At 56.0% G+C, this 57,399-nt stretch carries 55 protein-coding genes and 1 pseudogene (1 of these 56 only partly in view); 16 read left to right on the top strand and 40 right to left on the bottom strand.

Translation table 11 applies throughout. From position 1 onward, the window contains the following. Positions 1-68 precede the first annotated feature (68 nt). The 6 genes from ruvB to aspS form a co-directional block, all read right to left on the bottom strand. Entirely contained in the window at positions 69-1,079 is a 1,011-nt protein-coding gene (gene ruvB / locus ACOTX7_RS17720; RefSeq protein WP_006811035.1) for a Holliday junction branch migration DNA helicase RuvB, read from the bottom strand. Between the two features lie 8 nt (positions 1,080-1,087). After that, positions 1,088-1,702 (bottom strand): Holliday junction branch migration protein RuvA, encoded by a 615-nt coding sequence (ruvA, locus tag ACOTX7_RS17725; RefSeq protein ID WP_003859751.1) that lies wholly within the window; start codon positions 1,700-1,702, stop codon positions 1,088-1,090. 80 nt (positions 1,703-1,782) lie between these two features. Continuing rightward, positions 1,783-2,304 carry a crossover junction endodeoxyribonuclease RuvC gene (ruvC, locus tag ACOTX7_RS17730; protein WP_003859749.1) on the bottom strand — a complete coding sequence of 174 codons (522 nt, stop codon included), beginning with the start codon at positions 2,302-2,304 and terminating at the stop codon, positions 1,783-1,785. A 34-nt stretch (positions 2,305-2,338) separates the two neighbouring features. Continuing rightward, a complete protein-coding gene (locus ACOTX7_RS17735) occupies positions 2,339-3,079 on the bottom strand; it encodes a YebC/PmpR family DNA-binding transcriptional regulator (RefSeq protein WP_003859747.1) in 741 nt (246 codons plus the stop codon). Positions 3,080-3,106: 27 nt separating this feature from the next. Further along, complete coding sequence (gene nudB, locus ACOTX7_RS17740; RefSeq protein ID WP_221256140.1) at positions 3,107-3,550, bottom strand: dihydroneopterin triphosphate diphosphatase; 444 nt, start codon at positions 3,548-3,550, stop codon at positions 3,107-3,109. A 1-nt stretch (position 3,551) separates the two neighbouring features. After that, complete coding sequence (gene aspS / locus ACOTX7_RS17745) at positions 3,552-5,324, bottom strand: aspartate--tRNA ligase (protein ID WP_221256141.1); 1,773 nt, start codon at positions 5,322-5,324, stop codon at positions 3,552-3,554. Positions 5,325-5,588: 264 nt separating this feature from the next. On the opposite strand from aspS, the gene ACOTX7_RS17750 reads away from it, so the two are divergent. Genes ACOTX7_RS17750 through cmoB form a run of 5 tightly spaced genes read left to right on the top strand, consistent with a single transcriptional unit; the run spans position 5,589 to position 9,169 of the window. Next, positions 5,589-6,155, top strand: coding sequence for a hydrolase (locus ACOTX7_RS17750; protein WP_047353358.1), 567 nt, complete (start codon positions 5,589-5,591; stop codon positions 6,153-6,155). Further along, a complete protein-coding gene (locus tag ACOTX7_RS17755; RefSeq protein ID WP_221256142.1) occupies positions 6,152-6,970 on the top strand; it encodes a DUF72 domain-containing protein in 819 nt (272 codons plus the stop codon). Before ACOTX7_RS17750 ends, ACOTX7_RS17755 begins: the two co-directional genes overlap by 4 nt. Positions 6,971-7,021: 51 nt before the next feature. Further along, positions 7,022-7,417: an MAPEG family protein gene (locus tag ACOTX7_RS17760; RefSeq protein ID WP_003859737.1), complete on the top strand. Its 396-nt coding sequence runs from the start codon at positions 7,022-7,024 to the stop codon at positions 7,415-7,417. 40 nt (positions 7,418-7,457) lie between these two features. After that, a complete protein-coding gene (cmoA, locus tag ACOTX7_RS17765; RefSeq protein ID WP_006811091.1) occupies positions 7,458-8,201 on the top strand; it encodes a carboxy-S-adenosyl-L-methionine synthase CmoA in 744 nt (247 codons plus the stop codon). Further along, positions 8,198-9,169 (top strand): tRNA 5-methoxyuridine(34)/uridine 5-oxyacetic acid(34) synthase CmoB, encoded by a 972-nt coding sequence (gene cmoB / locus ACOTX7_RS17770; RefSeq protein ID WP_221813614.1) that lies wholly within the window; start codon positions 8,198-8,200, stop codon positions 9,167-9,169. The genes cmoA and cmoB overlap by 4 nt, the downstream gene beginning before the upstream one ends. 192 nt (positions 9,170-9,361) lie before the next feature. Here cmoB and cutC read toward each other — a convergent pair whose 3' ends face one another. Beyond that, entirely contained in the window at positions 9,362-10,105 is a 744-nt protein-coding gene (gene cutC / locus ACOTX7_RS17775) for a copper homeostasis protein CutC (protein ID WP_221256144.1), read from the bottom strand. A gap of 78 nt (positions 10,106-10,183) precedes the next feature. After that, positions 10,184-10,744, bottom strand: a complete 561-nt coding sequence (locus ACOTX7_RS17780) for a VOC family protein (RefSeq protein ID WP_006811094.1) — start codon at positions 10,742-10,744, stop codon at positions 10,184-10,186. Positions 10,745-10,982: 238 nt separating this feature from the next. Here ACOTX7_RS17780 and argS point away from each other — a divergent pair, with 238 nt between their 5' ends. After that, positions 10,983-12,716: an arginine--tRNA ligase gene (argS, locus tag ACOTX7_RS17785; protein WP_221256145.1), complete on the top strand. Its 1,734-nt coding sequence runs from the start codon at positions 10,983-10,985 to the stop codon at positions 12,714-12,716. Positions 12,717-12,749: 33 nt separating this feature from the next. Here the strand turns inward: argS and ACOTX7_RS17790 are convergent, their stop codons facing one another. From ACOTX7_RS17790 to ACOTX7_RS17865, 16 genes and pseudogenes are all read right to left on the bottom strand, one after another. Beyond that, complete coding sequence (locus tag ACOTX7_RS17790; protein WP_032674122.1) at positions 12,750-13,889, bottom strand: glycoside hydrolase family 88/105 protein; 1,140 nt, start codon at positions 13,887-13,889, stop codon at positions 12,750-12,752. A 4-nt stretch (positions 13,890-13,893) separates the two neighbouring features. Beyond that, the gene (locus ACOTX7_RS17795; RefSeq protein ID WP_022648498.1) at positions 13,894-15,477 is read right to left on the bottom strand and encodes an MFS transporter; all 1,584 of its coding nucleotides are present in this window, start codon (positions 15,475-15,477) and stop codon (positions 13,894-13,896) included. A gap of 261 nt (positions 15,478-15,738) precedes the next feature. Next, the gene (gene flhE / locus ACOTX7_RS17800; protein ID WP_221256146.1) at positions 15,739-16,131 is read right to left on the bottom strand and encodes a flagellar protein FlhE; all 393 of its coding nucleotides are present in this window, start codon (positions 16,129-16,131) and stop codon (positions 15,739-15,741) included. Next, entirely contained in the window at positions 16,131-18,209 is a 2,079-nt protein-coding gene (gene flhA / locus ACOTX7_RS17805; protein WP_006811099.1) for a flagellar biosynthesis protein FlhA, read from the bottom strand. Before flhA ends, flhE begins: the two co-directional genes overlap by 1 nt. Beyond that, on the bottom strand, positions 18,202-19,350 hold the full coding sequence (flhB, locus tag ACOTX7_RS17810) for a flagellar biosynthesis protein FlhB (RefSeq protein ID WP_006811100.1): 1,149 nt from the start codon (positions 19,348-19,350) through the stop codon (positions 18,202-18,204). Before flhB ends, flhA begins: the two co-directional genes overlap by 8 nt. Before the next feature lie 149 nt (positions 19,351-19,499). After that, positions 19,500-20,144, bottom strand: a complete 645-nt coding sequence (gene cheZ, locus ACOTX7_RS17815; protein WP_000983500.1) for a protein phosphatase CheZ — start codon at positions 20,142-20,144, stop codon at positions 19,500-19,502. Between the two features lie 10 nt (positions 20,145-20,154). Then, on the bottom strand, positions 20,155-20,544 hold the full coding sequence (gene cheY, locus ACOTX7_RS17820; RefSeq protein WP_000763862.1) for a chemotaxis response regulator CheY: 390 nt from the start codon (positions 20,542-20,544) through the stop codon (positions 20,155-20,157). 17 nt (positions 20,545-20,561) lie between these two features. Beyond that, positions 20,562-21,546, bottom strand: a pseudogene (locus ACOTX7_RS17825) (protein-glutamate methylesterase/protein-glutamine glutaminase). Continuing rightward, the gene (gene cheR / locus ACOTX7_RS17830) at positions 21,543-22,409 is read right to left on the bottom strand and encodes a protein-glutamate O-methyltransferase CheR (protein WP_032673913.1); all 867 of its coding nucleotides are present in this window, start codon (positions 22,407-22,409) and stop codon (positions 21,543-21,545) included. Before cheR ends, ACOTX7_RS17825 begins: the two are co-directional and overlap by 4 nt. A 19-nt stretch (positions 22,410-22,428) precedes the next feature. Continuing rightward, complete coding sequence (gene tap, locus ACOTX7_RS17835; RefSeq protein ID WP_221256147.1) at positions 22,429-24,030, bottom strand: methyl-accepting chemotaxis protein IV; 1,602 nt, start codon at positions 24,028-24,030, stop codon at positions 22,429-22,431. 44 nt (positions 24,031-24,074) lie between these two features. Then, positions 24,075-25,742: a methyl-accepting chemotaxis protein II gene (gene tar / locus ACOTX7_RS17840; RefSeq protein WP_039274036.1), complete on the bottom strand. Its 1,668-nt coding sequence runs from the start codon at positions 25,740-25,742 to the stop codon at positions 24,075-24,077. A gap of 85 nt (positions 25,743-25,827) precedes the next feature. Beyond that, complete coding sequence (locus ACOTX7_RS17845) at positions 25,828-26,790, bottom strand: Csu type fimbrial protein (protein ID WP_221256148.1); 963 nt, start codon at positions 26,788-26,790, stop codon at positions 25,828-25,830. Beyond that, the gene (locus tag ACOTX7_RS17850) at positions 26,787-29,171 is read right to left on the bottom strand and encodes a fimbria/pilus outer membrane usher protein (protein WP_221813613.1); all 2,385 of its coding nucleotides are present in this window, start codon (positions 29,169-29,171) and stop codon (positions 26,787-26,789) included. The genes ACOTX7_RS17845 and ACOTX7_RS17850 overlap by 4 nt, the downstream gene beginning before the upstream one ends. Beyond that, positions 29,147-29,908 (bottom strand): fimbrial biogenesis chaperone, encoded by a 762-nt coding sequence (locus tag ACOTX7_RS17855; RefSeq protein WP_205921833.1) that lies wholly within the window; start codon positions 29,906-29,908, stop codon positions 29,147-29,149. Before ACOTX7_RS17855 ends, ACOTX7_RS17850 begins: the two co-directional genes overlap by 25 nt. A 16-nt stretch (positions 29,909-29,924) precedes the next feature. Beyond that, positions 29,925-30,473: a Csu type fimbrial protein gene (locus tag ACOTX7_RS17860; protein ID WP_006811108.1), complete on the bottom strand. Its 549-nt coding sequence runs from the start codon at positions 30,471-30,473 to the stop codon at positions 29,925-29,927. 7 nt (positions 30,474-30,480) lie between these two features. Beyond that, the gene (locus ACOTX7_RS17865) at positions 30,481-31,053 is read right to left on the bottom strand and encodes a Csu type fimbrial protein (RefSeq protein WP_003859701.1); all 573 of its coding nucleotides are present in this window, start codon (positions 31,051-31,053) and stop codon (positions 30,481-30,483) included. 427 nt (positions 31,054-31,480) lie between these two features. Here ACOTX7_RS17865 and ACOTX7_RS17870 point away from each other — a divergent pair, with 427 nt between their 5' ends. Then, a complete protein-coding gene (locus tag ACOTX7_RS17870) occupies positions 31,481-32,740 on the top strand; it encodes a dicarboxylate/amino acid:cation symporter (RefSeq protein ID WP_063133342.1) in 1,260 nt (419 codons plus the stop codon). 96 nt (positions 32,741-32,836) lie between these two features. Here the strand turns inward: ACOTX7_RS17870 and cheW are convergent, their stop codons facing one another. The 6 genes from cheW to flhD form a co-directional block, all read right to left on the bottom strand. Then, positions 32,837-33,340, bottom strand: a complete 504-nt coding sequence (gene cheW, locus ACOTX7_RS17875) for a chemotaxis protein CheW (RefSeq protein WP_003859699.1) — start codon at positions 33,338-33,340, stop codon at positions 32,837-32,839. 19 nt (positions 33,341-33,359) lie between these two features. Then, positions 33,360-35,375, bottom strand: coding sequence for a chemotaxis protein CheA (cheA, locus tag ACOTX7_RS17880; RefSeq protein ID WP_221813612.1), 2,016 nt, complete (start codon positions 35,373-35,375; stop codon positions 33,360-33,362). A 4-nt stretch (positions 35,376-35,379) separates the two neighbouring features. After that, the gene (motB, locus tag ACOTX7_RS17885; RefSeq protein ID WP_221256151.1) at positions 35,380-36,309 is read right to left on the bottom strand and encodes a flagellar motor protein MotB; all 930 of its coding nucleotides are present in this window, start codon (positions 36,307-36,309) and stop codon (positions 35,380-35,382) included. Then, positions 36,306-37,193 carry a flagellar motor stator protein MotA gene (gene motA / locus ACOTX7_RS17890; protein ID WP_221256152.1) on the bottom strand — a complete coding sequence of 296 codons (888 nt, stop codon included), beginning with the start codon at positions 37,191-37,193 and terminating at the stop codon, positions 36,306-36,308. The genes motB and motA overlap by 4 nt, the downstream gene beginning before the upstream one ends. 123 nt (positions 37,194-37,316) lie before the next feature. Further along, positions 37,317-37,895 carry a flagellar transcriptional regulator FlhC gene (flhC, locus tag ACOTX7_RS17895; RefSeq protein WP_003859695.1) on the bottom strand — a complete coding sequence of 193 codons (579 nt, stop codon included), beginning with the start codon at positions 37,893-37,895 and terminating at the stop codon, positions 37,317-37,319. 2 nt (positions 37,896-37,897) lie between these two features. Beyond that, positions 37,898-38,248, bottom strand: a complete 351-nt coding sequence (gene flhD / locus ACOTX7_RS17900) for a flagellar transcriptional regulator FlhD (RefSeq protein WP_221256153.1) — start codon at positions 38,246-38,248, stop codon at positions 37,898-37,900. A gap of 797 nt (positions 38,249-39,045) precedes the next feature. Between flhD and uspC the strand changes: the two genes are divergently transcribed. Beyond that, on the top strand, positions 39,046-39,474 hold the full coding sequence (gene uspC, locus ACOTX7_RS17905; protein ID WP_221256154.1) for a universal stress protein UspC: 429 nt from the start codon (positions 39,046-39,048) through the stop codon (positions 39,472-39,474). 15 nt (positions 39,475-39,489) lie between these two features. On the opposite strand, the gene otsA is transcribed toward uspC, so the two are convergent. From otsA to ACOTX7_RS17935, 6 genes are all read right to left on the bottom strand, one after another. After that, complete coding sequence (gene otsA, locus ACOTX7_RS17910; protein ID WP_006811113.1) at positions 39,490-40,914, bottom strand: alpha,alpha-trehalose-phosphate synthase; 1,425 nt, start codon at positions 40,912-40,914, stop codon at positions 39,490-39,492. Next, positions 40,889-41,692 (bottom strand): trehalose-phosphatase, encoded by an 804-nt coding sequence (gene otsB, locus ACOTX7_RS17915; RefSeq protein ID WP_047353374.1) that lies wholly within the window; start codon positions 41,690-41,692, stop codon positions 40,889-40,891. The genes otsA and otsB overlap by 26 nt, the downstream gene beginning before the upstream one ends. A gap of 153 nt (positions 41,693-41,845) precedes the next feature. Continuing rightward, a complete protein-coding gene (araH, locus tag ACOTX7_RS17920) occupies positions 41,846-42,826 on the bottom strand; it encodes an L-arabinose ABC transporter permease AraH (protein WP_421626142.1) in 981 nt (326 codons plus the stop codon). Positions 42,827-42,840: 14 nt separating this feature from the next. Beyond that, a complete protein-coding gene (gene araG, locus ACOTX7_RS17925; RefSeq protein ID WP_003859688.1) occupies positions 42,841-44,355 on the bottom strand; it encodes an L-arabinose ABC transporter ATP-binding protein AraG in 1,515 nt (504 codons plus the stop codon). Positions 44,356-44,426: 71 nt separating this feature from the next. Then, complete coding sequence (araF, locus tag ACOTX7_RS17930; protein ID WP_221256156.1) at positions 44,427-45,416, bottom strand: arabinose ABC transporter substrate-binding protein; 990 nt, start codon at positions 45,414-45,416, stop codon at positions 44,427-44,429. Between the two features lie 316 nt (positions 45,417-45,732). Then, complete coding sequence (locus ACOTX7_RS17935) at positions 45,733-46,290, bottom strand: DJ-1 family glyoxalase III (RefSeq protein WP_221257256.1); 558 nt, start codon at positions 46,288-46,290, stop codon at positions 45,733-45,735. Between the two features lie 503 nt (positions 46,291-46,793). Here ACOTX7_RS17935 and ACOTX7_RS17940 point away from each other — a divergent pair. Beyond that, entirely contained in the window at positions 46,794-47,297 is a 504-nt protein-coding gene (locus ACOTX7_RS17940; protein WP_205921841.1) for a non-heme ferritin-like protein, read from the top strand. 141 nt (positions 47,298-47,438) lie between these two features. Next, complete coding sequence (locus tag ACOTX7_RS17945; protein ID WP_125357771.1) at positions 47,439-48,782, top strand: anaerobic C4-dicarboxylate transporter; 1,344 nt, start codon at positions 47,439-47,441, stop codon at positions 48,780-48,782. Between the two features lie 80 nt (positions 48,783-48,862). Here ACOTX7_RS17945 and ACOTX7_RS17950 read toward each other — a convergent pair whose 3' ends face one another. Together ACOTX7_RS17950 and azuC are read right to left on the bottom strand one after the other, a co-directional pair. Beyond that, the gene (locus ACOTX7_RS17950; protein ID WP_003859683.1) at positions 48,863-49,114 is read right to left on the bottom strand and encodes a DUF2766 family protein; all 252 of its coding nucleotides are present in this window, start codon (positions 49,112-49,114) and stop codon (positions 48,863-48,865) included. Between the two features lie 106 nt (positions 49,115-49,220). Beyond that, positions 49,221-49,304: a stress response protein AzuC gene (gene azuC, locus ACOTX7_RS17955; RefSeq protein ID WP_003859682.1), complete on the bottom strand. Its 84-nt coding sequence runs from the start codon at positions 49,302-49,304 to the stop codon at positions 49,221-49,223. A 214-nt stretch (positions 49,305-49,518) separates the two neighbouring features. On the opposite strand from azuC, the gene ACOTX7_RS17960 reads away from it, so the two are divergent. Beyond that, positions 49,519-50,937 carry an MFS transporter gene (locus tag ACOTX7_RS17960; RefSeq protein ID WP_221256157.1) on the top strand — a complete coding sequence of 473 codons (1,419 nt, stop codon included), beginning with the start codon at positions 49,519-49,521 and terminating at the stop codon, positions 50,935-50,937. Positions 50,938-50,979: 42 nt separating this feature from the next. On the opposite strand, the gene ACOTX7_RS17965 is transcribed toward ACOTX7_RS17960, so the two are convergent. Further along, positions 50,980-51,618: an RpiB/LacA/LacB family sugar-phosphate isomerase gene (locus tag ACOTX7_RS17965; RefSeq protein WP_003859680.1), complete on the bottom strand. Its 639-nt coding sequence runs from the start codon at positions 51,616-51,618 to the stop codon at positions 50,980-50,982. A gap of 245 nt (positions 51,619-51,863) precedes the next feature. On the opposite strand from ACOTX7_RS17965, the gene yecR reads away from it, so the two are divergent. The 3 genes from yecR to tyrP all read left to right on the top strand — a co-directional run bounded on the left by yecR (position 51,864) and on the right by tyrP (position 54,406). Continuing rightward, on the top strand, positions 51,864-52,202 hold the full coding sequence (gene yecR / locus ACOTX7_RS17970; RefSeq protein WP_205921847.1) for a YecR family lipoprotein: 339 nt from the start codon (positions 51,864-51,866) through the stop codon (positions 52,200-52,202). A gap of 200 nt (positions 52,203-52,402) precedes the next feature. Continuing rightward, positions 52,403-52,900 (top strand): non-heme ferritin, encoded by a 498-nt coding sequence (ftnA, locus tag ACOTX7_RS17975; protein WP_003859676.1) that lies wholly within the window; start codon positions 52,403-52,405, stop codon positions 52,898-52,900. 294 nt (positions 52,901-53,194) lie between these two features. Beyond that, positions 53,195-54,406 (top strand): tyrosine transporter TyrP, encoded by a 1,212-nt coding sequence (gene tyrP / locus ACOTX7_RS17980; RefSeq protein ID WP_221256158.1) that lies wholly within the window; start codon positions 53,195-53,197, stop codon positions 54,404-54,406. 325 nt (positions 54,407-54,731) lie between these two features. Here tyrP and ACOTX7_RS17985 read toward each other — a convergent pair whose 3' ends face one another. Next, a complete protein-coding gene (locus ACOTX7_RS17985; RefSeq protein WP_221256159.1) occupies positions 54,732-55,400 on the bottom strand; it encodes a YecA family protein in 669 nt (222 codons plus the stop codon). A 411-nt stretch (positions 55,401-55,811) separates the two neighbouring features. Between ACOTX7_RS17985 and ACOTX7_RS17990 the strand changes: the two genes are divergently transcribed. Together ACOTX7_RS17990 and ACOTX7_RS17995 are read left to right on the top strand one after the other, a co-directional pair. After that, positions 55,812-56,933 carry a branched-chain amino acid ABC transporter substrate-binding protein gene (locus ACOTX7_RS17990; protein ID WP_006811127.1) on the top strand — a complete coding sequence of 374 codons (1,122 nt, stop codon included), beginning with the start codon at positions 55,812-55,814 and terminating at the stop codon, positions 56,931-56,933. Positions 56,934-57,001: 68 nt separating this feature from the next. Beyond that, positions 57,002-57,399 carry the start of an ABC transporter permease subunit gene (locus ACOTX7_RS17995; RefSeq protein ID WP_006811128.1) on the top strand. The gene runs 517 nt beyond the window's last position, so only the first 398 of its 915 coding nucleotides appear in the window; the start codon lies at positions 57,002-57,004; the stop codon falls past the right edge of the window.

A 57,399-nucleotide genomic window follows, 5' to 3' on the forward strand; every position in this document is an offset into this window, starting at 1 on the left:
GTCGCTTTATTGCTTCAGCTTAAAAATTACTGGGGATCCCTCAGCCCACGGGGAGAGGGAACAATGCATTACGGCATCGCGGGCGGCGTAATGCCGAAATGATTCCACGCCCGCACCGTCGCCATACGACCACGCGGGGTACGCTGTAAGAAGCCCTGCTGGATCAGATACGGCTCCAGCACGTCCTCGATAGTCTCACGCTCTTCACCAATCGCCGCCGCCAGGTTATCCAGCCCTACCGGCCCGCCAAAGAACTTATCCAGCACCGCCAGCAGCAGCTTACGGTCCATATAGTCAAAGCCTTCGGCATCCACGTTCAGCATATCCAGCGCCTGAGCGGCAATGTCAGCCGAAATGGTGCCATCGTGCTTCACCTCAGCGAAGTCACGCACCCGGCGCAGCAGACGGTTGGCAATACGCGGCGTCCCGCGGGAGCGCTTCGCCACTTCAAACGCCCCCTCTTCGCTCATATCCAGCCCCATGTAGCGCGCACTGCGTCCCACGATATGCTGAAGATCCGGCACCTGATAAAACTCCAGACGCTGTACAATACCAAAACGGTCGCGCAGCGGAGAGGTTAACGATCCGGCGCGCGTCGTGGCGCCAATCAGGGTGAACGGCGGCAGATCGATTTTGATGGAGCGCGCCGCCGGGCCTTCGCCGATCATGATATCCAGCTGGTAATCTTCCATCGCCGGATAGAGCACTTCCTCCACCACCGGCGACAGGCGGTGGATTTCATCGATAAACAGCACGTCGTGCGGCTCAAGGTTAGTCAACATCGCCGCCAGGTCCCCTGCTTTCTCCAGTACCGGGCCGGAGGTGGTACGCAGGTTAACGCCCATTTCGTTGGCGACGATATTCGCCAGGGTGGTTTTGCCTAACCCCGGCGGACCAAAAATCAGCAGGTGATCGAGCGCATCGCCGCGCAGCTTTGCCGCCTGGATGAAAATCTCCATCTGAGAACGAACCTGCGGCTGGCCGATGTACTCATCCAGCAGCTTTGGACGGATCGCGCGATCCACCACGTCATCTGGCTGAATGGTGCCTGCCGATACCAGGCGGTCTGCTTCAATCATCCTTTACCTCACAATGCAGCGCGCAGCGCTTCACGAATCAGGGTTTCACTGCTGGCATCCGGTTTAGCAATTTTGCTCACCATCCGGCTGGCCTCCTGAGGTTTATAGCCCAGCGCCACCAGCGCGGCAACCGCTTCCTGCTCGGCATCATCATCCGATGCAGGCGCGCCCGGGGAAGTCAGCACCAGATCGGCCGCCGGAGTGAACAGATCGCCATGCAGACCTTTAAAGCGGTCCTTCATCTCGACAATCAAACGCTCGGCGGTTTTCTTCCCGATGCCCGGAAGTTTAATTAACGCAGCCGGATCTTCGCGCTCAACGGCATTCACAAACTGCGGAGCGGACATGCCGGACAAAATCGCCAGCGCCAGCTTTGGCCCGACGCCGTTGGTTTTGATCAGCTCGCGGAACAGCGTGCGTTCCTGTTTGTTATTGAATCCGTACAGCAACTGAGCGTCTTCACGCACCACAAACTGGGTAAAGACAACCGCCTCTTTGCCCGCCTCCGGCAGTTCGTAGAAGCAGGTCATCGGCATGTGGACTTCATAGCCCACGCCACCCACTTCCAGCAGCACTAACGGGGGTTGTTTTTCAATGATGATGCCTCTGAGTCTGCCTATCACGTGACGCTCCTGCGTTCTGGAAGAAATTATCTGCCGACATAATAAAAAAAGGCTGGATAAACATCCAGCCTGATTTGTCATTATCGTAACCTGCCTCGCGCCAGATTAAGCCGCGACTCGCTCATTTGCATCGCGTTCTGGCTGACGTGACAGTGGGTAATCGCAATCGCCAGCGCATCGGCGGCGTCCGCCTGCGGGTTCGCGGGAAGCTTCAGCAGGGTACGCACCATGTGCTGCACCTGGCTCTTCTCCGCGCTACCAATGCCCACCACCGTCTGCTTAACCTGACGAGCCGCATACTCAAACACCGGCAGATCCTGGTTCACGGCGGCAACAATCGCCACGCCGCGCGCCTGACCAAGCTTCAGCGCTGAGTCCGCGTTCTTCGCCATAAAGACCTGCTCAATGGCGAAATAGTCCGGCTGAAACTGAGTGATAATCTCCGACACGCCCGCATAAATGAGCTTCAGGCGCGAGGGCAGATCGTCCACTTTGGTACGAATACACCCGCTGCCGAGGTAGGTTAGCTGGCGTCCCACCTGACGGATAACGCCATAGCCGGTGACGCGCGAGCCGGGGTCAATCCCGAGGATAATCGACATCACGCGTCTCCCGTTAACGGTTCACAGGCTCTCATCAGAGAGTCGCTGCAACCTCATCAGAGATTTCACCGTTGTGGTACACTTCCTGCACGTCGTCACAATCTTCGAGCATGTCGATCAGACGCAGCAGTTTCGGTGCGGTTTCCGCATCCATGTCTGCTTTGGTGGACGGGATCATGGAGACTTCAGCGTTATCCGCCTTCAGGCCCGCCGCTTCCAGCGCATCGCGCACGGCACCCATCTCTTCCCATGCGGTGTAGACATCAATAGCGCCGTCGTCGTAGGTCACCACGTCTTCCGCACCGGCTTCCAGCGCCGCTTCCATGATCGCGTCCTCATCACCTTTCTCGAAGGAGATGACGCCTTTTTTGCTGAACAGGTAAGCAACGGAACCGTCAGTGCCCAGGTTGCCACCGGTTTTGGTGAACGCGTGGCGCACTTCGGCAACGGTACGGTTACGGTTGTCGGACAGACACTCAACCATTACCGCCGTACCGCCAGGGCCGTAACCTTCATAAATGATGGTTTCCATGTTCGCGTCTTCATCGCCGCCCACGCCACGTGCGATTGCACGGTTCAGGGTGTCACGCGTCATGTTGTTGGACAGGGCTTTATCCACCGCTGCGCGCAGACGTGGGTTAGAGGCCGGATCGCCGCCGCCCAGACGCGCCGCTGTCACCAGCTCACGAATGATTTTGGTAAAGATTTTACCGCGCTTGGCATCCTGTGCCGCTTTGCGGTGTTTGGTGTTGGCCCACTTACTATGACCTGCCATAAAAAGTTCTCCAAAAATCGCGCCTTCTCAGGCAGCGTTAATTACAAATTCTTCAATCGCCTGCCGGTTGCTCCATGACTTGGTCAGTGCGGCGGCATCCGCCGCATTCACCCAGCGGTAGGTCAGATGTTCAGTGAACACGATCTCCCGCTCATGGGGAAGCGCAAGGCAGAACCACGATTCCCTATTGCGCTCAATTCCCGGTGCATAGCGATGACGTAAATGGCTAAAAATTTCAAACTCCACCGTGCGCTGACAGTCCTTCAGGGTCAGTTGCTCGCGAGCAACATCAATGGCGACCTCTTCCTTTACTTCACGCGCGGCGGCCTGCGGCGCGGTCTCCCCCTCTTCCAGGCTGCCGGTAACCGACTGCCAGAAATCAGGATCGTCGCGCCGCTGCAACATCAGCACCCGCTTCGTGTCTTCTGCATAAATGACCACCAGAACCGAAACGGGACGCTTATATGCCATATCAGTTTTTCTCTTCCTTCTTCACCACCTCAATGCCCAGCTCGGCCAGCGCGGCCGGGTTGGCAAAGCTTGGCGCTTCGGTCATCAGACACGCCGCTGCGGTGGTTTTCGGGAAGGCGATAACATCACGGATGTTGTCGGTGCCGGTCAGCAGCATGGTCAGACGGTCAAGACCGAAGGCCAGACCCGCGTGCGGAGGCGTACCGTATTTCAGGGCGTCCAGCAGGAAGCCAAACTTCTCGCGCTGCTCCTGCTCGTTAATGCCCAGAATGCCAAATACGGTCTGCTGCATTTCACCGCTGTGAATACGCACGGAACCACCGCCCACTTCGTAGCCGTTGATGACCATATCGTAGGCGTTTGCCACCGCCTCTTCCGGCGCCGCTTTCAGCTCTGCCGCCGTCATGTCTTTTGGCGAGGTGAACGGGTGGTGCATCGCGGTCAGGCCGCCTTCACCGTCGTCTTCAAACATTGGGAAGTCGATAACCCACAGTGGCGCCCATTTGCTTTCGTCGGTCAGGTTCAGGTCTTTGCCGAGCTTCAGACGCAGCGCGCCCATCGCATCCGCAACGACTTTCTTATTGTCTGCGCCGAAGAAGATCATGTCGCCGTCCTGCGCGCCGGTGCGCTCAAGGATCGCTTCCACGATGTCCGCATTCAGGAATTTCACCACCGGGCTGGTGATGCCTTCCAGACCTTTTGCACGCTCGGTCACTTTAATATAGGCCAGACCTTTCGCGCCGTAGATCTTGATGAAGTTGCCGTAGTCGTCAATCTGCTTACGGCTCAGGGCAGCGCCGCCCGGAACGCGCAGGGCAGCCACGCGGCCTTTCGGATCGTTAGCCGGGCCAGCAAAGACCGCGAACTCAACGGCTTTCACCAGATCTGCCACGTCCACCAGTTCCATCGGGTTACGCAGGTCTGGTTTGTCGGAGCCGTAGCGGCGTTCCGCTTCGGCGAAGGTCATGATCGGGAAGTCGCCCAGCTCAACGCCTTTCACGTCGTTCCACAGGCTACGCACCAGGGCTTCCATCACCTCACGCACCTGCTCGGCAGTCATGAAGGAGGTTTCCACATCGATCTGGGTAAATTCTGGCTGACGGTCAGCGCGCAGGTCTTCGTCGCGGAAGCATTTCACGATCTGATAGTAGCGGTCGAAGCCGGACATCATCAGCAGCTGTTTGAACAGCTGTGGTGACTGCGGCAGCGCATAGAATTTGCCTTTATGGACGCGGGATGGCACCAGGTAATCGCGCGCGCCTTCCGGCGTGGCTTTGGTCAGCATCGGGGTTTCGATATCCAGGAAACCGTGGTCATCCATAAAGCGACGCACCAGGCTGGTGATTTTCGCACGGGTTTTCAGGCGCTGGGCCATCTCCGGGCGACGCAGATCCAGGTAGCGGTATTTCAGACGCGCTTCTTCGGTATTGACGTGGTTGGAATCCAGCGGCAACGCTTCCGCGCGGTTGATGATCGTCAGATCGGACGCCAGCACTTCGATAGCGCCGGTCGCCATCTCGGCGTTGATGTTTTTCTCGTCACGCGCACGCACGGTGCCGGTCACCTGAATGCAGAACTCATTACGCAGCTCAGAAGCCAGCTTCAGCGCATCAGCGCGATCCGGATCGAAGAACACCTGAACGATACCTTCGCGGTCACGCATATCAATAAAGATAAGGCTACCAAGATCGCGACGACGATTGACCCAACCACACAGGGTGACCTGCTGCCCGACGTGGGACTGACGCAGCTGCCCGCAATATTCTGTACGCATGAGATATCCCTTAATTAGCCGCAGGCTGATTGTCGCCTGTCTCGCAGGCTACGATGTCGCAGCTTTCTGTATGTCACAACTGGATGAAAAAAGGCGGCTATTATACTGGAAATTCTGCCGCACGATAAGAGCGAAGCACGGCCTGACGCGCGTTTGCTGTGCTCTTATTGCCTATTCTCACAAAAATTAACAAAATTATCCGCCCGATAACAGGCCATCACGTCGTAAGGTGTAGCGTAAGCGATTCATTTGACTGGAGTGACAATGTTGAAATTAGATGCCACCAAAACCGCCCTTGTGGTCATTGATTTACAGGAAGGCATCCTGCCTTTTGCCGGTGGTCCACACACCGCTGACGATGTGGTAAGCCGCGCGGCGCGTCTGGCGGAAAAATGCCGCGCCAGCGGTTCGCCTGTTGTTATGGTGCGCGTCGGCTGGTCCGCTGATTTCGCCGAAGCATTAAAACAGCCGGTTGATGCCCAGGCCCCGGCGCAGGCGCTGCCGGACAACTGGTGGACATATCCTGTCTCGCTCGGTAAACGCGACAGCGATATTGAAGTCACGAAACGCCAGTGGGGGGCATTCTACGGCACCGACCTGGAGCTACAGCTGCGCCGTCGCGGGATCGACACCATCATTCTGTGTGGGATCTCCACCAACATCGGTGTGGAATCCACTGCCCGTAACGCCTGGGAGCTGGGCTTTAACCTGGTGATCGCCGAAGATGCGTGCAGCGCAGCCTCTGCGGATCAGCATCAGGGCAGCATGACCCATATCTTCCCGCGTATTGGTCGCGTGCGCAGCACGGATGAGATCCTCAGCGCGCTATGATGTACGTGGGCCTGCCCCAGTGGTCGCACCCGAAATGGGTGCGCCTGGGTATTACCAGCCTGGAAGCGTATGCCCGGCACTTTAACTGCGTGGAGGGCAACACCACCCTTTACGCTCTGCCCCGCCCAGAGATCGTCGAACGCTGGCGCGAGCAGACCACCGACGACTTCCGCTTTTGTTTTAAATTCCCCGCGACCATCTCCCACAACGCCGCGCTGCGCAACTGTGATGATTTAACCCACGAGTTTTTCACCCGGATGTCGCCTCTGGCCAACCGTATTGGCCAGTACTGGCTACAGCTTCCCGCGACGTTTGGTCCCCGCGACCTGCCAGCCCTCTGGCAATTTCTGGATGCCCTGCCCCGTGGCTTCACCTACGGCGTGGAAGTGAGGAATCCGGAATTCTTTGCCAAAGGCGACGCGGAGAAAGCGCTGAATCGCGGCCTGCATGAGCGTTCGGTCAACCGTGTGATCCTCGACAGCCGCCCCGTGCACAGCGCAATCCCGCACAGCGAAGCCGTCGTTGATGCCCAGCGCAAAAAACCGAAAGTGCCCGTTCACGCGATCGTAACGGCGCAAAACCCAATGGTCCGGTTTATCGGCAGCGATAATATGCTGCAAAATGAAGAGATGTTCGCCGTCTGGCTGCAAACGTTAGCGAAATGGGAGCACACCACCACACCGTACCTCTTTTTACATACGCCGGATATCGCCCAGGCACCTGAACTGGTCGATGCTCTCTGGCGGGCCTTGCAGCAGGCGGTTCCGTCGGTTGGCCCCGCGCCGTCCATCCCACAACAATCTTCTCTTTTCTGAAATCACCCCCTATCATAGAGACGTGCCATCTGCCAAAAACAGGGAGTTAGTATGGTCAGCGCGCTGTATGCGGTGTTAGGTGCATTACTGCTGATTAAATTTTCGTTTGATGTTGTGCGCCTGAGAATGCAGTACCGCGTTTCCTACGGTGACGGGGGCTTTTCTGAACTGCAAAGCGCAATCCGGATCCACGGCAACGCAGTCGAGTACATTCCCGTCGCGTTAATTTTACTGCTGTTAATGGAGATGGATGGCGCAGAGACCTGGATGGTGCACGTCTGTGGGCTGCTGCTGATAGCAGGTCGTTTGATGCATTATTACGGTTTTCACCACCGCCTGATCCGCTGGCGTCGTTCCGGCATGAGCGCGACCTGGTGCTCGCTTTTGCTGATGGTGCTGGCTAACCTTTGGTATATGCCGTGGGAGTTGGTTTTCTCCTTCCATTAGCGCACAATATGCCCCTTTATTTTTCCCGGATTTTTACGTTATGTCAGATCGCGACACGCTTTTTTCCGCGCCTATCGCCAGCCTGGGCGACTGGACCTTTGATGAACGGGTAGCCGAAGTCTTCCCGGATATGATCCAGCGCTCTGTTCCCGGTTATTCCAATATTATTTCCATGATCGGCATGCTGGCGGAGCGTTTTGTTCAACCCGGCACGCAGGTCTATGACCTGGGCTGTTCGCTGGGTGCGGCAACGCTGTCCATTCGTCGTAACGTTCATCACGAAGGCTGCAAGATCGTCGCTGTCGATAACTCTCCGGCCATGGTTGAACGCTGCCGTCGCCACATTGACGCCTATAAAGCCCCTACGCCTGTTGAGGTGGTGGAAGGCGATATCCGCGATATCGACATCCAGAACGCCTCGATGGTGGTCCTGAATTTTACTCTTCAGTTCCTTGTGCCGGACGACCGTCAGCGGTTGCTGGATAAAATTTATCAGGGCCTGAACCCGGGCGGCGCGCTGGTGTTGTCTGAGAAATTCAGCTTTGAAGACGCCAGCGTGGGCGAACTGCTGTTCAACATGCACCATGATTTCAAACGTGCAAACGGCTACAGCGAGCTGGAGATCAGCCAGAAGCGCAGCATGCTGGAGAACGTGATGCTGACGGACTCCGTTGAAACCCACAAAGCGCGCCTGCGCAACGCCGGATTTGAACATAGCGAACTGTGGTTCCAGTGCTTTAACTTTGGCTCTCTGGTGGCGCTGAAAGGCGGAGACGCAGCATGATCGAGTTCGGGAATTTCTATCAGCTGATTGCCAAAAACCACCTCTCCCACTGGCTGGAAACCCTGCCGGCGCAAATTGCCACCTGGCAGCGCGACCAGCAACATGGGCTGTTGAAGCAGTGGTCCAACGCAGTGGAGTTTCTGCCGGAACTGACGCCTCATCGTCTGGATTTACTGCACAGCGTGACGGCGGAGAGCGAAGAGCCGCTCCCGGCCGGGCAGATTAACCGCATCGAAACGCTGATGCGTAACCTGATGCCGTGGCGTAAAGGGCCGTTCTCGCTGTACGGCGTGAACATCAATACCGAGTGGCGTTCCGACTGGAAGTGGGATCGCGTTCTGCCTCATCTGTCCGATCTGACCGGGCGCACCATTCTGGACGTGGGTTGCGGTAGCGGATATCACATGTGGCGCATGATCGGCGCAGGCGCGCATCTGGTGGTGGGTATCGATCCGATGCAGCTGTTCCTGTGCCAGTTTGAAGCGGTGCGTAAACTGCTGGGCAACGATCAGCGCGCGCACCTGCTGCCGCTGGGCATCGAGCAACTCCCTGCCCTGAAAGCGTTTGATTCCGTGTTCTCCATGGGCGTGTTGTACCACCGTCGTTCCCCGCTGGAGCATCTCTGGCAGCTGAAAGATCAGCTGGTCAGCGGCGGCGAACTGGTGCTGGAAACGCTGGTTATCGAAGGCGATGAACATGCCGTTCTGGTGCCGGGCGATCGCTATGCGCAGATGCGCAACGTTTACTTCATCCCGTCCGCGCTGGCGCTGAAGAACTGGCTGGAGAAATGTGGGTTTGTCGATGTACGCATCGCCGATGTCTGCGTGACGTCTATTGAAGAGCAGCGCCGCACCGACTGGATGATCACCGAATCGCTGGAGCAGTTCCTCGACCCGAACGATCACAGCAAAACCGTTGAAGGCTATCCTGCACCGATGCGTGCGGTATTGATTGCGACCAAGCCGTAGTATTACCCCTCACCCCGGCCCTCTCCCCAAAGGGGCGAGGGTGAAAAGCCCGCACCGAGCAGCCCCCTCTCCCCTTTGGGGAGAGGGTTAGGGTGAGGGGAATAAAAAAAGGCCCCTGTTGAAATTGCAGGGGCCTGGTACAAGCAAGCATCATATTGGGCGACATGATGCGCGGTAAAAATCGGTACGTTGCTACACGTGATGACGTTCAATCAGCGATTTCATTACCGCAACCGACTCTCCATCCACACCGTAGCGTGAGTATTCATCCGCTTCAGCATCCGTCGACATTGACAACCCTGTATTGCGATAACGCATGGGCGAAGGTATCCATTTACCCGCCGAGCTGTGCAGCTCTTCCACCCCTGCGTTTAAAAACAGTTCCAGATTGCTGGCGCGTACTCCTGCGCCCGCCATGATTATTGGAACACCGGAATGTGCTTTTAGTTCCGTAATTAATTTCAGTCCTTGTTCAGCCGAGGACTGCTGGCCCGACGTCAGAACGCGCGCCACGCCCAGTTCTGCCAGCGTATCAAAGGCTTGTATCGGTTCTTGACACATATCGAACGCACGATGAAAAGTGACCGCCATCCCCTGGGCGGTGCGCATAATCTGACGCATACGCGGAAAATCGATGTTGCCGTCTTCGTCCAGCACACCGATCACCAGCCCCGGGAAACCGGAATCACGGACGAGGGCGATATCCTCAAGCATGGCACTGAACTCACCCGCCGTATAACAAAAATCACCGCCGCGCGGGCGAATAATCGGGTGCACCGGGATGGTCACGGCCTGGCGGGCTGATTTCAGCACCCCAAAGGACGGAGTTAATCCCCCTTCTTTCGGCGCCGCGCAAAGCTCAATACGATCGGCCCCCTGCCGTTGCGCAGTGACGGCACACTCCACGCTGTAACAACAAATTTCCAGCAGCGCCATGTCATCCTCCTTAAATTTCACTCAACGTACCATCGTGGCATGTTGCCCGACTCATGTCTGGATCGACGCTCACAATGCTTACGCTTCGCTGGCGACGATCTGCTCGATAGTCCAGGGATGGAATTTCACCGTCACGTTACCGTCCGTTACGGCAAGCGTAGGGTTTGGCAAACGCTCGCGCGCCCCTTTTGGTGAGCTGGTTTTCACGAAAATCCCCGGCTGGCTTAAGCCCTCGTCGGAAAGCAGCGCCAGCGCACGGGCGTTCAGCGTCTCTGGCTCCCCCGGCAGAACAATTTCGATATGCTCCCAGCCTTCATGCGGATAACGCTTTTCACCCGGCCAGGGCAGTTCCACCACGGTGAATTGCCAGTGGGCCACCGTTACCGGCTCGTGAAGTTTGAACAGACAAATTGGGCGACCGTTAATGATATTCTCCGACAGCAGTTCTCCGCACTGCTCAAACCCACGCCGCCAGCGTTCGGCGGTGGCATTCTGATGGCAACGCAAAGAGATGTGATCGGCGTCAAGGGGCGCGATTTCCAGCCCGAGACGGGTGGCAAGTTCTGTGAACGCCTGGGTGAAGCGGGGTAAATCTGCGGAAATATCATGCAGTTCGTCAATGGAGTGCCAGTTCGCCATAGGTCAGTCTCGTTTCGTATCGCAAAGCCGCTAATTTACTCTGTTGCCTTCTTTCGACCAACCGCAGAATCACAGTTTTTTCGACTGCATGATTATGCATACCGTCTTCGCCTGGATTCTGAGCGATCTTCGCTCCCCGCAGGGCTGACGCCCGAAGGCATTTGCAGTATACTCCCGCCCTAAATTCTTAAACTGGCGTGGGTGTTTTTTACCCGCATCAAAAACGTAAGGTATCCAGGTGAATATTCAGGCTCTTCTCTCAGAAAAAGTCAGTCAGGCACTGATTGCCGCAGGTGCGCCTGCGGATTGCGAACCACAGGTTCGTCAGTCAGCGAAAGTACAGTTTGGCGACTATCAGGCTAATGGCGTGATGGCAGTGGCTAAAAAACTGGGCATGCCGCCGCGACAGCTCGCTGAGCAGGTACTGACGCATCTGGATCTCAACGGCATCGCCAGCAAAACTGAAATCGCCGGTCCGGGCTTTATCAACATTTTCCTTGAGCCTGCGTTCCTGGCAAGCCACGTTGACGCGGCACTGAAATCTGACCGTCTGGGCGTGGCTCAGCCAGCAGCGCAGACCGTGGTGGTTGACTACTCCGCGCCAAACGTGGCGAAAGAGATGCACGTCGGTCACCTGCGCTCCACCATCATCGGTGACGCAGCGGTGCGTACCCTGGAGTTCCTTGGTCACAAGGTGATCCGCGCGAACCACGTAGGCGACTGGGGCACGCAGTTCGGCATGCTGATCGCGTATCTGGAAAAGCAGCAGCAGGAAAACGCAGGCGAAATGGCGCTGGCGGACCTGGAAGGTTTCTACCGTGAAGCCAAAAAGCACTATGACGAAGATGAAGCCTTCGCCGAGCGCGCGCGCAGCTATGTGGTGAAACTTCAGGGCGGCGACCCATACTTCCTTGAGATGTGGCGCAAGCTGGTGGACATCACCATGTCCCAGAACCAGCTTACCTATAACCGTCTGAACGTGACCCTGACCCGCGATGACGTGATGGGTGAAAGCCTGTATAACCCGATGCTGCCAGGCATTGTGGCGGATCTGAAAGCTAAAAATCTGGCGGTAGAGAGCGAAGGCGCAACGGTGGTGTTCCTTGATGAGTATAAGAACAAGGAAGGCGAACCGATGGGCGTGATCATCCAGAAAAAGGATGGCGGCTATCTCTACACCACCACCGACATCGCCTGTGCGAAATACCGTTACGAAACCCTGCATGCGGACCGCGTGCTGTACTACATCGACTCCCGTCAGCACCAGCACCTGATGCAGGCGTGGACTATCGTGCGTAAAGCGGGTTACGTGCCGGATTCCGTGCCGCTGGAACACCACATGTTCGGCATGATGCTGGGTAAAGACGGTAAACCGTTTAAAACCCGTGCGGGCGGCACCGTGAAGCTTTCCGACCTGCTGGATGAAGCGCTGGAGCGCGCGCGTCGCCTGGTGGCCGAGAAGAACCCGGATATGCCTGCTGACGAGCTGGAAAAACTGGCTAATGCGGTCGGGATCGGTGCGGTGAAATACGCGGATCTCTCCAAAAACCGTACCACCGACTATATCTTCGACTGGGACAACATGCTGGCGTTTGAAGGCAACACGGCGCCATACATGCAGTACGCTTATACCCGCGTACTCTCCGTCTTCCGTAAAGCCAATATCGACGAAAGCGTGCTGGCGAACGCCACGGTGACCCTTACCGAAGACCGTGAAGCGCAGCTGGCCGCGCGCCTGCTTCAGTTCGAAGAGACCCTCTCCGTGGTCGCGCGCGACGGTACGCCACACGTTATGTGTGCTTACCTGTACGATCTGGCCGGTCTGTTCTCTGGCTTCTACGAACACTGCCCTATTCTCTCTGCCGAGAGCGAAGCGGTGCGCAACAGCCGCCTGAAGCTGGCACAGCTGACGGCGAAGACCCTGAAACTGGGTCTGGATACCCTGGGTATCGAAACCGTAGAACGTATGTAAAAAAAAACCCGGCGAACGCCGGGTTTTTTATTATCAGAAATATTTCCGCAAATACTCGGTCAGGCACAGAATCGCCATTGCCTGTCCATACGGCATCGACGTCAGCGGTATCTGACGGTAAAACGCCAGATCGCTGCCCATCCCCGTCCCGAAGGACGTTTGCAGCAACTCCCCTTCCGGCGAGATGTTTTGCACAATGCCGCGAATCGCTTTCTCCGCCACCGCTGCATACTCTGCGCCGACATAACGCTTGCGCACGGCTTTCAGAATGCCGTAGGCAAACCCTGCGGTGGCCGATGCCTCCAGATAAGAATCAGGATCGTCCAGCAGCGTATGCCACAATCCACTCTCGTCCTGACATTTTGCCAGCGCGGCGATCTGCGCATTCAGCACCTGCACCAGATAACGACGAACGGCGTTGTTTTCCGGCAGATCCACCAGCTCGAGGAAATCCGGGATCACGATGGTCAGCCAGCTGTTGCCGCGCGCCCAGCGGGCATTGGCAAAGTTGTGATTGCCTTCGTAATTCCAGCCGTGGAACCACAGCCCCGTCTCCCGATCCATCAGGTTCTGTACGTGGAGCAGGAACTGATAGATCGCCTCCTCTACGTACTCCGGCTTGTTCAGCAGCTTGCCGATTTTCGCCAGCGGCAGCACCGTCATCATCAGCGTGTCATCCCACATCTGCTGATGGTTCTCTTCCGCCAGGGTGATGTGCTGCATGCCGCCATGCTCGGTGCGCGGCATCTCATTCATCGCCCATTCCGCCCAGCTTTCCAGCCACGGCAGCCAGGCCGGGTTTTTGGTCTCTTCGTAGCGATACGCCAGCGTCAGGAACGGCGACATGGTATTCACGTTTTTAGTGGTTGCACCTTCTGCGAAACGGTCAGCAAACCAGCTGTCGATAATCTCGCGCATCCCTTCGTCACCGGTCTGGCAGTAATACTGCCAGATACCGTATAAACCGACGCCGTGCGTCCATTCCCATCCGGCCCAGCCTTTGGTGTCGATCACGCGCCCGTCGTCCAGCCGCAGCAAAAACTCACCCGTTTTGTCATGGATATTGACCAGGTTATGCGTCACCTTTTGAATCAGCGATTTCAGCTCATCCCTGGCGATAAAGCGCTCAGGCTGACGCAGTAACGGGCTATGTTTGACAGGCCAAACTTTCATCATCTTAACCTCTGTTGTATGTCGAATTCAGTACCGCACGATCCTTCAGCGAAGGGGCCGCCGGTTTATTGCGATTCAGATAACCAATATTGTTGTTGCCCCACAGGGATTCATACGGCATACCGGCCAGCATCTCCACGGTGGCGCGGGCCTGTGGTGTCGCCGCTTCGGGCATGGCGTGGCCGGACTCGCGCATTTTCGCGGTCTCTTCACGCAGGGTGCTGTGGGTCTGTAAATTGAGTTTGAAGCGCAGGGAGACCAGGAAGCCGCAGAACAACACCAGGATTGTGCCAACGCTCAGGATCATCAGAATGGTGTGGCTCACTTCCGCAGGCTGCACTTTTTGGCCGCTGACAAAGCCGGACATCTGCATCACGATCCCCACCAGCATTACCGCGCCAGCCTGAGACGCTTTACGGGTCAGGGTCATGATGCCTGCGAAGATCCCTTCGCGACGCTGACCGGTGATCACTTCGTCCACGTCAGCAATGTAGGTATAGGTGTTCCACGGTACGTAGTTGATACCGCCGCGACCGAGGCCCGCCACCGCAGAGATCAGCAGCAGCAGAGCGTAAACGTCGCTCAGGCCCGCGTAATAAAGCACCGCGTAAGAGAGCGAAGCCAGGCCAAACAGCACGACCACCATGCGGTAAGACGGCGCAGGTCCGAAGCGAATGCACAGCGGGATCATCCCGATCACGGCCAGGAACTGGAAGATGGCCATCGTGCCCAGCAGGTTGGACGCCATTGACGCTTCCTGCATCAGCACAAACACCACGTAGTAGGTGAATACGGCGTTAAACACGTCCTGGGCAATATAGCCGCCGAGGTACATGCCAAGGTGCTGGCGGAAAATCTTGATACGCAGCGTCGAACTTAACTCGACAAAAAGACGATTCAGGCTCTGGCCCAGGGTCAGCTTTTTCTTCTCTTCTTCGGCACGCAGGGCCGCTTCAGACCACTCTTCACGCGGACGCTCCCAGGTGAAGAACCAGACGAAAGTGAGCATCAGCGCACAGAGTACGGAGAAGACCAGGCTTGCATAGAAAAAGGAGATCGCGTTGTCTTTGCCGAAGTGCGTCAGCAGGATCCCCGGCAGGAAGGAGGCCAGAATGGCGGACATCTGCGCCATAGAGATACGCGCCCCGGAGAATTTGGTTTTCTGCTTGAAATCGTCCGTCATCTCCGGCACCAGCGTTTCGTACGGCACCAGGATCATGGTGTAGACGATATCAAAGATCAGATAGGTCAGCAGGTAATACCAGAAACTCATGTCCCCTACCCACATCAGCGAGTAGCTGAAAACGCAGGGAATACCGAGCAGGATGAAGAACTTACGACGGCCAAAACGCTTACCCAGCCAGGTGGTGCCAAAGTTATCGGTTAAAAAGCCCATTAACGGGCTGACAACCGCATCCAGCACCCTTGCGGCGGCGAAGATAAAGGTTGCTTCAATCGGTGTGAGTCCACAGAAAGTGGTATAAAAATATAAAAGCCAGGCGGCCGTCAGGGCGGTAGTCCCCGCGCCGAGGAAGTCGCCTGACCCGTAAGCAAGATAATTTGCGAGTCCAATTTTACGTGTTTTCATTGCCGTCAACCCTAATCAGTTTTGGGAGACTCCCTGTAAGCAAACCTCGTCCGGGAGTTTTTACACGGCTACAGTAAAAGTATCGACCTGTTGATACCTTTCTGTTTCTGCCATCACAAAGTGGTGAATGGCAAAAATGCAAAGAGTGTCAATACGCGTGTCACTGATTTATAAAACAGCGTTTCTTTTGTATCAAAAGGGAAGGTCAATTTTGCGAGCCAGCCTTCAGAAATGCCTGAAGACTGGCGAAAAGGCAGGCAGTTAGCGGTAGTTGACGAGCACCTCGTTGCGCTGAACCTTCAGCGCCGGGATCAGCCGTCCACCGCCTGGCACTTCCCAGATAAAGCGCAGAGGTTCCTGAGCAGAGACCCCGTTGAAGGCCTGGGTCGTGCCACTTTGTCCCTCAATTTCCGTGCAGCGGGTCAGCGAGCACAGCCGCACCCGCAATCCGGCCGGTGTGGGTCCCGTCAGCGTGTAATGCCAGGCCACCAGCGTCATCAGCCCGGACACCGGCTCAGCGGCGGACAGCGGACGGGAGGAGATCGCCTCCCCCCGGTGGTTGAGCGTTAAGCCGATACTGCTGGCCTGCCATGCCCCCTCGCCTGCGGCCTGTGCCGCCAGCGGGAAAAGTAAGATCCACAGCCACTTACGCATTATTTCCCTCCTATGGTCGCCGTCATGCGAATATTGCGGTTATCGGACAGCTCCATATTCGACAGTACCACCAGCTGATTCAGGCTCCGGCGCAGGAAGCGCGACAGCAGCGGACGCAGCGCGTGATTCACCAGCAGCACCGGCGGCGCACCCAGCATCTCCTGGCGCGCCAGCGCCTCCTGAGTTTGCGCCAGTAATCTGTCCGCCAGACCCGGCTCCAGCCCGCCGCCGCCCTGCAACGCCTGAAGCAGCAGACGTTCCAGCGGCGTGTCGAGGCCAATCACCTGCACTTCGCCAGTTCCCGGGAACCATTGCTGGGTAATGGCGCGTCCGAGCGCCACGCGTACCACCGCCGTTAGTTCGTGCGGATCGCTTTGCAGCGGCGCATGTTCGGCCAGCGTCTCAAGGATGGTACGCATATCGCGAATGGGCACTTTCTCGTCGAGCAGATTTTGCAGCACTTTGTGCAGGGTGGTTAAGGTCAGCACGCCCGGGACCAAATCTTCGGTCAGCTTCGGCATCTCCTGTGTTACGCGGTCGAGCAGCTGTTGCGCCTCCTGACGACCAAACAGTTCGGCGGAGAACTGACCAATCAAATGGTTGAGGTGCGTCGCTACCACGGTACTGGCCTCAACGACCGTGTAACCCTGGATCTGCGCCTGCTCTTTCAGGGCGCTCTCAATCCAGATGGCCGCCAGACCAAAGGCCGGGTCGGTCGTCTGCTCCCCCGGCAACGTGCCTGCGGCCGTGCCCGGGTTAATCGCCAGCCAGCGTCCGGGATACGCATCGCCGCTGCCGATCTCCACCCCTTTCATCAGGATGCGGTAGCGCGCGGGCGGGAGATCCATGTTGTCACGGATATGGACCACCGGCGGCAGGAAGCCCATGTCCTGGGCGAATTTTTTACGAATACTGCGAATACGGCCAAGCAGCTCGCCATCCTGCTGGAAATCCACCATCGGGATCAGGCGATACCCCACTTCCATCCCCAGCGAATCTTCCAGCTGAACGTCGTTCCAGGTCGCTTCTACCGCCTGGGTGTTCTCCGGCATTTTCACCGGGGCTGGCTCTGCCTTAGGCTGGGTTTCACGCCCACGCATCCACCAGGCAAGCCCCAGCAGCGCGGCGGTAAACAGCAGGAACACCAGGTTCGGCATGCCTGGCACCATACCGAGCAGGCCCAGCACCGCCGCAGAGAGCAGCATAACGCGCGGGTTGCTGAACAGCTGCCCCACCATCTGCTCACCCACGTCCTGATCGGTGCTGACGCGGGTCACAATCACACCCGCCGCCGTGGAGATCACCAGCGCCGGGATCTGGGCGACCAGACCGTCACCGATGGTCAGCAGCGTATAACTTTCCGCCGCATGCCCCATGTCCATGCCGTGCTGCAATACCCCCACCAGCAGGCCGCCGATGACGTTAATCACCATAATCAGGATGCCCGCGATGGCGTCACCGCGCACAAACTTACTCGCACCGTCCATCGAACCGTAGAAGTCCGCCTCCTGGGTCACTTCCGCACGGCGTTTTTTCGCTTCATCTTCGGCAATAAGCCCGGCGTTCAGATCGGCGTCGATCGCCATCTGCTTGCCCGGCATCCCGTCCAGCACAAAACGCGCACCCACTTCCGCGATACGCCCGGCACCTTTGGTAATAACCATAAAGTTGATGATAACGAGGATGACAAACACCACGATACCGATGGCGAAATTACCGCCCACCAGGAAGTGACCGAAGGCTTCCACCACCTTACCCGCCGCCGCCGCGCCGGTGTGACCTTCCATCAGAATGATACGCGTGGAGGCGACGTTCAGCGCCAGGCGCAGCAGCGTGGTGAACAGCAGGATCGTTGGAAACGCGGCGAACTCCAGCGTGCGCTGGGTGAACATCGCCACCAGCAGCACCATAATGGACAACGCAATGTTGAAGGTAAAAAGCAGGTCGAGGATAAATGCCGGTAACGGCAGCACCATCATCGACAGAATTAGCAGGATCAGAATCGGTCCGGCAAGGATCTGCCATTGCGTCGATTTCAGGTTGCCGGGCAGGCGCAACATTGCCACCAGATTAGCCATCAGTGTCCTTCTCGTTCAAAAAATCCAGTGCTTCAGGCACCGGAAGGTTCTCAGGTTTTACAGGTCGTTGACCGCCCGCTAAACGCCAGCGTTTCAGTTGCCACACCCAGGCCAGCACCTCTGCGACAGCGGCGTAAAGCTGGCCCGGGATCTGTTGTCCAATTTCCGCGTGGCGATACAGGGCACGGGCCAGTGGCGGCGCTTCAAGGATCGGTACGCGGTTTTCCGTCGCGATTTCACGAATGCGCAGCGCAATCAGCCCTGCCCCTTTCGCCACCACTTTCGGCGCGCTCATTTTATTTTCGTCGTACTGAAGCGCCACGGAGTAGTGGGTCGGGTTGGTGACGATCACATCGGCTTTCGGCACATCCTCCATCATGCGACGACGCGCGGCAGCACGCTGCATCTGGCGGATACGGCCCTTAACGTGCGGGTCGCCTTCCATCTGTTTATATTCATCGCGGATGTCCTGACGCGACATTCGCAGCTTCTTGATATGGGAATAGATCTGGAAGATAACGTCGAACGCCACCATCGGAATAATGCTGAGTACCACCAGCAACGAGCATAACCCGACCAGGTTCAGGGCATTCTTCATCGCCGTCATCGGTGATTCGCTGATCAGGCGCATCATCTCCGGCCAGTGGTGCCACAGAAAAAACCCGGCAGTACTGCCCATAAGAAGCGATTTCAGGATCGCTTTAAGAAGCTCGGCCCCGGTTTGCGCGGAAAACATTTTCGCAATACCGGGGAACGGATTGAGCTTAGAGAATTTCGGTTGCAGCGATTTACCGCTGAACACCAGGCCACCGAGCATGACCGGCGAAACAAGGGCCACGATCACCACGCCAGCAATCAACGGCAGCAGAGCGATCATCGCGCTTTTCACCAGGTTAATGATCTGGATGAGGATCAGATTGGGGTCATTGACCATGCTGTGATCAAAACGTAGGCCAGCAGAGAGCATTCCCGCCAGTCTGCGGGCGAGCATCTCCCCTCCCCACCAGATGATGCAGACGCCCACCACCAGGATCAGCAGGGATGTCAGCTCTCGGGATCGGGGGATCTGCCCATCCTCACGGGCTTTTTCAAGTCGGTGGGGTGTGGGGGCTTCTGTTTTGTCGTCGTTCTCTTCTGCCACTGTGCCTGCTCGCAGCCCATTAATTCACGGGTATCATGCCAGCGCAGAGAAAATCCAATGGCGGGAAAAGCCCGATTATTAGGGCTCTTTTCGTGTTTTTGTCCTGTGCTGCCTCAGGCCGCGCTAACGACCTGAGGCAGAACGGGCCATCAGAAGCCAAGACTGTCCAGCAGATCGTCCACCTGATCCTGGCTTGCCACCACGCCCGCTTTGCTGGTATCAAGCTGTGGACCATTGAGCAGGCTTTCGTTCTCGCGTTTCGGACGGGCAGCCGGTTCCGGGATGTTCTCCAGCAGCACCATCAGCAGCTGACGTTCAATCTCCTGAATCACGTCCATCATGCGCTTGATGACCTGACCGGTGAGATCCTGGAAATCCTGCGCCATCATAATGTCCAGCAATTGGGCATTGGTGAAGCTGGTGTGGCCTGGGACATCACCCAGGTACTGACGGGTATCCGTGACCAGTTCCCGGGCATCCGCCAGCTCGATAGGGTTCTCAAACCACTCATCCCAGCGTTTGCTCAGCGCTTTCGCCCCCTTCTCCATCGCATCCTGGTGCGGCTGCGAGGCTTCAACGCTGTTCAGCGCACGCTCGGCCGCCTGCGCGGTCATCTGCACAACGTAGTCCAGACGGTCGCGCGCGTCAGGGATGGCTTCCGCCGCTTCGGCTATAGCCTGATCCAGCCCCAGCTCACGCAGGCTGTCGCGCAGCATGCGCGTCAGGCTACCAATGCGGGCAATAATGTCGCTCGGCGAATGTTCTTCAACGGGTTTCATAGCAGGTTGCATCATCACTACCACCTCACATGCCGAGTTTCTCGAAGATCTTCCCGAGCTTCTCTTCCAGAGTCGCCGCAGTGAATGGCTTCACCACGTAGCCGCTTGCGCCCGCCTGTGCAGCGGCAATAATGTTCTCTTTCTTCGCTTCCGCGGTCACCATCAGCACCGGCAGAGAGGCCATGCCTGCATCCGCGCGGATGGTTTTCAGCAGTTCGAGACCGTCCATGTTCGGCATGTTCCAGTCGGAAATCACAAAACCAAACCCGCCAGCCTGGAGTTTGTTCAGCGCATCCACGCCGTCTTCGGCTTCTTCAACATTGTTGAAGCCCAGCTCTTTCAGCAGGTTGCGCACAATGCGACGCATGGTGGAAAAGTCATCCACAACCAAAAACTTAAGCTCTTTATCCGCCATAAAATAATACTCCTGAGTCAAATACGTATTGCCTGTCCGGCACTGATTTTCGCCAGCATCTGCTGGCTTACCTGGCTAAGATCGACCACTTCGCTCACGCCACCCATATTGATGGCTTCGCGCGGCATGCCGAACACCACACAACTTGCTTCATTCTGCGCAATGGTCCAGGCGCCAGCCTGGTGCATCGCAAGCATTCCGGCGGCGCCGTCGTTGCCCATCCCCGTCAGCATCACTCCCACGGCGTTGCGCCCCGCATGTTTCGCCACCGAATGAAACAGCACATCCACCGACGGACGGTGCCGGTTGACCGGCGGCCCGTCATGAATTTTGATTTGATAGTTAGCGCCGCTGCGCGAAAGCTCCATATGCTTGTTGCCCGGGGCGATATACGCATGTCCCGGCAGCACGCGCTCGCCGTCTTCCGCCTCTTTCACGCTGATCTGGCACAACTTGTTCAGACGCTCCGCGAACGAGCGGGTAAAGCCTGGCGGCATATGCTGTGTGATCAGGATACCCGGGCTTGAGAGCGGCAATGGCTGGAGTAAACGGCCCCGCCTTCAGCGTTGCCGGGGCCGCCATTGGTTTGTGCGCGGCAAGCTTCGCCCGGGATGCGGTGCGGACCTTCTCGGCGATCATCTCGCTGTAGGCCAGCATCCCCTCGCGAATGCCGAGCTGCGGCTTGGTGACAAAATCCACCGCCCCCAGCTCCAGCGCGCGCAGGGTAATCTCCGAGCCTTTCCCGGTGAGGGAAGAGACCATCACCACCGGCATCGGGCGCAGGCGCATTAATTTTTCCAGAAAATCGATGCCATCCATGCGCGGCATTTCGACATCCAGCGTCAGCACGTCGGGGTTATATTTTTTGATTAAATCCCGCGCGACCAGCGGATCGGGCGCTGTCGCCACCATCTCCATATCGCTGTGGCTATTGATGATTTCGGTCATGATCTGACGCATCAGCGCCGAATCATCGACAGACAATACCCTGATTTTACTCATGCTTTTTCCTTACTCAGCGCATATACCGTTTGCCCACGCAGGCTAAACTCACGCACGAGATTGCTAAAGTTTTCCGAGTGCCCGGCAAACAGTAAACCGTCAGGCTTGAGCTGCGGAACAAAGCGACGCAATATGTCCTGTTGCGTCGTTTTATCAAAATAGATCATCACGTTACGGCAAAAAATGGCGTCGAATGGCCCCGGCACGTTGTACTGCTTGTCCAGTAAATTGACGGGGGCAAATTCCACGCAGTTCGCCAGCTCCTGGCGTACGCGCACCAGTCCTTCATGCGGTCCGGTGCCGCGCATGAAGTAACGCTGTAGCTGCTGCGGCGACAGCGTTTTCAGCTCATCCTGGCGATAAACGCCGTTACGGGCTTTTTCCAGCACTTCGGTGTCGATGTCGCTGGCGTACACTTTCCAGCGACCCGGCGCCATGCCCAGGGTGTCCGCCAGGGTGATGGCCAGCGAGTACGGCTCTTCCCCGGTAGAGGCCGCCGCGCTCCAGACGCGATACTCTCCGCTACGGCGACGGGCGTGTTCCGCCAGCACCGGGAAGTGATGCGCCTCGCGGAAAAACGCGGTCAGGTTGGTGGTTAATGAGTTGATAAATGCCTGCCATTCGGCGCTGTTCTGGTTCGCTTCGAGCATGCTCAGATAGCGGCCAAAATCATCCAGCCCCAGCGTGCGCAAGCGCCGCACCAGCCGGTTGTAGACCATGTCTCGCTTATGGTCCGCAAGCACGATCCCCGCACGCTGGTAGATTAACTGACATATCCGACGAAAATGCGCGTCGGACAGCGCGAGGCGCTGTGTCATCTGTAACAATAATGACGTTTGCCCTGAGGGCATGGGTGATGTCATAGCGCCTTCTTTATCACATTCAGGATACAACGGGCACGGCCTGTGACCGTCCGACTTCTGTTACTGCTTCAACGTGCTCTTTCACATTAAAAACGGCGACTAACCCGGTAAGGTGATCCGCCTGGTTTGCCAGCTGGTCGGTAGCCGCCGCCGCCTCTTCTACCAGTGAGGCGTTCTGCTGCGTAACCTGATCCATCTGTGTTACGGCCTGCGCCACCTGCTCAATACCACGGCGTTGTTCATCAGACGCCGAGGCAATCTCGCCCATAATGTCGTTCACCCGCGTCACGGAGGTGACAATCTCGTGCATGGTCTGCGCGGCGGTATCCACCAGCGCGGAACCCTGCTGAACGCGGGAGACCGACTCTTCAATCAGCCCTTTGATCTCTTTCGCCGCGTTGGCGCTGCGGCTGGCGAGGTTACGGACTTCACCGGCAACCACCGCGAACCCGCGCCCCTGCTCCCCGGCACGCGCCGCTTCCACCGCAGCGTTCAGCGCCAGAATATTGGTCTGGAACGCGATACCGTCGATGACGCTGATAATGTCGCCAATTTTCTGCGAACTGGCGGCAATCTCCTGCATCGTGCTGGCGACGTGTGAAGCCTGGTCCCCCCCACGTTTCGCCGTCATCGCCGCCTGTTTTGACAAGTCGGACGCCTGACGCGCGTTATCGGCGTTCTGGCTTACGGTCGCAGTCAGCTGCTCCATGCTGGCCGCCGTCTGCGCCAGCGATGCCGCCTGCTGTTCGGTGCGGGAGGACAGATCGTTATTGCCTGCCGCAATCTCTGAGATCCCGGTATGCATGGCGTAACTGCCCTGACGAACGTTGCTGACGGTTTCCCGCAGCGATCCCTGCATCGCCTTCAGGCTGGCGAAAATCGCTGATATTTCATTCCTGCCATACACGGCCACCGGACGCGCCAGGTTGCCCTTCGCAATACTGTCGAAGTGGCTGCTGACAATGGCCAGCGGCTGGACGATCATTTTGCGCGACCACCACAGCGAACCGCCGGTCAACAGGGCCGCCAGGATCACCATGGTCAGGAATATCACCCCTGACATGCGGTAGCTGGTGCGGCTGTCCGCACCGGCACGCGCCACAAACTGGTTAATATCCTGCTGCCAGGCGTTAAAGCTGCCGTCGAACGCCGCCTGAGACGCCTGCACCGGCGCGGTCAGGAAATCAGAAAGCTGGTTGTTCTCCAGCCACGTCGCCTGATGATCAAGATCGCTGTACCACGCATCAAAGTTCTTTTTCATGGCGATGTTCAGCGCTTTCTGTTTCTCACTCACCGCCTCCTGCGCCGTAAACGCCTTAAACTGCGCGTCGGCCTGCTTCAGGCTGCTGCGGGCCACGACCATCAGCGCCTTAATATCATCCGGCGGATAGCTCAGCGCGGTTAACGTCCCTGCTTTGTTCAGCGCCGTGCTTGCCTGCAACAGCACGGCACGCGTTTGTGCCAGTGTGGAGCGCTGCTGATTACTCGTCTCAACTTCCTGCAAATTCTGATAGCCATCGCGAAACGCCCAGAAAGACAACCCGTTACTGCCAACCTGCAAAACCCCACACAGGATCAGAATCAAAAACAGTGTGGTCGAGATACGAATACGATTTAACATCCACGCTCCCATCAAGCGGCAAGCAGCCGCGGTTTAATTGTCAGTCAAAATGTTTCCCAGTTTTCATCTTGTCCGGTCACCGCTGCGCGCGTACGTGTTGCCACGGGCGCCGGGGTTACTTCGCTGTACGCCGACCGCGAGCTGACCGTATTTGTCGTTTTTGAAGTAAGACGGAACGCCGAGACGGCCATTTTCAGGCGGCTCGCCTGGTCCTCCAGCGCAGCGGCCGCCGCAGCGGACTCCTGCACCAGGGCGGCGTTTTGCTGCGTCACACGATCCATTTCCGATACCGCCAGGGCGACCTGGTCAATACCACGACTCTGCTCATCCGATGCAGAGGCGATTTCACCCATGATGTCCGTCACGCGCGTCACGGCATTCACGATGTCATTCATGGTTTCACCCGCACTTTCCACCAGCACCGAGCCGGTATCCACGCGTGAAACAGAGTCTTCAATCAGGGCTTTGATCTCTTTCGCCGCATTGGCGCTGCGGCTGGCGAGGTTACGTACTTCGCCTGCGACCACGGCAAACCCGCGCCCCTGCTCGCCTGCGCGCGCCGCTTCAACGGCCGCGTTCAGCGCCAGGATATTGGTCTGGAAGGCGATACCGTCGATAACGCTGATGATGTCGGCGATTTTCTTCGAGCTGTCGGCAATGTCATGCATGGTTTTCACTACGCCGTCGACCACCCGACCACCGCGCTGGGCGGTGTCGGACGCGCTTTCGGCTAGCTGTGATGCCTGACGAGCGTTGTCAGCGTTCTGCTTCACGGTCGCGGTGAGCTGCTCCATGCTGGCCGCCGTCTCTTCCAGAGCGGACGCCTGCTGTTCGGTGCGGGACGAGAGATCGTTGTTGCCCATCGCGATTTCACTTGTGCCGGTATAGATGGCATCCGCCCCCTCACGCACGTTGGCGACGGTATCAATCAGCGAACGCTGCATATGGTCGACGCTGGTTGCCAGTTCGGTGATCTCGTTGCGGCCAGACACGGTCAGCGTTTTCGTCAGATCGCCCCGGCCAATATCACGGATATGGGCGATGACGCGGCCAAGCGGGTTCAGAAGGATATGACGAATGCCGTACCACACGGCCACCAGAACGATAACCAGCGCGAGGGCAAGAACCGCCATCTGCCATTTCGCAAAACGGTAGTCGTTCTGGCTTTGCGTAAACGCGGAGTGATAAAGCTCGCCGCTGGCTTTGGCGTACTCGCCGAGTGCCGCGCCGAGGGCGTTCTGCATTCCCTGGGTCGGCTGCGCGAAATAGGCGTCCATATTGCCATTTTCCAGGAACTGCACCAGCTCCGTCAGCCCGGCAAAGTAGGCCTGATATTTTTCATCTATGTTCGCGCTCGCCTGCGCCATGGCGGGCTGAGGGGCGATTTTTTTGAAGGCGTCGTAGTGTTTCGCCGCGTCTGCCAGCGTGGCGCGCGCATTCTTCAGCAGTTCTGTTTTTGCGCTGCTCTGCTGGTTGTTCGGATCCATCATCATGCGGGCGGAAGAGCGGCTCAGGTTGATACGCGTCTGCAACATCAGATCCCAGGTCGTGGTCAGTTCGCTTTGCTGCATCCGCAAATCGTTCGAGGCCGCGAAGCTGTCCTGGTTCTGTTTTAACGACGAGAAAAAGAGGCCGCCAGAAATAAGCTGAAGAAGTGCGAAAATGACCAGCACCATCATAAGCATTGTGACAACGCGGATACGGTTCAACATACAACACCTTCTCATAGATTGATTAACGGTGTTATCGGCACAGGCCACAGGAACTTTACATTTGCGAAAGGGAAAAGCGTGGGGGTCAGAATGCGACGTCGACAATCAGCGTGTCGGTGTAGGTTCCGGCAGGCGGCGTGGCCTGGCTGGTAAGGACCTTAGCGGTGTAGTTGTAGGTGCGTAAAAGCCCGTCCGTGCTGACCTGCGATGAGCTGGCGCTGGCCCAGCGCTCGCTGCCGCTGCCACCCCAGCGGTTGCTAGTCGCCTCTTTGTAAATGTCGTAACTCATGAAGTTGCTGCCGCTGACCATACGACGCACGTTGTTCAGGGCATTTGCCCCATTGTTAATGCCTATGGTGTAGGTGCTGCCCTTGGTGCAGGTGACGGCGACCGACTGTGAAACGGTGGGGAAATTTTGTACCAGCGGCGCGCTGTTAAAATTGACGTCCGGCGTGGTCATGGTGCTGCAATCATTGGTGACGGTCATGTTGAGGAGGATAGAGGTGGTTGCCGTGCCGGTTTGCGGGGTCAGGCACGCCCCGACCGCACCAATGGCGCACACGTTGTAGTTGATGCTGAACGTTAACAACACCTGGTACGGCCCGGCCGTGACGTTCTGCCCCATCACGGTCCGAAAATAAAGGGGAATGTTGTAGCGCCTTGAACCCAGCAGCCCGAGCAGGGTGTTTCCGCTCCAGGTGTAGGCTTTGCTGATTTGTACTTCACTGTTTCCGCCGCAGCCGGACGCCCCGCACAGGCGCGTGGGAATGACATCGGTGATAGCCGCGTTGTCCGTACGCTTCATGGTGGCACGGCTATTCGCGAAGACGGATGCCGACGTGTAATTCAGCGTCACCGAGTCGTTAGTTAACAGGTTGAGGACGGTATCACAGGTCACCACCAGCGTGCCCGTCGTTTCCACTTCCCCGGTGCCGCTCAGCGCGAACGAGGTGACGCTGCCAAACGAAGCATTGACCGTACTGACGGTACAGGCCGCCCAGCTGCCGCCAGAAAATAGCAGCAGGAGCGCAATGAACAGGCGTCTCACGGCGCCTCCCGACAGGTCAGCGGACCGTAGGTTTGCAGCTTATGCTCAGGGTTTGCGCCAACGGTCAGCGTTGCCGTACAGCGTTTACCCTCCGGGGTGATGACCTCGAGCGGATTCACATCGTTGAGGTTTTCCAGCCAGGCGAGGCCGTCATAGCCGACAACGGCGCTGCTGCGGGAGGCACGTTTAACCTGGCTTCCCACCGGGATCGCATTGCCCTGCGCATCATGCAGGATGACGCTGGCAACCCGCTCCTGCTCCATCGGGAAATCCACCAGATAACCATTATGCCGACGGATCGCCACCCGACGCTCGGTCTCTTTCAGCCGGGTATCCGCGGGTAAGTTCAGGGTGTCAATGCGGTAGCTTGCCGGATAATAGGCGGAAACGCCGCTCACCAGCAGATAGCCTTTGTTATTGGTTTTACCCACCGGCTGGTTCTCGTAGCTGACGGGAACATCCGGATGTCCGTCGGTGCTGATCACCACAAACGCATCGTTGATTTTGTTCGCCGCAAACAGCTCACCGTCCATCAGCACGACAGACCCCATCGCCTCGCCCCACCAGGTCATCATGCCCTTCTCACCGTAGCCGCCGCCCTGTAGTTCAACGTTGTTATTCCGCCAGCCGAGCGTGGCCTGTTGATAGTCACTCGACCGCGACTGATTGGCCCAGGCCATGTTCCAGCTAAAGCCGCCGTCAGACGGCATCGAGTGGTTGTAGTTAATGCGTTGAGTGCTGCCTGCGTCAGGGGTGTTTTCAAAGGTGACGGCGGCGCTGTCACGTTCGCCGAGAGGGACCTGCAACGACAGCGCAACCGTCCAGTCGCCCCGCTGCTGGTCACGGCTGGCAGCCAGATAAATACTGCTTGAGCCCCACAGATTACGGCTCCAGGAGAGGTTGAGCAGTTCCGTTTTCTGGCTGTCAAAACTCTCAACGCCGATCCATGCCGCGCCGATATTGCCGTATTCCCCGAGGTTAAAGGTTAAGGAATACTGGTCGGTATTGCGGCTCAGGCTGGCAACGGGGTTATCATTTTCATCATAAACGGTGGGCTGATCGTACAGGGCGAGGTTGCCGAAGCCACGATCGCGTCGGGTATGCTGGGTCGCTACGCTAAACTCGCTGGTGTTGTACTGATAGCCCCAGTTTGTCTGGCCGCCGCTATCGCCGCGCATGCGGCTTTGGGTCCAGGAGGTATTCACCACCCCAAAACGCCCGAGCTTCAGCACCGTGCCCGCGCCGCCAAGCGCCAGCGACTCCGCCCCTTCCGCGTGCCCCTCCAGCGTCAGCCAGTCGGTTACTCCGTAGCGATACGATCCGCTGCCCGCCGCCGGACCATAGTCAAAATTCTCAATACCGTAGTTACGCCGCAGGCTGCCCAGCGTCACGGCGCCGTCGCTTAACCCCTGCTTCAGCAGATCGCTGGTGACATAAAACGGCAGCGTGGTACTCACCTGACGTCCCAGCGCATCGGTGGTAACCAGCACCGCATCCCCGGCACCGTTGATATACGGCAGATTAGTCAGGGTAAACGGCCCCGGCTGAAGGCGGGTGGAGCCGGAACGGTAGCCATTAATAAACAGATCGACCGAGGTCGGGACGGCCGCCTCGCCGGAAAACGCGGGCAGCGGCCAGGTCACCAGATCCGGACGCAGGGAGAAGTCGCGCCCGTAGCTGATCCCGCCCATGCGCACGCTGGTGCTCCAGCTCAGCGCATCGCTGATGACGTCCCCGGCGGTCCAGGTGGTGGCATCCTCCGCGTTGGTGATCAGAAACGTTGAGTCATAGCGCACGTACCCTTCCTGCTGCCCGCTGCTACCGGTGAAGTTCTGCCGGGCGTACCCCGTCGATGAAAACGAATAGTCCTCATTGAAATAGCGGAACTCATGCCACACCGACGCCTGGCCGCCCGTGTGCTCGGAATGGTTGGTATACACGTCGTAATTGAGCAGCGCGCCGCGGCCATAGTGCGGTTTGCTTTGTGCGCTCTGTTCGCTGAACGGCGTAACCCGCGCGGCAACCCAGTCCCGGGGGACCGTCAGCAACAGGCGCTGGGCCGAGCTGTCATACTCTGCGCGTACCGACGAAAGCGTCGAGAGATTTACCTCTCCGGCAGGCACATGCGCGGGCGGTAGCCCGGCGCGGAGCAAATCCGCGCCCGAAATAAACCAGGCGCCCTCGCGTTGCGTCACCGGCACCACCAGACCTGTGTCATAGTGGTTCAGCACCAGGGCGAGCTGGAATACTGCTTCGCCGTTCATCGTCCGTGCATCAGGCGGCGGCGGTAAACTGTCGTCGCCGGTTTCGGCAAAGGCGCTGGTACTGACGCAAAGCAGGATCATCATCGCCGGTTTCAGTTGACGGGCGTCGATTGCCATTGCGTATCCCTGGCATTAATTTGCGCGCTCATCCGATTCGGCTGATAAATGCCTGCCGGAAGCGGCCAGCTTCGGGTGCTGCCTGGCAGCACATAACCCAGCAGCCCCTCGGCAACCGTGCGCTTTTGCCCGCCCTGCTCAACCGCAACCTGGCTGAGCCGGACGTGTACATCCCCCTGATTGCTGACCTGAAGTGCGGGTTTCCCCCCCTCCTGCACGACCCGCCAGCTCAGCTGTTGGGTGTTCGCCAGCGCGTGGTGCGCCCCTTCGTTGAGGGTGGGGATCCCCTGCCCATAAACAAACAGGGGAATGGAATAGCGCATTTGCAGTTTGAGGCCCATAGACGGTTCCGCTTTGGCATCCGGCTGGGGAATTTCATCCACAATGATGCGGTAGGCCTGCTCAACCCCCGTCGGGATCGTCCCCTGCTTGATCAGGCGAATAAGCTGTTTACTGCCTTTGGCGATGGTCACGATCGGCGGGCTGGCGACCACATCCTGCTGGGCGGTGTAACGCTCGTATCCGCCCTCCTGTTTCCAGCGCACAATACGTACCTGCATTGTTGTGGCGCTGTTGCCCTGATTCTGGATCCACAACTCAGTTGCTCTGGCCTCTGCCGGAAGCCACGGATCGATGGGCCACAGAAGAATGGTTGCCGCTGCATGCGCCTGGCCCGTTGCCAGAGCCACCGCCCCCAACAGACCCACCAGGCCTGACCGCCTGAAAAATGGCTTCATCGATGTTCTCCCTTTCCTACCATGACAAGGTCACGGTGAGTTGATCTGAATAGGTTCCCGGCAGGCTAAATCCCGTCAGGAGCGCGACGCCAAAAAGAGGCAGCGCGATGTTATTGCTGTTGGTATAGGTAATCGGTATTGCCTGGTTAACCCCAATTTCGCTGTTCGCCGCCAGAGAGCTGCTGCTGTAGAGCCGGTAACCGACCACTTCGGTCCCGCCTGAACGCGTCATCCGTCGCACCGAGCTGTAATTCTGGCCGCCGTCAATGGTCATGCTCAGCGCCACGCCCGGCGTGCAGGCGATGGACAACGCGCCGTCGGCGACAAAGCTGGTGCTGACCGGCGTGCTGTCCACGCCATTGCGGGTTCCAAAATCCAGCATCCCAAAGCGCCCGCCCGTGCCGGTGCTCACCGAGCATCCCGGTACTACCGTCGCGCTCACCCTGAAGGACTGGGAGGTCACCGCCCCGACGCCGGGGCTCATCATCAGCCCGACGATCAGGGCGAAAAAAGGGTGCACGACGCCCTCTGCGCTTTCGCGCAGACATAAACACAATGCCTTCATGGCTGAATCAGTAGGTGACGCTGACGTTAATGGTGTCGGTATAGGTTCCCGGTACCACCGTTACGCTATTGCCGCCGCCCGTTATGCGCCCGTAGAGGGTATAACTGTTCACCCCGCCCGCCGTGGAGGCAACGGGCAACGCGGCGTTGTTAGCGATCACGTTGTTGTACCCGCTATCGCTATAGAGGCTGTATGCCACGCCCTGTGCCGCATTGGCGGTGTTGACCAGATAGCGGGCAGGCGTTCCAGGGGTGCCGACAACGGTTCCGGGTGCGGTGGCGTTGGTGTTGCCGGTGATCGCCACCGTATAACTGGCAGTGGTACATTGAATGGTAAAGGTGTTTCCTCCGCTGGCCCCGGTTAACTGGGTTGTCAGGGTAGAGAATGTCGCAGGATGGGTCCCGAAATCGAGTGTCCCGAAGTTAATGCCGTTTTGCGTTGGCGAGCCGTTGATCAAACAACCGTTTGTCAGCGTCAGCGTTGCCCCGATAGTGCCGCTACTGGTGACTGCCAGCGCCTGACCGACGGTCGCCGCCGTCAGCAGCGTACCCGCGCAGATAAAAAGAAGTTTTCTTTTCATTTACCACCCTCCAGAAGAAATAATGGTTCGCTTGCCATATTTTATTCATACTGTTCAGTATGTTAGCCCCGCTTAAACATTCCCCGGCGCGGTTACTGAGAATTTTGTTTATGGTTAACGCTTCAACCACTTTCAGCGGATGGGAGAGATCACTCCTTCAGTTAACAGACTATTAACAAAAATTACAAAGAGTTAGCAAAACAAAACGGGCATTATTCTTGCTTAGTCTGAGAATATATCGCCTGTAATGTGATCTGCATCACAATATATCGTCATGTTAAAAACAACGAATTTCATAAAAATTAAAAACAAGTTGTAACTCACGCAGCTTTACTTCAATTTATCCCCCGAATATTTTCCTGCGCTTAAATAAAAATTTTGTATGCATTGACGCAGGGAACTCTTTTAGCGCATAGAGGATTTTTTTGTGGCAAGTGCAAACAAACTCACGCTCTTCATCGTGATTTTCATGCTGGCGGGTATTCTTTCAGGTGCGGCGATCCATGAATATGCGTCGTCCGATGCGATACAAGCCTGGTCGGAGAACATTACGCTGCTGACCGATATTTTCCTGCGGCTGATTAAGATGGTGATTGCCCCGCTGGTGTTCAGCACCCTGACGGTGGGCATTATGAAGCTGGGTGAAACGTCGACGATTGGACGCGTCGGGGGTAAAGCGATGGTATGGTTTATCAGCTCATCCGTGCTTTCCATTCTGGTGGGGCTGTTTATTGTTACCCTTGAGCAACCCGGCAGCGGCCTGAACCTGAGCATCCCGACAGAGGCGGTTGATACCGGCCTGGCCGTTAGCGGGATGTCGCTGAAAGCCTTCCTGTCACACACCATTCCAACCAGCATTGCCGGCGCGATGGCGAACAATGAGATCCTGCAAATTGTGGTCTTCTCAATGTTCTTCGGCATTGGCGGCGCGTCATTAGGCCAAAAATTCAACGCCCCGCTGGTGGCGGCGCTGGATGTGGTCTCCCACATTATGCTTAAAGTGACGGGCTACGTGATGTACGTTGCGCCGCTGGCCATTTTTGCCGCGATTTCGTCCGTGATTGCCACCCAGGGTCTGGGCATTTTGCTGAACTATGCCTCGTTTATTGGCGGTTACTATGTGGCGATCCTCCTGACCTGTCTGGTATTGCTGGCGGTAGGTTACATGGTGCTGAAGAAAGAGATTTTCCGGCTGGTGGCGATGCTGAAGGATCCGGTGCTGGTGGCGTTTACCACCAGCAGTTCAGAAGCGGCGTACCCTAAAACCCTGGAGCAGTTAGCGCGCTTCGGCTGTTCACGGAATATCGCCTCTTTCGTCCTGCCGATCGGCTACTCGTTTAACCTGGTCGGCTCCATGGTGTACTGCTCGTTCGCCTCGATGTTTATCGCCCAGGCGTACAACATTCACCTGAGTTTCACCGAGGTGACGGTGCTGATGTTAACGCTGATGCTGGCCTCGAAAGGGATTGCGGGCGTACCGCGCTCGTCGCTGGTGGTGCTGGCGGCAACCATTCCGAGCTTTAACATTCCGGTGGCGGGGATCCTGCTGCTGATGGGTATCGACCATTTCCTGGATATGGGGCGGTCCGCCATTAACGTGCTGGGGAACGGGATTGCAACGGCGATGCTGTCGCAGAATGAAGGGGCGCGGGAAGCGGAAGCAGCGCTGGTGGAGCAGGAGGCGTAAGGATACAAAAGAGCCGGGTGGCGCTGACGCTTACCCGGCCTACGTGTTCGAGCCATTTGCAGGCCGGGTAAGGCGAAGCCGCCACCCGGCTTTGTTTTATGCCACGTGATTCGCCGCGATATCCAGCAGCGCCATCTCTTCGCTGTTCAGTAGCTTCTCAATATTTACCAGAATCAGCATACGCTCGCCGAGCGCACCCAGCCCGGTCAGGTATTCCGTCGACAGCGTGACCGCAAACTCCGGCGCAGGACGGATTTGATCGGCGGTTAGTGACAGCACGTCAGACACGCCGTCCACGACGATCCCCACCACGCGCTGCCCCAGATTCAGGACAATCACCACCGTGTTATCGTTGTACTCCACATCGCCCTGGCTGAACTTCACGCGCAGATCCACGATAGGCACAATCACACCGCGCAGGTTGGTCACACCCTTGATAAACGCTGGCGTGTTCGCGATGCGCGTTACCTGGTCGTAACCACGGATTTCCTGCACTTTCAGGATGTCGATACCGTACTCTTCATCACCTAAAGTGAAAACCAGGAATTCCTGCCCAGATGGCTCGCCCGCCAGTTTCGTTACGTTACTCATACCGGTCATGTTATTACCTTTTACTTAATCAGGCGGCTGTGTTCGCCACACGTTGTTCACGATTTAATCCCTGAAGTGCCGATACATCGACGATCAGCGCGACGCTACCATCACCCAGAATGGTGGCAGCAGAGATCCCCGGCACTTTGCGGTAGTTACTTTCCAGGTTCTTAACCACCACCTGATGCTGACCAATCAGCTGATCGACCAGCAACGCGTAGCGGCGTCCGGCGCTTTGCAGGATCACAACGATACCCTGCGTGGCCTCGGTTTTTGCCCCGTCCACTTCGAACACTTTCCACAGTTCCACCAGCGGCAGATATTCGCCACGCACTTCAAGTACGCGCTCGCCGCCCGCCAGCGGGTGCAGATCTTCTTCGCGCGGCTGGAGCGATTCCATCACCGCGTTCAGCGGCAGAATAAAGACTTCGTCCGCCACTTTAACGGACATGCCGTCGAGGATCGCCAGCGTCAGCGGCAGCAGGATACGAATTGTGGTGCCCGCGCCCTGCTTAGACTGGATCTCAACGTGACCGCCCATCTCCTGAATGTTACGTTTCACCACGTCCATGCCCACGCCACGGCCAGAAACGTCGGTGACCTGCTCTGCGGTTGAGAAGCCCGGGGCAAAAATCAGCATGCCCACTTCTTCGTCGGTCATGTTTTCGTTGACCGCCATCCCCTGCGAAATCGCCTTCGCCAGGATGCGCTCGCGGTTCAGCCCCGCGCCGTCATCGGTCACTTCAATGCAGATGTTGCCGCCCTGATGTTCCGCTGACAGGATCAGGTTCCCCACCGGCGATTTACCGGCAGCCACGCGGTTTTCCGGCAGCTCGATACCGTGGTCGAGACTGTTACGCACCAGGTGCGTTAACGGGTCGATAATGCGTTCAATCAGGCTCTTGTCCAGCTCGGTAGAGCTGCCCATTAGCGTCAGTTCGATCTGCTTGTTGAGCTTACCGGCCAGGTCGCGCACCAGACGCGGGAAGCGGCTGAAGACATACTCCATCGGCATCATGCGGATGGACATCACCGACTCCTGCAAATCGCGGGCGTTACGTTGTAACTGGCCCATGCTGGTGATGAGATCGCCGTGGGTGACCGGGTCCAGTTCGTTGGATCGCTGGGCCAGCATTGACTGGGTGATCACCAGTTCACCGACCAGGTTGATCAGCTGATCCACTTTCTCTACCGCCACGCGAATGCTCGTGGATTCGCTGGAACGCGCCGCCGGTTTTTCACCGCGGGCCGGAGCAGCCGACTCTTTAGGCACGGCTTTCAGTGCAGGGGCAGCAGGGACCACCGCAGGGGCTTTTTCTGCCGGAGCAGGCGCTTGCACTTCTGCGGTCGCAGCTTCAGTTTCAAACGCAATCTGATCCGCTTCAATCACGAAGCACAACACCGCCACAATGTCATCCTGGCCGATCCCGTCGTCGAGCGTCGCGGCCAGGCTGTCTTTGCCCTTCACCACGTTGCTGAGCGTCGCCAGATTACCCAGCTCCTCTTCCAGCAGGTCGACCTCGTTCTCTTTCAGACGTGACAGCACCACGCGCAGTTTACCTGCGGGCGCATCAGGCGCCGTATCGGGTTCGGCTACGGCGTCAACAACGCTCAGTTTTGCCGCAGGGACAACGGGCGCAGACGCCTCACCTTTGGCTTCCAGCGCTAACTGACGCAGCGCGTTGCAGATGTATTCAAAGCTGGCGGCATCAGGCTCTGCCGAACTTTTATAGGCGTCGAGCTGTTCCTGCATAATATCTTTCGTTTCCAAAAACAGGTTGATAATGTCGGTATTGAGCTGCATCTCACCGCGTCGTGCTTCATCCAGCAGGTTTTCCATTAAATGGGTGGTTTCCTGCAAAATGGTAAATCCAAACGTGCCGGCGCCGCCTTTAATGGAATGCGCCGCACGGAAGATGGCATTGAGCTGTTCTGAGTCCGGTGCCTCGGGCACCAGATCCAGCAAGTGTTGCTCCATATCGGCCAACAATTCGTCGGCTTCATCAAAGAATGTCTGGTAAAAATCGGTAATATCCATGCTCACGCTATCACCTCGGATTGGCTGGTGGCGATGTTGGAACGGCAGCCGAAGGGACGGCCCCAGGCTGTTTTAAATCGTCCAGTGACTCATTCTGACTTTCGGCGTTTTCATGCAGGATGGCCTGCTCCGCCTGCTGGTTCAGCACTAAAAGACTGATACGACGGTTGATGGCGTCATCCGGCCCGCGGTCGGTAAGGCGCATGGTTGCAGCCATGCCGACCACGCGCAGGACCTTGCCATCATCAAGCCCACCCGCCACCAGCTCGCGACGCGAGGCGTTGGCGCGATCTGCAGAAAGCTCCCAGTTGCTGTATCCCTTTTCTCCCGTGGCGTACGGGAAATCATCCGTGTGTCCGGACAGGCTAATGCGGTTAGGAATACCGTTCAGCACCGGTGCAATCGCACGCAGAATATCGCGCATATAAGGCTCCACGTCGGCGCTACCGGTTTTAAACATCGGCCGGTTCTGGCTGTCGATGATCTGAATTCGCAGCCCTTCCTGCACGAGGTCGATCTTCAGATGCGGACGCAGCGCGCGCAGTTTCGGGTCCGCTTCAATCAGCTGATCCAGGTCACCGCGCAGTTTTTTCAGGCGCGCCTGCTCCATCCGTTTTTTCAGCTCGTCGATGTTTGGCTGTTTTTTGACTTCGCCCTGCTGCTGGGTGTAATCATCACCGCAGCCAGGGATCGGGCTGTCGCTGTTCGAAATGCGTGGCCCGCCGGTGACCGCCGTCGCCAGCGGCGTTCTGAAATATTCCGCAATCTGAATAAGCTCTTTCGGGCTGGAGATGGAGATCAGCCACATCACCAGAAAGAAGGCCATCATGGCGGTCATAAAGTCGGCGTACGCGATCTTCCAGGAGCCGTGAGAACCGTGCCCGTGCCCCTTATGCTTGCGCTTTTTTACGATGACGATCGGATGGGACTGGTTTTTCATGCGTCCTCAGTTGTCGTCTGTTGGTTTGGGTTTTTCACCGCACGCACGTGCTCTTCCAGTTCGATAAACGACGGACGTTCGCTGGAATAGAGCGTCTTACGACCAAATTCGACGGCGATCGGTGGCGCGTAACCGTTGAGGTTTGAGAGCAACGTAATTTTCACGCACTGCATCATTTTGGTGGTTTCGGCGCTCTTCTGGCGCAGCACGCTCGCCAGCGGGGAGATAAAGCCGTAGGCCAGTAAAATACCGAGAAACGTCCCCACCATCGCGTGGGCAATCAGCGCGCCCAGTTCAGCCGCCGGGCGATCCGCCGAGGCCAGGGCATGCACCACGCCCATGACCGCCGCCACGATCCCAAAGGCCGGAAGCGAGTCACCCACCAGCGCCAGGCTGTTAGCCGGCACTTCAGATTCGCTCTCGTGGGTTTCGATCTCTTCGTCCATCAGGGCTTCAATTTCGAAGGTGTTCATGTTGCCGCTGATGATCAGGCGCAGGTAATCGACGATAAAACTGAGCATCATCGCGTCGGCCAGAATACGCGGGTAGCTGGCGAAAATTTCGCTCTCTTTCGGGTTTTCGATGTCCCGCTCCAGCGAGAACATCCCCTGCTGACGTGACTTCGCCATCAGGCGATAGAGCAGCGCCAGCAGATCCATATACATGCTTTTGGTGTATTTTGAGCGACGAAACAGCAGCGGAATCGCCTTCAGCGTGCCCTTGATCGATTTACCGTTGTTACCAACGATAAAAGCCCCTACCCCTGCCCCGCCGATGATGACAAGTTCAGCCGGTTGATAGAGTGCTCCAAGGTGCCCGCCGGTCATCATGTAACCGCCGAAAACTGTACCGAGAACTACCAGGTAACCTAATAAGATAAGCACGACATCATCCTTCCGCTAGTGACTATGGCAGGACGTTCATTTCGAGCGCGTGACCGGAACGCAGGGTAAAAAAAAGCAGCGGTAATCGCTTACCGCTGCTGGAATCTTGCCCACAGGTTCGGGTTAAACAGCGTGTTCGATCTGTTCATCCAGCAGTTGTGGAATAATATCGGCAGCATCCCGGGAAAGTTTACGTCTTTTTACGGCTCGGGATGGAGGCTGGCACAAACTACAGGCGAAGCTGCCCGCAGGCTGGTGCGCGTGGGTTATAAAATTACCGTCACAGCAGTTGCAGCGCGACAATTCGAGCATTCCGCTTTCAACAAAACGCACCAGCGTCCAGGCGCGGGTCAGCGCCAGCAGGGGTCCCTCTTCCTGTTGCGGGCATTGCTCAAGGTAAAGTTTGTAAGCTTTGATCACGGCATCAACGCCGCTGCATAAGCCCGTTTTAAGCAGGTACTGCCAGGCGTTACAGAACATGGAAGCATGGATGTTCTGCTCCCAGGTCATGAACCAGTCAGTCGAAAACGGCAGCATGCCTTTTGGCGGCGGGCTACCACGCAATTCTTTGTACAGCTTGATCAGACGACCACGGCTCAGCTGCGTCTCGCTTTCCAGCATTTGTAAACGCGCGCCCAGCGTGATGAGTTCCATTGCCAGCTGGATATCACGGGCTTCCTGAACAATGCTTTTTTCGCTCATTGTTAAGCCCTTTTCTTCCGGGCTACGTCATCAGGCTGGCTGATTTCGTTGAGCAGGCGGGTGGAGAGAAGAATACCGGTGTGGATCTGTTGCAGATCGTCCACGCGGGATTCCTGAGTCAGACGCGTAATGGTCTGCGGGTTATCAAAACGGAACTGGCAGACAAGTTGGTTGGTTTCAGCCAGCTTGACCATTTGCGGAAGTGTTAATCCACCCAGCATGGTTGCCATCTCTTCGTTAACACCCAGACGAAACATCGCTGACGGTTTGTCCTGACTAATCAAACGCTGCGCGAGCAATAAATACGACAAATTGATGTCATTAATATGTTTTAGCAACTCGGATGTATGCATTTTTCCCATCCAGAATAACCAACTATTATTTTTATGCGGAAAGACCGCACCTCGTGATGTCGCCGGGAAATCACCCGGTATAAAAAGAAAAGGCCAAATGCATAGTTGAATTTAGGTTTGTACGTCGTAAAGCGCGTGACCGGTTAACATGGCCAAAATGTCGGTTACACATTTTATCTTTTCTTACAAATAACTAAGATTTTTCCTAATTCGACGCAAACTCTACTCGTCAGTTTTGACACATACAATGCAGCCCCCCCCTGAAATTTAAAATAAATGTGATCTTCGTCACATAATTTACGCGAATGTAACCCATAAATCCATCAGCGTGACTTGTAATTTGGCTATTTATTGACCAAGCAAAGCTGGTTTATATTCTTATGGGACGAATACTCATGCAGAAGGATGAGGGGATCGGGTATGCAAATTGCTAACTCGAAAAAGCACTGTCCTTGCGTGTGACAAAGCACACTTACGTCAGGATAGAGCCGGAGTTAATTAAGTAAAAACAGCAGGTTATCTTTTCCTTTCGTAAAAGAAGTTTCGCTGCGTAACCGTCACGCTTGCGTTGACGATCGGTTAACACGATTTAACAGCACGGAAGGCTAAATGTGTGATTTACGTTAAGTTGTTAATTATTTTCATTTGCCGCCCGCTTTTCGTTATTCTTCTTATAAGAATAATTAATGAATAATTATGATAAGGTTCACACTATTGTCGCATGCACCTCTTGCAGAAGCGGCAGATTCGCGGTAAAGCTTGAGAAACGTGTCATTCTGACATCAAAGGAGTGTGTGATGAGTTACTCCCATCTTCTTGTTTCTGTTGCTGTTTCCCCAGAAAGCCATCAACTCGTCGCCCGTGCCGTGTCAATTGCCAGCCCGAACAACGCCCGCATTAGTCTGATCACCCTGGCCGCTGAACCCGAGATGTATAATCAACTGGCAGCGCCGATGCTGGAAGATATTCGTGAGGTTCTTCAGGAGGAAACGCAGCAATTTCTGCGCGAACTGGTTGAGCGGGCAAACTATCCTGTCCATCAGACGGTGATTGCCACGGGGGAATTAAGTGGACATATTCTCGACATGTGCCAGAAACAGAATATTGACCTGGTGATTTGCGGCAATCATAACCAGAGCTTTTTTTCTCGTGCGGCGTGCTCGGCAAAAACTATCGTTTCGTCAAGCCAGGTTGATGTCCTGCTGGTGCCTCTCGGGGGCAATTAATGCCCCCGGAGAAAATCAGGCAAGTTTAGGGAATGTCGCGATCTTTTTTTGCAGGTTACCTTCCTGACTTTGCGGCTGGATCGCGCGTAAATCGTCAATAAAACGTGCCTGCCAGTGGTTGATATCATTCTTAACGATGGTCTCCATCATTTCCGAATGACGTGAAATACGTTCCGCAAGCGGCATGGTTAGCGCGCGGTTCAGGGCATTGGCCACGTCATCGCGATCGTAAGGGTTTACAATCAGCGCTGAGGTTAGCTCGTTTGCCGCACCGGCAAATTGCGACAGCACCAGCACGCCCGGGTCAGCAGGATCTTGTGCTGCAACATACTCTTTTGCCACCAGATTCATCCCGTCGCGCAGCGGCGTGACCAGCCCGACGTCCGCATAGCGGAACACCTTCATCAGAATTTTGCGCTCAAAGTGCTGATTCAGATAGAAAAGCGGTGTCCAGCCGAGCTGCCCGTAGCGTCCGTTGATGCGCCCTGCTTCGGTCTCCAGCTGGTGACGAATATCCTGATAGGCCTGGACCTCGCCGCGCGAGGTCGGCGCAATCTGGGTATAGCGGATCTTGCCGTGATGCTGCGGGAATTTATCCAGCAGGGTTTCGTAAGCGAGGAACCGCTCCGGCAGGCCTTTGGAATAATCCAGCCGTTCAACCGAAAAGATATTCTTAACGTGCTTAAGTTCATCCTTGAGCTGGGCAAGCTTCGGTGGCAGCGGACCGGAGGCCTGCTCGGCAATTTCGTCTGGCTCAATACCAATCGGGTAGACTTCGGTATGGAAGTTTCGTCCCCACGCGGTGTGCGATTTCCCGCCGTGAGTGACCAGCCGGGTTTTACCCGACACGCTGTCGAGGAAGGCCAGCCTGTCATTTTCCGTCTGGAACCCGAGCAGGTCATAATCGGACAACGCTTCAAGAATTTCATCATGCTGCGGCAGCGCGGTAAAAATCTCCGGCGTCGGGAACGGAATGTGCAGGAAGAAGCCGATCCGGTTATTCACACCCCGTTTTCGCAGCTCCCTGGCGAAGGGCAGCAGATGGTAATCGTGGATCCATAAAATATCGTCCTCTTCGATCAGCGGCAGCAGTTTATCTGCCAGCAGCGCGTTGACGCGCATATAGCCTTCATACGATTCACGCTGGAACTTCACCAGATCCAGACGATAGTGAAACGCTGGCCACAGCACGGCGTTAGAGAACTCAGAATAATATTCATCGTAGTCCTTCTCACTGAGTGCGAAGGAGGCCCATGTGATATTGCCCCGTGACACCTTTTTTAGCGGTTTCTCATCATTACTGATTTCCCCGCTCCAGCCAAACCAGAGACCACCCGCGGCTTTAAGGGCACCTAATACCCCGACCGCCAGGCCACCGGCACTGGCTTTTTTATCATCCGGCGGTGCGATGCGATTAGAGACGACGACTAAGCGACCCATAATGATTTCTCCCGTTGTTTTGCGCTATTTGTTGTTGTTGCTGGTTAGCGACGTCAGATATCCACTGCCATACGCTGGCGACATTTTCCAGCCGCCATCCGGCAATGGTTTCACCAGGACCAACCTTGACAGACATGCCCCCGGCCTGGTTTACCACCCTGAACCCGGCCTCGTCGGTCAGGTCATCCCCAAAAAAGACGGGTGTACGCCCTTTGAACGGCGCTTCCGCCATAAACGCTGCAATGGCAGCGCCTTTATTAATTCCTGCCGGTTTTATCTCAACCACACATTTACCCGGCTGTAAGGCCAGCTCCGGATGGGCGTCCGCCACGCTTCTTGCTACCGCAAAGATCGCCGCTTCATGATGGGGCGCCTGACGGTAGTGCAGCGCAAAGGCCATGCCTTTGGCTTCCAGTTCCGTACCGGGAAGCGTTTCCAGAGCCGAAGAGAGTTGCGCATGCAGCGCCTGAATCAGCGTATCGGGGAGTGAAACTATATGCAGTTGATCATGGATATCGCGGCGCTCCGCTCCGTGCACACCGGCCAGCGGAAAGTGATAAGGACTGGCGAGCACATCCAGCTCGGCCATTGAGCGCCCTGAAATCAATGCCAGTGCCCCCTCGTTCTGTCGGGAGAGCTGCTGCAAATTCTCTAACACCGTATCCGGTACAACAACGTCATCCGGGTGCGGTTCAATCCCGGCGAGCGTCCCGTCGAGGTCAAAAAAGAAAGCAAATTTTCCGGGCAGTACAGGCGGTGCGGTTAACAAGTCAGCCACCCTAATCCTCCTTACAGTGAATAAAACAGCCATGTAAGTATAGACAGTGTGACGGTGCTCGCCATTTAGCAACCGGCCCGTCAGCAAAACTGGCGGGCCGGTCAGAGGCTCAACTATGGTTAATAGTTGAGCATATTAGTGGTTGAAAATGAATCAGATGGTTCGCTTCGCTTTTTGCTTGTAACGGTCGAAGATCACCGCTGCCAGCAGGATCAGACCACGTACGACGTACTGAGAGAACGGAGAAATATTAAGCAGGTTCATGGCGTTCTCCACGGTCCCCAGAATCAGGATCCCTGCCACCACATATGAGATTTTTCCGATGCCGCCCTTGAGGGATACGCCCCCCAAAACGCAGGCTGAAATGACAATCAGCTCATAACCGATAGAGGTCATTGGCTGGCCACTGGTCATACGCGACGCCAGAATAATCCCCGCCGCCGCCGATACCAGCCCGGAAAGTACGAAGATAATGATCTTGGTTCGCACGACCGGGACACCCGCCAGGCGTGCCGCTTCCTCGTTCCCGCCAATCGCCAGGGTATTGCGGCCAAAGGTGGTGCGGTTAAGCAGGAAACCGAACAGGATCAAACAGGCTACCGTCAGCCAGATTGGTGCAGGCAGGCCCAGCCAGTTGGCATAGCCCAGCGTAAAGAAACGCTCATCTTCAATCCCCACCGCTTTACCGTCGGAGATGATATAGGCCAGACCGCGCACGATTTGCATGGTCGCCAGCGTCGTGATCAGGGCGTTGATCTTCAGGCGCGCAATGACAAACCCGTTCACCAGGCCGCTCAGCACGCCGAGCATCAGCCCGGCCAGCACGCCGATCCACAGGCTCTCGGTCATGTTGATCACCACGGCGGTGGTGACGCCAGCGCAGGCAATCACCGAGGCGACCGACAGGTCAAAATCGCCGGAGGCCAGGCAGAACAGCATGCCACAGGCCACCATGCCGGACATGGAGATGGCCAGCCCCAGCCCCTTCATATTGATGAAGGTGGCGAAGTTCGGCACAAAAATCGCGCAGGCGACGAACAGGGCAGCAAAGACCACCAGTATGCCGTACTGGTCCCAGATGCGGCCAAAACTGAAAGCCGACTTCGGCGCTCCGGATGTAGTAACAGAGGACATCATTGACTCCTTACTCAGGCGACAGCCTGGCTAACTTTAGGCATGGCGAGACTCAACGCCTGTTGTTCATTCGCCTGTTCATGCAGCAATTCACCGGCAATTTCACCTTCACGCATCACAACAATGCGGTCGGCAACGCCCAGCACCTCGGGCAGATCGCTGGAGGCGAACAGAACCGCCACGCCGCGTTTTGCCAGCTCATAGATAACGTTATAGATTTCGTGTTTCGCCCCCACGTCGATACCGCGCGTTGGCTCATCCAGCAAAATGACCTTCATATCTTCCGACAGCCAGCGGCCCAGAATCGCCTTCTGCTGGTTGCCGCCGGACAGATTCATGATCAGCTGTTCCGCACCGGGGGTTTTGATGTTCAGCGAACGGATATGGTGATCCGCGTTGCTCGCCTCCCAGCCATCGTTAATCAGGCATCCCGCGCGGATGAACTTGCGCCGGGCAGAGATGTTGATGTTGTCGCGCACCGAGTGCACCGGAATGATGCCTTCGGCCTTTCGATCTTCCGGGCAGAGCATGATACCGGCGTTAATCGCCTGGGCAGGCTTCTGAATATCGACCTTTTTCCCGTCGACGAAGACCTGGCCCTGGGTAATGCGCGTCCCGCCAAACAGCCCTTTCATCAGCTCGCTGCGCCCTGCCCCTACAAGACCAAACAGCCCGACGATTTCGCCGCTGCGCACCGAGAGTGAAATGGGCGTGCGGACGCCTGGGGCTTTAACGTTATCCAGACGCAAACGCTCCGGGCCATACTCGCGCGGTTTCCAGTGGTAAATATCCCCCAGATCGCGTCCAACCATCGCCTGCACCAGCTGATCGTGGTTGACCTGCTGCATATCGGTGAAGGTGCGCACGTAGCGGCCATCTTTAAACACGGTGATGGCATCGCTTAGGGCAAAAATCTCTTCCATACGGTGAGAAACGTACAGAATGATGCGGCCCTCTTTGCGCAGTTCGCGGATCACACGAAAGAGATTTTCTATTTCACGCGCTGAGAGCGAACTGGTTGGCTCGTCAAAAGCGATAATTTTGGCGTTGCGCGCCAGTGCTTTAGCAATTTCCACCATCTGCCACTGGCCGATGGAGAGATACTTAAGGGGCGTTTGCGGATCGACATCCAGCCCAAGATGCTTAAGCTGCAAGCCCGCTTCATAGTTGAGCAGCGAGCGGTTGACCACCCCGCTTTTATGCGGAAGCTGGCCCAGATAGATGTTCTCCGCCACTGTCATCTCGGGAATGAGGTGCAGTTCCTGATAGATGATGGCGACGCCCGCGTTTAGCGCGGCCGTAGTGTCGGCAAAGGCCACCTCTTCGCCGCGAATGGCCAGCGTGCCGGTAGTGGGCGTGTAGTTGCCGCTGAGAATTTTAAGCAGCGTGGATTTTCCCGCGCCGTTCTCCCCCATCAGGGCGTGAACCTGGCCGGCATAGCAGTCAAAGCTGATATCGGTCAGCGCGTTTACACCGGGGAACGTTTTACCGATGCCGCGGAAAGAGAGATACGGATCAGACTGTTGCATAACGACTCCGTGATTCCTGTAGTGTGTACATCTGGCCCCTCACGGTCAGTGAGGGGCGCAATCACCGCGTATTACTTACCGCCCAGTCCTTTTTTCGCCAGCTCCTCTTTGAAGTTATCGCGGGTGATCAGCACCACATCGGTCACTTCGGTGAATTTCGGCGGCTCAACCCCTTTAGTCACCCAGTTGTAGAGCATTTCGCTGGATTTATAGCCGTGGACATCCGGGCTTGGCAGCAGAGAGCCGTAGAAGCCGGTCGCCTGCGCTTTAGACAGTTCGCTCACGGCGTCGACCCCGTTGATGCCGATGCCGATCACGTCCGGTGCTTTAAAGCCCTGACCTTCCGTTGCACGCACGCCGCCCAGCACGGTGTTATCGTTCATCCCCACCACCAGCCAGTGCTTCACTTCCGGATGCTGGACGAGCATGGAGTTGGCCGCATCAAAGGCACCCGGAATATCGTTGGATTTGGTCGGGACTTTGTAGATCTGTTTTTCCGGGAAGCCAGCCGCTTTCAGGGCGTCCATGGATCCGGTAGTACGACGACGGGCGGTATCCAGTTCGTCAGCGGTTATAGCCATCACGGCAGTCTCTTTGACATCCCAGCGGCGTTTTTGCATCTCTTTATAAAGCTCCTGGCCCTGACGCTCACCGATTTTGGTAGCCGCCATCATCACCAGCGGAACGGTATCCATCGGTTTGCCTTTGGCATTGACGAACTGATCGTCCACCGCGATGACTTTCATGTCGTAACCGCGCGCTTTCGCAGCAATAGCCGAACCCAGTTTTGGATCCGGGGTACAGATAACGAAACCTTTCGCGCCGCTGGCCGCCAGGCTATCAATGGCGTTTAGCGTTTTCTCGCCGTCAGGTACGGCGATTTTAATTACCTCAAATCCCAAATCTTTTCCGGCCTTATCAGCAAATTTCCACTCGGTCTGGAACCACGGCTCTTCAGGCTGTTTAACCAGAAAACCGAGCTTTAAATTTTCAGCGATAGCGGATTGTGACATAACGGCAGCCAGGCCGATGGCCGCCAGCGCTTTAGTAAATTTGTGCATGGTAAACTCCAGCTTTAGCATTCTTATCTGTAGGGAATAATGGCGAACAACGTATTTAATCGGACTTAAAACAAGGCATTAGCGCTTACCTCGCTATAAGCGTTATTGCTGGAGATAGTTTTAGCGGGAAATTAATCATCCATAAGAGAGCGACATCACACCGCAGAATTACAGTAATTGCGTACATAAATTCAGCGAAAAATGACATAAAAAAAGGCGTAATTGTCCTACAAATAGGAAGGGATTAAGCAGAATTATCCATAAGGTCAGCAAAGAAGTCCCTGTAACCCGGACGCCTTAGCGCCCGGCAGAAAAATTACCAGGGATAATAGATGTGTTCAGCATGATCGCGCACGGGGGCATCGTCACCCAACAGACGCGCAGAGATCGTCAGCGCAAAATCAAAAGCGTGCCCCAGTCCCTTTCCGCTGATGAGGTTTTTATCCTCTACGACGGGCGCATCCACATAAACCCCGTCATTAACGGACTCCCATAGATCGCCGGAACAGACGTAGCGACGCCCCTTCAGTAAGCCGTTCCCGCCCAGCACCCGCGCGGCCGCAGAGCAGATCGGGCAGATAAGTTTGCCGTGTTCGTCATGCGTGGAAACAAAGCGGATCACCTCACGGTTAGCCGCGAGATTCATGCTCCCCTGCGGCCCACCGGGCAACACGACTGCGTCATACAGCGTGTCACTGCGCTCCGTTAACGTACTGTCAGCCACCATGGGAATAGTGTGGTAACTCACTACCGCACGGGATCCCGCACAGGCCAGCGTCTCCACCTCAATCTGCAAACGACGCAGAATATCAATTGTGATAATCGCTTCTGCTTCTTCAAAACCGGGTGCCAGCAGCACCGCCACTTTAGCCATCATAAACCTCTACGAATAAAACGATGTAAAACAGTGTTTCATTTTCTCGTTTTGTCAGATGACAATCTTGCGATGGGATCACAGAACCGTATATTGGGTAAAAATTGATTTAGCTCAAATTTGCACCCGCAGGATATATTTACAGATATTATTTCTGATTTCACACTTTTACAGAATTTCCCGCCAAAGAACGTTTCACGAAACGTTAAAAATGAGCATGCTTGATTTTATATGTAATAGAATCATGGCGTTACCAAACATCTTGTGCCATCATCTCTTTTTAATTCTGCGCTATATTTAAATTTGTAATCTAGAGTAAACACAGCCCAATTAAGAGTTTTCTTAAGTCAAAGAGAAGCGTATGCTTATTTAAATCGAACACAGGAAGTGAATATTCGAGTTTTTTACCTTGCAGAAATCTATTTCTGCCATTCAATCGTCAATACCTGCCGGGTCAGGTTACGTAGCGGACATCAAGTCCCGCAGTCAATAAGGATATGAAAATGACTACCCAAACGATGATGCAAAAACTGAATGCCCAGATGAACCTGGAGTTTTATGCTTCAAATCTGCATCTGCACTTGAGCGCGTGGTGTTCCAGAAAAAGCCTTAACGGCACTGCCACCTTCTTCCGTACGCAGGCACAAAGTAACGTCACGCACATGATGCGGGTCTTTAACTTTTTGAAAGCCATCGGGGCAAACCCCACCGTCAAAGAGCTTGAAACGATTGAAGATAATTACTCTTCTCTTGAGGAGCTGTTCCAGAAAACCCTCGAAGAGTATGAGCAACGCTGTGCGAAGCTGAGCAAACTGGCTGATGAAGCGAAAGCGCAGCAGGACATCATTACCCTCAAGTTTTTACGCGATATGGACAGAGAGCAGCAGCAGGATGGCATGCTGTTGAAGACGCTTGCAGATGAAATCCGCAACGCGAAACGCGCGGGGATTTGTCTGGAACAGACGGACCGCCATCTTCTCGACATTGCTACCGTGCAACACCACTAACTCCCTTCACCCGCTCCCGTCAGGGAGTGGGTACCAACTCCCTGCTTTTGCTGACATTTAACAAATCAGATCTCGCTCCCAATGAATAACCACACATCGTGTAATGATTTGTTTAATTACATTCATTGACGAGGGAGCATCATGATCACCATTGAGTTTATTGTCATTATCCTCTGCCTGCTGATAGGCACCCGCTTCGGCGGGATGGGACTGGGGCTGATAAGCGGCATCGGCCTGTTTGTTTTGAGTTTTGTCTTTGGTCTGCAACCCGGTAAACCCCCGGTTGACGTAATGCTCACAATCCTCGCCGTCATTGGCTGCGCGGCCACGCTACAGACCGCTGGTGGCCTGAATGTCATGATGCAATTCGCGGAGCGCCTGCTGCGTAAACATCCCCAGCACATCACCCTTCTCGCGCCGTTTACCACCTGGATGTTGACCTTCCTCTGCGGGACCGGGCACGTCGTTTACACCATGTTTCCGATTATCGCGGATATCGCCCTGAAAAAAGGCATTCGCCCGGAAAGGCCGATGGCGGTGGCCTCGGTGGCATCTCAGATGGCCATCACTGCCTCCCCCGTTTCCGTGGCCGTCGTTTCGCTGGTCTCGATTCTGGGTGCGCAGCACGGTATCGGCCACGCGTGGGGGATCCTCGAAATCCTGGCCGTCTCCGTACCGGCCTCGCTGTCTGGGGTCGCCATCGCGGCACTGTGGAGCTTGCGCCGCGGAAAAAATCTGGCAGACGATCCTGAGTTTCAGGAAAAGCTGAAAGATCCGAAACAGCGGGAGTTTATCTATGGAGGAACTGAAACGTTGATGAATCAGCGTTTCCCGAAACAGGCTTACTGGTCTACATGGATTTTTTTCGCCGGGATTGCCGTTGTGGTCCTGCTGGGTGCGCTGCCCGAGCTACGTCCGGCGTTTGAGATCAAAGGCAAAATGACGGCCCTGTCGATGAACCTTGTCATTCAAATGATGATGCTGATCGCGGGCGCGGTGATGCTGTTGACCTGCAAGGTGAATGCGTCGGCCATCTCAAACGGAGCGGTATTTAAAGCGGGAATGGTCGCGATTTTCTCGGTGTTTGGCGTGGCGTGGATGAGCGATACCTTTTTTCAGGCGCATCTCGACGAGCTGAAAATGGCGCTGGAGGGGGTGGTGAAGAGTCATCCATGGACGTATGCCATCGTACTGTTCCTGGTCTCAAAACTGGTCAACAGCCAAGCCGCCGCGTTAACCGCCGTCGCTCCGATGGGGTTGATGCTGGGCATCGACCCGAAAATGCTGGTGGCCTTCTTCCCGGCGTCGTACGGCTACTTTGTGCTACCGACCTATCCCAGCGATCTGGCCTGTATCGGATTCGACCGCTCCGGCACCACCCGCATCGGTAAATTCATCATCAACCACAGCTTTATTCTGCCGGGGCTGATTGGCGTCAGCTGTGCCTGCGTGGTGAGCTATCTGCTGGTACAGACGTTCTTCTGACCCTTCTGCGGGCGACAGGCTCTGTCGCCCTTCGAGGTAAAATCAGAAAAGAGTTTCTAATTTTAAAACATCGGTTTATTTTAGTGTGACTCACCCTGCGGTGTGAAGCGGAGTTCAATCAGCGCGATCGCTTTCTGGATCGCACGGAGCGTAACCGGGTCCGCCGCAGCAGGATGGTTGGTGAAATCGATGTTTTTCAGTTGGGTCGACATCTTTTCGCGTACCTCAACCGGCGCGATAACGTCAATCACATCAAGGATTTGTTTGATTACCAGCTGGCAGGCGACGACGTCAGATACCAGTTCCTGATCGGCGCTCAGGTTTTGTGACATGGGTTTCTCCTTATTCAAAGGCCGCCATAGTAGCAAAACAGACGCCCTTCCATCTCCCTCTCGTCGTCCGCAGACATAAAAAAACCTGCCGAAGCAGGTTTTTTTATCAGAACATCGCACCCGGTGGGACGTCTTTAAACGTTGTGCAGTAGTTAGCCCACATGCTTTTCAGGATTTTGCGCAGTTTCATTATGTTGCTCCAGTAACGTGTTATGCAGGTGTTATTGTCAATACGCTTATAATATGACCACCATCACAAAAATCAACCGTTTTGTGACCTGTGTCACGGTTATAAAACCCTCAGTGCTGCTGGTCTGTTAAAAAAAGCCATGAAAAATCCGCACGTTACAGGCTTATAAATTCCAGTAAATGTTTATAAAATTTTTTGAGCGGGCAGGAAGAGAATGAGTGAAAACCTATCCGGCAAAGAGAGCCGTGGATTATCGCCTGCGGCGCTGCTGGTTGCCGGTGCTTTCTTTATGGAGTTTCTGGACGGGACGGTGATTGCCACCGCGCTGCCGGATATGGCAAAAAGCTTCGGCGTACAGGCTGTGGATCTGAATATCGGGATCAGCGCCTATCTGATCACCCTGGCCGTGCTGATCCCCGCCAGCGGCTGGATCGCCGACCGCTTCGGCGCGCGAAAAGTCTTTGCCCTCGCGCTGGCGATTTTCACGCTGGCCTCGGTATTTTGCGGCCTGTCCACCACGCTCGATCAGTTCGTTGCGATGCGCGTGCTCCAGGGCATGGGGGGCGCGCTGATGGTGCCCGTGGGTCGCCTGGCCGTGTTACGCACAACGCCAAAACACCAGCTCATCACGGCTATCGCTACCCTGACGTGGCCTGCGCTTGTCGCGCCGATCATCGGCCCGCCACTCGGCGGGTACATCACAAGCTATGCCGACTGGCGCTGGATCTTCTTCATTAACGTGCCGCTGGGGATAATCGCCATTTTACTGGCACTGCGCCTCATTCCAGACCTGCATGAAGATACGCGCCGACCGTTTGATTTGCCGGGTTTTGTTGTCACCACCCTTGCCATGGTGAGCCTGGTTTATGCGATGGAGTTGATGAGTGGAGAACCTCTGCGAACAGGATTAACCGCCACGCTGTTCATCGTCGGTGTCGTCGCGTTGAGCCTGGCGCTGCGTCACTTTAAGCGGGCAACCTGGCCGATGATCAGGCTCGATGCGATGCAGGTGCCGACGTTTCGCGTCACCCTGTACGGCGGCTCGCTGTTTCGCGCCTCCATCAGCGCGGTTCCGTTCCTGCTGCCGCTGATGTTCCAGGTCGGCTTTGGCATGGACGCGTTCCATTCGGGCCTGCTGGTGCTGGCGGTTTTCGTAGGCAATCTCACCATTAAACCGGCGACAACGCCCCTGATCCGCAGCCTGGGGTTTAAGCGGCTGTTGCTGATTAACGGTGCGCTGAATGTGCTGGCGTTGCTGGCCTGCGCGTTTCTCACGCCGCAGACGCCCGTGTGGCTCATCATGCTGATCCTCTACCTGGGCGGCGTTTTCCGTTCGATTCAGTTTACGGCCATCAGTACGCTGGCCTTTGCGGATGTGCCCTCGGCGCAGATGAGCTATGCCAATACCCTGTTTTCAACCGCAACGCAGCTTGCCGTGGGGCTTGGGATCACGTTCGGGGCGATTGGTATTCGTATCGGAGAAAAAGTCGGTGAGGCGATGGGGCTTGCCGACATGCCGGGGATGAGCTTCCGGCTGGCATTTGTGGCGATCGCGCTGATCTGCCTGGTGGGGATGTTTGACACGCTGCGTCTGACCAACGATGCAGGCAGCGCGGTCTCATCGAAAAAGTAAGGCTCTGTGCCGGGCAGGCAACGCACCGCCCGGCAAAGGGAATCAGCCAACAATACCGCGGACAAAAGCTTCGATCTCTTTGTCCTGACAGTTCTCGAAGAAGCACTGCTGGAAGCGCTGACCTGAAACGGCGGTTTTCACCAGCTCAGGATCGATGGCGCGCAGGGTATCCAGATAGTTTTCTTTCACTACCGCCGCTTTCACCTGGTTCAGAATCCCGGCGTTACGCACCTGCGGCTCTTTACGCTCTGGTGGGTAGCCTTCGCCATTGCGTCCGGTAAACGCTTTCTCAAAGATAAAGCGTACGTTCAGTTCGGCACCCCAGCCAAAGCCCTTCGCAAATGGCAGAGAGAGTGCGTTACCGTTGTTGATTTGCGCGAACAGGAAAGCATCCGCTGGATCGATGCAGTAGCCGCAAATCACGCCCGGATGAATGTTCAGGGACATCAACGCGCCCTGCCCGGTACCGCAGCCGGTAACAACAAAATCGACGGCTTTAGCGTTCAGCAGGATGCTCGCCATGATGCCCAGGTGAATATAGGTGAGATGATGATCGTTCTCATCACTCATACCGACGTTATAGACCGGAAAACCTTTTTCATCAGCAACGGCTTTCAGCTCATTAAGGATGATGGGATTTTTAGCGGCCTGGCTGTTTTCCATCATCAGTGCAATTTTCATCTTGTCTCTCCTGAATGCATGGCGGGCGATCCCGCTGTGGATACCTTTTCAACTTAACCTTACTATCAAACAAACACACTTTCAAATTAAGTGAAAACTTGTTTTAAAAAACAAAGATGCGCTCACAATTTCGCGTTCAGGCCCGGCTCGTTGCACAGTGAAAGGGCAGATCCTCCGGCTATTCCGGCCATTGCGCGCCATCAGGCTGGTTACAATGGCCTATTTCCCGTCACGCAGAGTGAAACATGAAAAGTGTAATCATAGCCGGAACGATCCTGTTGCTCGCCGGGTGCAGCATCAACCGTCAGGCAGAAGTCAGCAGTACGGACGCCCCAAACGGAATTGTGCGCCTCGACTATGGCCAGGCCATGCTGCAAAACGCCTGGTCTGATGACTATCTCAATAACGGTACGGCAACCAAAGCCTGTCAAAACATGGGCTATGCCACCGCGTCAGCCTACGGGCAGCCCATTAAAACCTGCACCCTGATCAGCGGCTCGCTGTGTCTGAATGAAAGTGTGACCATACAGTATAAATGTCAGGGATATGCTGTTACCTCTTCCAGCCAGAATCCGTGGTATTAACCGCGACTGCCAGTCACGCTGGCAGTTTATTTAATAAGAACATAAACAATTCTCATTAATAAATATAAACGGCGACAATGCGTTTTATTCCCATTCGTATTTTTAATAAAGAAATATTTATTTTACTTTTTGCAAATAATTAAATAACAAATTATAGTGTCGCTCATCGTGAACCAGAATTAATAAACCGGAGCTGCACCATGTTAAAAACTGAAATGATCGACAAGCTCAATGCACAAATGAACCTTGAGCTGTTTTCTTCCCTGCTTTATCAGCAGATGAGCGCCTGGTGTAGCTATCACAGCTTTGAAGGGGCAGCCGCCTTCCTGCGTCGTCATGCCCAGGAAGAGATGACGCACATGCAGCGTCTGTTTGACTACCTGACGGACACCGGCAGCCTGCCGCGCATCGATAACGTGGCGTCGCCTTTCGCCGAGTACGGCTCTCTTGATGAACTGTTCCGCGCCACGTATGAGCACGAACAGCTGATCACCCAGAAAATTAATGAACTGGCTCATGCCGCCATGACCAGCCAGGATTATCCAACCTTTAATTTCCTTCAATGGTATGTGGCTGAACAGCACGAGGAAGAGAAGCTGTTTAAATCCGTGCTGGATAAATTATCTCTGGCGGGTAAATCCGGGGAAGGGTTGTACTTTATTGATAAAGAGCTATCCACTCTTGATACGCAGAATTAATCCTGACGCGGTGCTGAATATTCAGCACCGCGTTATTTCATGACAACAGATTTTACTTTTATGCGTGGACGCCATTGAGCACGTCGTCTCCATGCAGTGACATATTTACCTCTCAACTAAAAAACGCAGCCTCTCCACTTCTCTCTCCACGCGCTTTTCGCTGGCGCCGCATCCCGCCCTCATTTTGTAAAGTATTCATTACACACGCTGTAACGGTGATTTGACGAGATACGCCTTTTCCCTTACTCTGCGCCGCAGAATGAGTCGCGATATGGAAGCGTTGTAGAGGAAAGCGTGAAGAACAGAACTCTGGGAAGTATTTTTATCGTCGCCGGAACGACAATTGGCGCAGGAATGCTGGCCATGCCGTTGGCTGCCGCAGGCGTCGGATTTAGCGTTACCGTACTGCTGCTGGGCAGCCTGTGGGCAATGATGTGTTACACCGCGCTATTATTGCTGGAGGTTTATCAGCATGTCCCTGCCGATACCGGCTTAGGCTCTCTGGCGGCACGCTACCTTGGACGCTACGGGCAGTGGATCACCGGTTTCAGCATGATGTTCCTGATGTACGCCCTGACTGCCGCTTACATCAGCGGCGCCGGGGAGCTGATTGCGTCAAGCATCAATGACGGCTTCGGTGCCTCGCTTTCACCGGAAACGGGCGCCATCGTCTTTACGCTGATCGGTGGCGGCGTGGTTTGCGCGGGCACGTCGCTGGTGGATCTGTTTAACCGCTTTTTATTCAGCGCCAAAATCCTCTTCCTCGTTGTGATGCTGGTGCTGCTGGCACCGCATGTTCACAAGGTTAACCTGCTCTCCCTGCCGCTGGAGAAGGGTCTGGCGCTTTCGGCCATCCCGGTGATTTTTACCTCCTTCGGTTTTCACGGCAGCGTGCCGAGCATCGTGAGCTATATGAACGGTGATATCCGCAAGCTGCGCCGCGTCTTTGTTATCGGCAGCGCCATTCCGCTGATTGCCTACCTGTTCTGGCAGCTGGTGACGTTGGGCAGTATTGATTCCACCACCTTTATTGGCCTGATGGCACAACATTCTGGCCTGAATGGTTTTCTGGTTGCCCTGCGTAACGTAGTGGCCTCTTCACACGTGGAGCTGGCGGTACATCTGTTTGCCGACCTGGCGCTGGCAACCTCCTTCCTCGGCGTGGCGCTTGGCCTGTTTGACTATATGGCGGACCTGTTCCAGCGTCGCAACACCGTTGCCGGACGCTTACAGACGGGGGCAATGACCTTCCTGCCGCCGCTGGCCTTCGCGCTCTTTTACCCTCGCGGGTTTGTGATGGCGCTGGGGTATGCTGGCGTGGCGTTATCGGTACTGGCCCTGCTGTTACCTTCCCTGCTGGCATGGAAGAGCCGCCAGCAACATCCGCAGCAAGGATACCGCGTGGCGGGTGGTAAGCCGCTGCTGTGCGTGGTGTTTGGGTGTGGGGTGGCGATTATTCTGGTGCAGGTGCTGATTGCAGCGGGGATGCTGCCGGATGTGGGGTAACTTATTTAGCCTAAATTATCTTAGTGGTCTCAAGGGGCACGGGTGTTGAGTCCCCGCTAAAATCGGCGAACCGGAGATCGGATGACAAGGGCTGGACGCCAGGGATGGCGGCCAGAGGCGAATCGAGACAGGATGTCGAGTTGAGCCGACCGCAGGCAGACGATCGGGAGGTGAGCGCAGTGCGAAGCACCGATTTTCTGCGGGGCCGCGGGGATTGATAAGGGGGCCGCGGCGGCCCCCTTATCTCGTTCACAGGTAAAGAACGTATTATTTTCTGTTGGATTCGAGGTGAACGAAACAATTCCACCTGTGCAACAAATTCTGATTAATGCAGGCAGCAACTCTTAAACTTCTTCCCACTCCCGCACGGGCACGGATCGTTCCGCCCCACCTTCGACCCGTTCACGACAGGTTTTTTCACTTCCGGCTGCTGCGGGTTCGCCACCCAGTAGTTATACAAACGCAGCGCCGCAGGCTGAATGCTCGCAATGCTGTCCATGTACTCTTCTTCGGTCAGCGCATCCAGCTTCTCGCTGTTTTTTTCCGTGCCGTGCAGGGCAATCACGGCCAGGTCCGCTTCCAGCGATTCCGGCAGGGATGACCAGTCCGTCAGCGCCACGCCGCGCATGTAGCCATAACACCACTCTTCCACCACGGTGTAACTCTGACCGTCAACGTCGTTATAACCAAACAGCGGTTCAAACTGATCCGGGTATTCGCTCAGACGCTCGGCAATATCGTTCATGTGCTTAAAGCAGAGATCGATAAAACGGTTCATCTCACGATCGTTTTTCCAGCGCGGAATATACTTCTCACCACCCCAGACCGCCACCAGCCAGGTGTCGGGCTCCACCACAACGGGACCGGAAAGTACTGCGGTAAGCATGCCGTCCAGTTCGGACACGTCAATCACGGATGCATCGTCGTGACCGTAAGAGATTAATGTCTCTTCCAGCCACGCCATCTCGCTTTCATTTAATGGGCCTTCAGCCATTGCTGATACTCCTGATAAAAAAAACGATCCTGACATATATCGCCGCGCGTGCCTATCTGAAGTTTAAGTCTTTATTGCTGCAAAAACGTGCAAATCGTGACCGTTGCACAACTTATGGGCTTTGTTGTTAAGGAGATGTGATCTCCGCTGTAAATTCATCTCATCCCGCAAAGGCGCGTAAAACGGCACTCTATACTCAACATGTTGTGACCCGGTCAAGGGATTAACCATTCTGGCAACCTTTTTGCTTAATGTTCTGCGCGCTTCGCGGTGCGTAGGATCCTCGCCGTATTAAGCAGGAGATTGCTTCTAAAGTGCATTTTGTTCTCGCTCTTGTTTTTGGATTAACGATGCCATCAGGCGTTCGGGTTTATACCTGGTGCAAAAACCTCTTTGCTAAGGAACATAATAATGTCGCTGAAATTTACCAAAACTCCCCTCTCCCTTGTGCTGGCTGGTTGTCTGGTGACGGCCTTTTCCGCGCAGGCCGATATTGTGATCGGCGTGGCCGGGCCGTTCACAGGCCCGAATGCAACCTATGGCGATCAATACTGGCATGGCGCTACGCAGGCGGCGGAAGACATTAACGCCGCAGGCGGGATCAACGGTGAGAAAATCAAACTGGTACAGGGCGACGATGCCTGCGAACCCAAACAGGCCGTCGCCGTTGCCAACCGCTTAGTCGATCAGGATAAAGTGAAAGCGGTCGTCGGCCACTTCTGCTCCTCGTCGACCATGCCCGCCTCCGAGGTCTATAGCGATGCCGGGATCCTCTCCATTACCCCCGGCTCTACGAACCCGCTGATTACCGAGCGTGGCATGAGCGATATGTTCCGCATGTGCGGTCGTGACGACCAGCAGGGCCAGGTCGCCAGCGATTTTATTATCGATAAGCTGAATGCCAAACGGGTGGTCATCATCCACGATAAAGATACTTACGGTCAGGGGCTGGCGGACGCCACCAAAGCGGCGCTGGCGAAACGCGGCGTTAAGGATGTGATGTACGAAGGGCTATCGCGCGGGGAAAAAGACTTTAACGCGCTGGTGACCAAAATTGGCGCACAAAAACCGGACGTGGTGTTCTTCGGGGGCTGTCATCCGGAAGCGGGCCCGCTGGTTCGCCAGATGCGTGAACAGGGCGTGCAGGCGAAGTTCTTTTCGGGTGACTGTATCGTCAACGAAGAGATGGTCACCGCCGCCGGTGGGGCGCAGTACACCAACGGTATTTACATGACGTTTGGTAAAGATCCGCGCCTGATCCCGGACGGAAAAGCCGTCATCGAGAAATTCCGCGCCGGTAAATTTGAACCAGAGGGATACACCCTCTACGCCTACGCGTCTGTACAGGCTATCGCGGCGGCATTCAAGGCCACGAAAGGGACAGATTCCGCAAAAGCCAGCGAGTGGCTGAAGGCCAACCCTGTCGACACGGTGATGGGTAAAAAAGCCTGGGACAGCAAAGGTGACCTCAAGGTGTCGGACTACGTGGTCTACCAGTGGGACGACAAAGGCAAATATAAAGAAGTGCCATAACGGGACGGAATCTGCTCAGCGCCGGCAGGTCTGCCTGTCGGCGTAACCCTTTATTCAGGTGCGCAACCATGAGTACATTCTTCCTGCAACAATTAATTAATGGCTTAACGCTGGGTTCGGTCTACGGTCTTATCGCCATCGGCTACACCATGGTGTACGGCATCATCGGTATGATCAATTTCGCCCACGGCGAAGTGTATATGATCTCCGCCTATCTCTCGGCCATTGGCCTGGCGCTGCTGGCGTTTTTTGGACTCCACTCCTTTCCGCTGCTGATCCTGGGGACGCTGGTTTTCACCGTCGTGGTCACCGGTGTGTATGGCTGGACGATTGAGCGCATCGCCTATAAGCCGCTACGCAACTCGACGCGTCTGGCGCCGCTGATTTCGGCTATCGGGATGTCGCTGATACTGCAAAACTACGTCCAGCTCAGCCAGGGCCCGCGGCAGCAGGGCGTGCCCACCAT

The organism is Enterobacter cloacae complex sp. IR5418 (assembly GCF_049238105.1).
Taxonomy (GTDB): Bacteria; Pseudomonadota; Gammaproteobacteria; order Enterobacterales; family Enterobacteriaceae; genus Enterobacter; species Enterobacter hormaechei.

Excerpts from the sequence above, each read along its gene's own strand:
- ruvB (WP_006811035.1), bottom strand. The coding sequence starts at position 1,079 with ATGATTGAAGCAGACCGCCTGGTATCGGCAGGCACCATTCAGCCAGAT.
- ruvC (WP_003859749.1), bottom strand. The coding sequence starts at position 2,304 with ATGTCGATTATCCTCGGGATTGACCCCGGCTCGCGCGTCACCGGCTAT.
- ACOTX7_RS17735 (WP_003859747.1), bottom strand. The coding sequence starts at position 3,079 with ATGGCAGGTCATAGTAAGTGGGCCAACACCAAACACCGCAAAGCGGCA.
- nudB (WP_221256140.1), bottom strand. The coding sequence starts at position 3,550 with ATGGCATATAAGCGTCCCGTTTCGGTTCTGGTGGTCATTTATGCAGAA.
- aspS (WP_221256141.1), bottom strand. The coding sequence starts at position 5,324 with ATGCGTACAGAATATTGCGGGCAGCTGCGTCAGTCCCACGTCGGGCAG.
- ACOTX7_RS17750 (WP_047353358.1), top strand. The coding sequence starts at position 5,589 with ATGTTGAAATTAGATGCCACCAAAACCGCCCTTGTGGTCATTGATTTA.
- ACOTX7_RS17755 (WP_221256142.1), top strand. The coding sequence starts at position 6,152 with ATGATGTACGTGGGCCTGCCCCAGTGGTCGCACCCGAAATGGGTGCGC.
- ACOTX7_RS17760 (WP_003859737.1), top strand. The coding sequence starts at position 7,022 with ATGGTCAGCGCGCTGTATGCGGTGTTAGGTGCATTACTGCTGATTAAA.
- cmoA (WP_006811091.1), top strand. The coding sequence starts at position 7,458 with ATGTCAGATCGCGACACGCTTTTTTCCGCGCCTATCGCCAGCCTGGGC.
- cmoB (WP_221813614.1), top strand. The coding sequence starts at position 8,198 with ATGATCGAGTTCGGGAATTTCTATCAGCTGATTGCCAAAAACCACCTC.
- cutC (WP_221256144.1), bottom strand. The coding sequence starts at position 10,105 with ATGGCGCTGCTGGAAATTTGTTGTTACAGCGTGGAGTGTGCCGTCACT.
- ACOTX7_RS17780 (WP_006811094.1), bottom strand. The coding sequence starts at position 10,744 with ATGGCGAACTGGCACTCCATTGACGAACTGCATGATATTTCCGCAGAT.
- ACOTX7_RS17790 (WP_032674122.1), bottom strand. The coding sequence starts at position 13,889 with ATGAAAGTTTGGCCTGTCAAACATAGCCCGTTACTGCGTCAGCCTGAG.
- ACOTX7_RS17795 (WP_022648498.1), bottom strand. The coding sequence starts at position 15,477 with ATGAAAACACGTAAAATTGGACTCGCAAATTATCTTGCTTACGGGTCA.
- flhE (WP_221256146.1), bottom strand. The coding sequence starts at position 16,131 with ATGCGTAAGTGGCTGTGGATCTTACTTTTCCCGCTGGCGGCACAGGCC.
- flhA (WP_006811099.1), bottom strand. The coding sequence starts at position 18,209 with ATGGCTAATCTGGTGGCAATGTTGCGCCTGCCCGGCAACCTGAAATCG.
- cheZ (WP_000983500.1), bottom strand. The coding sequence starts at position 20,144 with ATGATGCAACCTGCTATGAAACCCGTTGAAGAACATTCGCCGAGCGAC.
- cheY (WP_000763862.1), bottom strand. The coding sequence starts at position 20,544 with ATGGCGGATAAAGAGCTTAAGTTTTTGGTTGTGGATGACTTTTCCACC.
- cheR (WP_032673913.1), bottom strand. The coding sequence starts at position 22,409 with ATGACATCACCCATGCCCTCAGGGCAAACGTCATTATTGTTACAGATG.
- tap (WP_221256147.1), bottom strand. The coding sequence starts at position 24,030 with ATGTTAAATCGTATTCGTATCTCGACCACACTGTTTTTGATTCTGATC.
- tar (WP_039274036.1), bottom strand. The coding sequence starts at position 25,742 with ATGTTGAACCGTATCCGCGTTGTCACAATGCTTATGATGGTGCTGGTC.
- ACOTX7_RS17850 (WP_221813613.1), bottom strand. The coding sequence starts at position 29,171 with ATGGCAATCGACGCCCGTCAACTGAAACCGGCGATGATGATCCTGCTT.
- ACOTX7_RS17855 (WP_205921833.1), bottom strand. The coding sequence starts at position 29,908 with ATGAAGCCATTTTTCAGGCGGTCAGGCCTGGTGGGTCTGTTGGGGGCG.
- ACOTX7_RS17860 (WP_006811108.1), bottom strand. The coding sequence starts at position 30,473 with ATGAAGGCATTGTGTTTATGTCTGCGCGAAAGCGCAGAGGGCGTCGTG.
- ACOTX7_RS17865 (WP_003859701.1), bottom strand. The coding sequence starts at position 31,053 with ATGAAAAGAAAACTTCTTTTTATCTGCGCGGGTACGCTGCTGACGGCG.
- cheW (WP_003859699.1), bottom strand. The coding sequence starts at position 33,340 with ATGACCGGTATGAGTAACGTAACGAAACTGGCGGGCGAGCCATCTGGG.
- motB (WP_221256151.1), bottom strand. The coding sequence starts at position 36,309 with ATGAAAAACCAGTCCCATCCGATCGTCATCGTAAAAAAGCGCAAGCAT.
- flhC (WP_003859695.1), bottom strand. The coding sequence starts at position 37,895 with ATGAGCGAAAAAAGCATTGTTCAGGAAGCCCGTGATATCCAGCTGGCA.
- flhD (WP_221256153.1), bottom strand. The coding sequence starts at position 38,248 with ATGCATACATCCGAGTTGCTAAAACATATTAATGACATCAATTTGTCG.
- uspC (WP_221256154.1), top strand. The coding sequence starts at position 39,046 with ATGAGTTACTCCCATCTTCTTGTTTCTGTTGCTGTTTCCCCAGAAAGC.
- otsA (WP_006811113.1), bottom strand. The coding sequence starts at position 40,914 with ATGGGTCGCTTAGTCGTCGTCTCTAATCGCATCGCACCGCCGGATGAT.
- araH (WP_421626142.1), bottom strand. The coding sequence starts at position 42,826 with ATGTCCTCTGTTACTACATCCGGAGCGCCGAAGTCGGCTTTCAGTTTT.
- araG (WP_003859688.1), bottom strand. The coding sequence starts at position 44,355 with ATGCAACAGTCTGATCCGTATCTCTCTTTCCGCGGCATCGGTAAAACG.
- araF (WP_221256156.1), bottom strand. The coding sequence starts at position 45,416 with ATGCACAAATTTACTAAAGCGCTGGCGGCCATCGGCCTGGCTGCCGTT.
- ACOTX7_RS17935 (WP_221257256.1), bottom strand. The coding sequence starts at position 46,290 with ATGGCTAAAGTGGCGGTGCTGCTGGCACCCGGTTTTGAAGAAGCAGAA.
- ACOTX7_RS17940 (WP_205921841.1), top strand. The coding sequence starts at position 46,794 with ATGACTACCCAAACGATGATGCAAAAACTGAATGCCCAGATGAACCTG.
- ACOTX7_RS17945 (WP_125357771.1), top strand. The coding sequence starts at position 47,439 with ATGATCACCATTGAGTTTATTGTCATTATCCTCTGCCTGCTGATAGGC.
- ACOTX7_RS17950 (WP_003859683.1), bottom strand. The coding sequence starts at position 49,114 with ATGTCACAAAACCTGAGCGCCGATCAGGAACTGGTATCTGACGTCGTC.
- azuC (WP_003859682.1), bottom strand. The coding sequence starts at position 49,304 with ATGAAACTGCGCAAAATCCTGAAAAGCATGTGGGCTAACTACTGCACA.
- ACOTX7_RS17960 (WP_221256157.1), top strand. The coding sequence starts at position 49,519 with ATGAGTGAAAACCTATCCGGCAAAGAGAGCCGTGGATTATCGCCTGCG.
- ACOTX7_RS17965 (WP_003859680.1), bottom strand. The coding sequence starts at position 51,618 with ATGAAAATTGCACTGATGATGGAAAACAGCCAGGCCGCTAAAAATCCC.
- yecR (WP_205921847.1), top strand. The coding sequence starts at position 51,864 with ATGAAAAGTGTAATCATAGCCGGAACGATCCTGTTGCTCGCCGGGTGC.
- ftnA (WP_003859676.1), top strand. The coding sequence starts at position 52,403 with ATGTTAAAAACTGAAATGATCGACAAGCTCAATGCACAAATGAACCTT.
- ACOTX7_RS17985 (WP_221256159.1), bottom strand. The coding sequence starts at position 55,400 with ATGGCTGAAGGCCCATTAAATGAAAGCGAGATGGCGTGGCTGGAAGAG.
- ACOTX7_RS17990 (WP_006811127.1), top strand. The coding sequence starts at position 55,812 with ATGTCGCTGAAATTTACCAAAACTCCCCTCTCCCTTGTGCTGGCTGGT.